Annotated in this window: 48 protein-coding genes, 1 tRNA gene, 2 pseudogenes and 1 riboswitch (2 of these 52 running past the window's edge); of the genes and pseudogenes, 26 read left to right on the forward strand and 25 right to left on the reverse strand. The window is 71.3% G+C overall.

The window, feature by feature from the left end; genetic code table 11:
- The 5 genes from ispD to ACWDGI_RS24230 all read left to right on the forward strand — a co-directional run.
- Positions 1-711: the 3' portion of a 2-C-methyl-D-erythritol 4-phosphate cytidylyltransferase gene (gene ispD, locus ACWDGI_RS24210; protein WP_450762213.1), read on the forward strand. The gene continues 54 nt to the left of window position 1, outside the view; the window shows 711 of its 765 coding nt (coding positions 55-765); the start codon falls outside the window, past its left edge; it ends in the stop codon at positions 709-711.
- Positions 701-1,195 carry a 2-C-methyl-D-erythritol 2,4-cyclodiphosphate synthase gene (ispF, locus tag ACWDGI_RS24215; protein WP_450762215.1) on the forward strand — a complete coding sequence of 165 codons (495 nt, stop codon included), beginning with the start codon at positions 701-703 and terminating at the stop codon, positions 1,193-1,195. The genes ispD and ispF overlap by 11 nt, the downstream gene beginning before the upstream one ends.
- A gap of 139 nt (positions 1,196-1,334) precedes the next feature.
- Entirely contained in the window at positions 1,335-2,732 is a 1,398-nt protein-coding gene (gene cysS, locus ACWDGI_RS24220; RefSeq protein WP_450762217.1) for a cysteine--tRNA ligase, read from the forward strand.
- Between the two features lie 144 nt (positions 2,733-2,876).
- The gene (gene rlmB / locus ACWDGI_RS24225) at positions 2,877-3,818 is read left to right on the forward strand and encodes a 23S rRNA (guanosine(2251)-2'-O)-methyltransferase RlmB (RefSeq protein ID WP_450762219.1); all 942 of its coding nucleotides are present in this window, start codon (positions 2,877-2,879) and stop codon (positions 3,816-3,818) included.
- Positions 3,819-4,092: 274 nt separating this feature from the next.
- Positions 4,093-5,805: a DoxX family membrane protein gene (locus ACWDGI_RS24230; protein ID WP_450762221.1), complete on the forward strand. Its 1,713-nt coding sequence runs from the start codon at positions 4,093-4,095 to the stop codon at positions 5,803-5,805.
- 178 nt (positions 5,806-5,983) lie between these two features.
- On the opposite strand, the gene ACWDGI_RS24235 is transcribed toward ACWDGI_RS24230, so the two are convergent.
- The 3 genes from ACWDGI_RS24235 to ACWDGI_RS24245 form a co-directional block, all read right to left on the reverse strand.
- Positions 5,984-6,715 carry a nucleotidyltransferase family protein gene (locus ACWDGI_RS24235; RefSeq protein WP_450762223.1) on the reverse strand — a complete coding sequence of 244 codons (732 nt, stop codon included), beginning with the start codon at positions 6,713-6,715 and terminating at the stop codon, positions 5,984-5,986.
- An 86-nt stretch (positions 6,716-6,801) separates the two neighbouring features.
- Entirely contained in the window at positions 6,802-7,263 is a 462-nt protein-coding gene (locus ACWDGI_RS24240) for a hypothetical protein (protein WP_450762225.1), read from the reverse strand.
- A gap of 224 nt (positions 7,264-7,487) precedes the next feature.
- Positions 7,488-8,624 (reverse strand): ABC transporter ATP-binding protein, encoded by a 1,137-nt coding sequence (locus ACWDGI_RS24245; RefSeq protein ID WP_450762227.1) that lies wholly within the window; start codon positions 8,622-8,624, stop codon positions 7,488-7,490.
- Positions 8,625-8,840: 216 nt separating this feature from the next.
- On the opposite strand from ACWDGI_RS24245, the gene ACWDGI_RS24250 reads away from it, so the two are divergent.
- A tRNA-Thr gene (locus tag ACWDGI_RS24250) sits at positions 8,841-8,914 on the forward strand.
- A gap of 68 nt (positions 8,915-8,982) precedes the next feature.
- Here the strand turns inward: ACWDGI_RS24250 and ACWDGI_RS24255 are convergent.
- The 4 genes from ACWDGI_RS24255 to ACWDGI_RS24270 all read right to left on the reverse strand — a co-directional run bounded on the left by ACWDGI_RS24255 (position 8,983) and on the right by ACWDGI_RS24270 (position 16,019).
- On the reverse strand, positions 8,983-12,231 hold the full coding sequence (locus tag ACWDGI_RS24255; RefSeq protein ID WP_450762229.1) for a Tat pathway signal protein: 3,249 nt from the start codon (positions 12,229-12,231) through the stop codon (positions 8,983-8,985).
- Between the two features lie 106 nt (positions 12,232-12,337).
- A complete protein-coding gene (locus tag ACWDGI_RS24260) occupies positions 12,338-13,744 on the reverse strand; it encodes an NAD(P)/FAD-dependent oxidoreductase (RefSeq protein ID WP_450762231.1) in 1,407 nt (468 codons plus the stop codon).
- Between the two features lie 9 nt (positions 13,745-13,753).
- Complete coding sequence (locus tag ACWDGI_RS24265; RefSeq protein WP_450762233.1) at positions 13,754-14,410, reverse strand: rhomboid-like protein; 657 nt, start codon at positions 14,408-14,410, stop codon at positions 13,754-13,756.
- An 82-nt stretch (positions 14,411-14,492) separates the two neighbouring features.
- Positions 14,493-16,019 (reverse strand): MFS transporter, encoded by a 1,527-nt coding sequence (locus ACWDGI_RS24270; RefSeq protein ID WP_450762235.1) that lies wholly within the window; start codon positions 16,017-16,019, stop codon positions 14,493-14,495.
- A gap of 164 nt (positions 16,020-16,183) precedes the next feature.
- Here ACWDGI_RS24270 and ACWDGI_RS24275 point away from each other — a divergent pair, with 164 nt between their 5' ends.
- Complete coding sequence (locus ACWDGI_RS24275; RefSeq protein ID WP_450762237.1) at positions 16,184-16,870, forward strand: pentapeptide repeat-containing protein; 687 nt, start codon at positions 16,184-16,186, stop codon at positions 16,868-16,870.
- 51 nt (positions 16,871-16,921) lie between these two features.
- On the opposite strand, the gene ACWDGI_RS24280 is transcribed toward ACWDGI_RS24275, so the two are convergent.
- Positions 16,922-22,258, reverse strand: coding sequence for a hypothetical protein (locus tag ACWDGI_RS24280; RefSeq protein ID WP_450762239.1), 5,337 nt, complete (start codon positions 22,256-22,258; stop codon positions 16,922-16,924).
- 118 nt (positions 22,259-22,376) lie between these two features.
- A complete protein-coding gene (locus tag ACWDGI_RS24285; protein WP_365799989.1) occupies positions 22,377-22,877 on the reverse strand; it encodes a hypothetical protein in 501 nt (166 codons plus the stop codon).
- A 49-nt stretch (positions 22,878-22,926) separates the two neighbouring features.
- Between ACWDGI_RS24285 and ACWDGI_RS24290 the strand changes: the two genes are divergently transcribed.
- The gene (locus ACWDGI_RS24290) at positions 22,927-24,309 is read left to right on the forward strand and encodes a M1 family metallopeptidase (RefSeq protein WP_450762613.1); all 1,383 of its coding nucleotides are present in this window, start codon (positions 22,927-22,929) and stop codon (positions 24,307-24,309) included.
- A 6-nt stretch (positions 24,310-24,315) separates the two neighbouring features.
- On the opposite strand, the gene ACWDGI_RS24295 is transcribed toward ACWDGI_RS24290, so the two are convergent.
- The 5 genes and pseudogenes from ACWDGI_RS24295 to ACWDGI_RS24315 all read right to left on the reverse strand — a co-directional run bounded on the left by ACWDGI_RS24295 (position 24,316) and on the right by ACWDGI_RS24315 (position 27,491).
- Entirely contained in the window at positions 24,316-24,843 is a 528-nt protein-coding gene (locus tag ACWDGI_RS24295; RefSeq protein ID WP_450762241.1) for an N-acetyltransferase family protein, read from the reverse strand.
- A 19-nt stretch (positions 24,844-24,862) separates the two neighbouring features.
- Positions 24,863-24,979, reverse strand: a pseudogene (locus tag ACWDGI_RS24300) (Uma2 family endonuclease); the annotation flags it as partial.
- 194 nt (positions 24,980-25,173) lie between these two features.
- A complete protein-coding gene (locus tag ACWDGI_RS24305; protein WP_450762243.1) occupies positions 25,174-26,202 on the reverse strand; it encodes a hypothetical protein in 1,029 nt (342 codons plus the stop codon).
- 256 nt (positions 26,203-26,458) lie between these two features.
- Positions 26,459-26,834, reverse strand: a pseudogene (locus ACWDGI_RS24310) (ATP-binding protein).
- Between the two features lie 81 nt (positions 26,835-26,915).
- Positions 26,916-27,491 carry a TerD family protein gene (locus ACWDGI_RS24315; RefSeq protein WP_351484356.1) on the reverse strand — a complete coding sequence of 192 codons (576 nt, stop codon included), beginning with the start codon at positions 27,489-27,491 and terminating at the stop codon, positions 26,916-26,918.
- Between the two features lie 181 nt (positions 27,492-27,672).
- Here ACWDGI_RS24315 and arfB point away from each other — a divergent pair, with 181 nt between their 5' ends.
- A complete protein-coding gene (gene arfB, locus ACWDGI_RS24320) occupies positions 27,673-28,101 on the forward strand; it encodes an alternative ribosome rescue aminoacyl-tRNA hydrolase ArfB (protein ID WP_450762245.1) in 429 nt (142 codons plus the stop codon).
- A gap of 309 nt (positions 28,102-28,410) precedes the next feature.
- Here the strand turns inward: arfB and ACWDGI_RS24325 are convergent, their stop codons facing one another.
- A complete protein-coding gene (locus ACWDGI_RS24325) occupies positions 28,411-28,983 on the reverse strand; it encodes a flavin reductase family protein (RefSeq protein WP_450762247.1) in 573 nt (190 codons plus the stop codon).
- A gap of 315 nt (positions 28,984-29,298) precedes the next feature.
- On the opposite strand from ACWDGI_RS24325, the gene cdgB reads away from it, so the two are divergent.
- Positions 29,299-30,948: a diguanylate cyclase CdgB gene (gene cdgB, locus ACWDGI_RS24330; protein ID WP_450762249.1), complete on the forward strand. Its 1,650-nt coding sequence runs from the start codon at positions 29,299-29,301 to the stop codon at positions 30,946-30,948.
- A gap of 118 nt (positions 30,949-31,066) precedes the next feature.
- Positions 31,067-32,017, forward strand: coding sequence for a carbohydrate-binding protein (locus tag ACWDGI_RS24335; RefSeq protein ID WP_450762251.1), 951 nt, complete (start codon positions 31,067-31,069; stop codon positions 32,015-32,017).
- A 13-nt stretch (positions 32,018-32,030) separates the two neighbouring features.
- On the opposite strand, the gene ACWDGI_RS24340 is transcribed toward ACWDGI_RS24335, so the two are convergent.
- Positions 32,031-32,960 carry a 1-phosphofructokinase family hexose kinase gene (locus ACWDGI_RS24340; RefSeq protein WP_450762615.1) on the reverse strand — a complete coding sequence of 310 codons (930 nt, stop codon included), beginning with the start codon at positions 32,958-32,960 and terminating at the stop codon, positions 32,031-32,033.
- A gap of 73 nt (positions 32,961-33,033) precedes the next feature.
- Positions 33,034-33,777 carry a helix-turn-helix domain-containing protein gene (locus ACWDGI_RS24345; protein WP_450762252.1) on the reverse strand — a complete coding sequence of 248 codons (744 nt, stop codon included), beginning with the start codon at positions 33,775-33,777 and terminating at the stop codon, positions 33,034-33,036.
- 234 nt (positions 33,778-34,011) lie between these two features.
- Here ACWDGI_RS24345 and ACWDGI_RS24350 point away from each other — a divergent pair, with 234 nt between their 5' ends.
- Positions 34,012-34,677: a DUF4097 family beta strand repeat-containing protein gene (locus tag ACWDGI_RS24350; RefSeq protein ID WP_450762254.1), complete on the forward strand. Its 666-nt coding sequence runs from the start codon at positions 34,012-34,014 to the stop codon at positions 34,675-34,677.
- A gap of 101 nt (positions 34,678-34,778) precedes the next feature.
- The gene (locus ACWDGI_RS24355; protein ID WP_450762256.1) at positions 34,779-35,597 is read left to right on the forward strand and encodes an alpha/beta fold hydrolase; all 819 of its coding nucleotides are present in this window, start codon (positions 34,779-34,781) and stop codon (positions 35,595-35,597) included.
- A gap of 61 nt (positions 35,598-35,658) precedes the next feature.
- Here the strand turns inward: ACWDGI_RS24355 and nagA are convergent, their stop codons facing one another.
- A complete protein-coding gene (gene nagA, locus ACWDGI_RS24360) occupies positions 35,659-36,903 on the reverse strand; it encodes an N-acetylglucosamine-6-phosphate deacetylase (protein ID WP_450762257.1) in 1,245 nt (414 codons plus the stop codon).
- On the reverse strand, positions 36,903-37,844 hold the full coding sequence (locus ACWDGI_RS24365; RefSeq protein WP_450762259.1) for an ROK family protein: 942 nt from the start codon (positions 37,842-37,844) through the stop codon (positions 36,903-36,905). Before ACWDGI_RS24365 ends, nagA begins: the two co-directional genes overlap by 1 nt.
- Before the next feature lie 156 nt (positions 37,845-38,000).
- Between ACWDGI_RS24365 and ACWDGI_RS24370 the strand changes: the two genes are divergently transcribed.
- From ACWDGI_RS24370 to otsB, 3 genes are all read left to right on the forward strand, one after another.
- Positions 38,001-39,236 (forward strand): extracellular solute-binding protein, encoded by a 1,236-nt coding sequence (locus ACWDGI_RS24370; protein ID WP_450762261.1) that lies wholly within the window; start codon positions 38,001-38,003, stop codon positions 39,234-39,236.
- A 17-nt stretch (positions 39,237-39,253) separates the two neighbouring features.
- The gene (locus ACWDGI_RS24375; protein WP_393842299.1) at positions 39,254-39,487 is read left to right on the forward strand and encodes a DUF3263 domain-containing protein; all 234 of its coding nucleotides are present in this window, start codon (positions 39,254-39,256) and stop codon (positions 39,485-39,487) included.
- A gap of 95 nt (positions 39,488-39,582) precedes the next feature.
- Complete coding sequence (gene otsB / locus ACWDGI_RS24380) at positions 39,583-40,431, forward strand: trehalose-phosphatase (protein ID WP_450762263.1); 849 nt, start codon at positions 39,583-39,585, stop codon at positions 40,429-40,431.
- 76 nt (positions 40,432-40,507) lie between these two features.
- Here otsB and ACWDGI_RS24385 read toward each other — a convergent pair whose 3' ends face one another.
- Together ACWDGI_RS24385 and ACWDGI_RS24390 are read right to left on the reverse strand one after the other, a co-directional pair.
- A complete protein-coding gene (locus ACWDGI_RS24385; RefSeq protein WP_450762265.1) occupies positions 40,508-41,932 on the reverse strand; it encodes an alpha,alpha-trehalose-phosphate synthase (UDP-forming) in 1,425 nt (474 codons plus the stop codon).
- Positions 41,933-42,014: 82 nt separating this feature from the next.
- On the reverse strand, positions 42,015-42,959 hold the full coding sequence (locus tag ACWDGI_RS24390) for a glucosyl-3-phosphoglycerate synthase (protein ID WP_450762267.1): 945 nt from the start codon (positions 42,957-42,959) through the stop codon (positions 42,015-42,017).
- Positions 42,960-43,116: 157 nt separating this feature from the next.
- A riboswitch (SAM riboswitch) is annotated at positions 43,117-43,279 on the forward strand.
- Between the two features lie 18 nt (positions 43,280-43,297).
- Here ACWDGI_RS24390 and thrC point away from each other — a divergent pair.
- From thrC to ACWDGI_RS24425, 7 genes are all read left to right on the forward strand, one after another.
- Entirely contained in the window at positions 43,298-44,584 is a 1,287-nt protein-coding gene (gene thrC, locus ACWDGI_RS24395; protein WP_450762269.1) for a threonine synthase, read from the forward strand.
- Positions 44,585-44,630: 46 nt separating this feature from the next.
- A complete protein-coding gene (locus ACWDGI_RS24400; RefSeq protein WP_450762271.1) occupies positions 44,631-44,906 on the forward strand; it encodes a MoaD/ThiS family protein in 276 nt (91 codons plus the stop codon).
- Between the two features lie 459 nt (positions 44,907-45,365).
- Positions 45,366-45,572 (forward strand): cold-shock protein, encoded by a 207-nt coding sequence (locus ACWDGI_RS24405; protein ID WP_019057200.1) that lies wholly within the window; start codon positions 45,366-45,368, stop codon positions 45,570-45,572.
- Positions 45,573-45,942: 370 nt separating this feature from the next.
- On the forward strand, positions 45,943-47,565 hold the full coding sequence (gene groL, locus ACWDGI_RS24410; protein ID WP_351711336.1) for a chaperonin GroEL: 1,623 nt from the start codon (positions 45,943-45,945) through the stop codon (positions 47,563-47,565).
- 314 nt (positions 47,566-47,879) lie between these two features.
- Positions 47,880-49,007 (forward strand): NADH:flavin oxidoreductase, encoded by a 1,128-nt coding sequence (locus tag ACWDGI_RS24415; protein WP_450762273.1) that lies wholly within the window; start codon positions 47,880-47,882, stop codon positions 49,005-49,007.
- 275 nt (positions 49,008-49,282) lie between these two features.
- Complete coding sequence (locus tag ACWDGI_RS24420; protein ID WP_450762275.1) at positions 49,283-50,152, forward strand: metallophosphoesterase family protein; 870 nt, start codon at positions 49,283-49,285, stop codon at positions 50,150-50,152.
- A gap of 109 nt (positions 50,153-50,261) precedes the next feature.
- The gene (locus ACWDGI_RS24425; RefSeq protein WP_450762277.1) at positions 50,262-51,815 is read left to right on the forward strand and encodes a carboxylesterase/lipase family protein; all 1,554 of its coding nucleotides are present in this window, start codon (positions 50,262-50,264) and stop codon (positions 51,813-51,815) included.
- Positions 51,816-51,831: 16 nt separating this feature from the next.
- Here ACWDGI_RS24425 and ACWDGI_RS24430 read toward each other — a convergent pair whose 3' ends face one another.
- Together ACWDGI_RS24430 and ACWDGI_RS24435 are read right to left on the reverse strand one after the other, a co-directional pair.
- Positions 51,832-52,410: a hypothetical protein gene (locus tag ACWDGI_RS24430; protein ID WP_450762279.1), complete on the reverse strand. Its 579-nt coding sequence runs from the start codon at positions 52,408-52,410 to the stop codon at positions 51,832-51,834.
- Positions 52,411-52,782: 372 nt separating this feature from the next.
- On the reverse strand, positions 52,783-53,244 hold the full coding sequence (locus ACWDGI_RS24435) for a cupin domain-containing protein (RefSeq protein ID WP_450762617.1): 462 nt from the start codon (positions 53,242-53,244) through the stop codon (positions 52,783-52,785).
- 204 nt (positions 53,245-53,448) lie between these two features.
- On the opposite strand from ACWDGI_RS24435, the gene nthB reads away from it, so the two are divergent.
- Genes nthB through ACWDGI_RS24450 form a run of 3 tightly spaced genes read left to right on the forward strand, consistent with a single transcriptional unit; the run spans position 53,449 to position 55,042 of the window.
- On the forward strand, positions 53,449-54,120 hold the full coding sequence (nthB, locus tag ACWDGI_RS24440; RefSeq protein WP_450762281.1) for a nitrile hydratase subunit beta: 672 nt from the start codon (positions 53,449-53,451) through the stop codon (positions 54,118-54,120).
- Positions 54,117-54,713 (forward strand): nitrile hydratase subunit alpha, encoded by a 597-nt coding sequence (nthA, locus tag ACWDGI_RS24445; RefSeq protein ID WP_450762283.1) that lies wholly within the window; start codon positions 54,117-54,119, stop codon positions 54,711-54,713. Before nthB ends, nthA begins: the two co-directional genes overlap by 4 nt.
- Positions 54,710-55,042 carry a nitrile hydratase accessory protein gene (locus ACWDGI_RS24450; RefSeq protein ID WP_450762284.1) on the forward strand — a complete coding sequence of 111 codons (333 nt, stop codon included), beginning with the start codon at positions 54,710-54,712 and terminating at the stop codon, positions 55,040-55,042. The genes nthA and ACWDGI_RS24450 overlap by 4 nt, the downstream gene beginning before the upstream one ends.
- On the opposite strand, the gene ACWDGI_RS24455 is transcribed toward ACWDGI_RS24450, so the two are convergent.
- Both ACWDGI_RS24455 and ACWDGI_RS24460 read right to left on the reverse strand, forming a co-directional pair.
- Positions 55,032-55,235, reverse strand: coding sequence for a DUF397 domain-containing protein (locus ACWDGI_RS24455; RefSeq protein WP_450762286.1), 204 nt, complete (start codon positions 55,233-55,235; stop codon positions 55,032-55,034). The two genes, ACWDGI_RS24450 and ACWDGI_RS24455, sit on opposite strands and share 11 nt — an antisense overlap.
- On the reverse strand, positions 55,219-55,932 hold the 3' portion of the coding sequence (locus ACWDGI_RS24460; RefSeq protein ID WP_450762288.1) for a helix-turn-helix domain-containing protein. 126 nt of this gene lie beyond the right edge of the window; the window shows 714 of its 840 coding nt (coding positions 127-840); its start codon lies off the right edge, out of view; the stop codon is at positions 55,219-55,221. Before ACWDGI_RS24460 ends, ACWDGI_RS24455 begins: the two co-directional genes overlap by 17 nt.

Genomic DNA, 55,932 nt, shown 5'->3' on the forward strand with positions numbered 1-55,932 from the left:
GCGGCCGTGATTCCCGCCGCCGGCCGGGGCGTACGGCTCGGTCCGGGCGCCCCCAAGGCGCTACGCGCGCTGAACGGCACGCCCATGCTCATCCACGCGGTGCGCGCGCTGGCCGCCTCCCGCGCGGTCTCCCTGGTCGTCGTCGTGGCCCCGTCCGACGGCGCGCCCGAGGTCAAGTCGCTCCTCGCCGCGCACGCGCTGCCCGACCGCACCGACTTCCTCGTCGTCCCGGGCGGCGACTCCCGCCAGGAGTCCGTGAAGCTCGGCCTGGACGCGCTGCCCCCCGACTACGACATCGTCCTCGTCCACGACGCGGCCCGCCCGCTGGTCCCCGTCGACACGGTCGACGCCGTGATCCAGGCGGTCCGCGACGGCGCCCCCGCGGTCGTCCCCGCCCTGCCGCTGGCCGACACGGTCAAGGAGGTCGAGCCGGCGACGGTCCAGGGCGACCCCGAACCGGTCGTGGCCACGCCGCACCGCGCCCGCCTGCGCGCGGTCCAGACCCCCCAGGGCTTCGACCGGGCCACGCTGGTCCGCGCCCACGAGACGGTCACCGACAACGTCACCGACGACGCCAGCATGGTGGAACAGCTCGGCGAACAGGTCGTGGTCGTCCCCGGCCACGAGGAGGCCTTCAAGGTCACCCGCCCCCTCGACCTGGTCCTCGCGGAGGCGGTCCTGGCCCGCAGGAGGCTCAACGATGGCTTCTGAGCCGCCGCTGCTTCCGCGGGTGGGGATCGGCACCGACATCCACGCCTTCGAGGAGGGCCGCGAGCTGTGGTGCGCCGGCCTGAAGTGGGAGGGCGAGGGCCCGGGCCTGGCCGGCCACTCGGACGCGGACGTGGTCGCGCACGCCGCGTGCAACGCGCTGTTCTCGGCGGCGGGCCTGGGCGACCTCGGTCAGCACTTCGGCACGGGGCGCCCGGAGTGGTCGGGCGCGTCGGGCGTCACGCTGCTGACCGAGGCGGCACGGATCGTCCGCGACGCCGGATTCCTGATCGGGAACATCGCCGTACAGGTCGTAGGACCGCGCCCGAAGATCGGCAAGCGCCGCGACGAGGCGGAGAAGCTCCTTTCGGACGCGGCGGGAGCTCCGGTCTCGGTTTCGGGGGCCACCACGGACGGTCTCGGATTTCCCGGCAGAGGAGAAGGCCTCATGGCTGTCGCGACGGCGTTGGTCGTCAAGGAGGCGTGAGCGGTCCTGCCAAAGGGGCGCGGGGGGCTGTTCACTCAGCGGCTCCGCCGCGGGGCGCGAGCCCCCACGCACCCGCACCCGACAACGGCGCCACCCATCCGGCGCCACGCACTCCCGTCGGCCCACTACCCTAGGTCCCGTGACCATTCGCCTGTACGACACCAACGCCCGGCAGATCCGTGACTTCGCCCCGCTCGCGCCGGGCTGTGTCTCGATCTACCTCTGTGGTGCCACCGTGCAGGCGGCACCGCACATCGGCCATATCCGCTCCGGCCTGAACTTCGACATCATGCGCCGCTGGTTCGAATACCGCGGCTACGCCGTGACGTTCATCCGGAACGTCACGGACATCGACGACAAGATCATCACCAAGTCCGCCGACCAGGGCCGCCCCTGGTGGGCGATCGGCTACGAGAACGAGCGCGCGTTCAACGACGGCTACACCGCGCTCGGCTGCCTCCCGCCGACGTACGAGCCCCGCGCGACCGGGCACGTGCCGGAGATGATCGAGATGATGCGCGGGCTGATCGAGCGCGGGCACGCCTACGAGGCCGACGGCAACGTCTACTTCGACGTGCGCTCCTACCCGGACTACCTCCAGCTCTCCAACCAGGAGCTGGACAACCTCCGTCAGCCGGGGGGCGACGGCGAGACCGGCAAGCGGGACCAGCGGGACTTCGCGCTGTGGAAGGCCGTGAAGCCGGGCGAGCCCAGCTGGGAGACGCCGTGGGGCCGCGGCCGGCCCGGCTGGCACCTGGAGTGCTCGGCGATGGCCCACAAGTACCTCGGCGAGGCCTTCGACATCCACGGCGGCGGCCTCGACCTGATCTTCCCGCACCACGAGAACGAGATCGCCCAGGCCAAGGCCTACGGTGACGACTTCGCCCAGTACTGGGTGCACAACGCCTGGGTCACCATGAGCGGCGAGAAGATGTCGAAGTCCCTCGGGAACTCGGTCCTCGTCTCCGAGATGGTCAAGGCGTGGCGCCCGGTCGTGCTCCGCTACTACCTCGGCACCCCGCACTACCGCTCGATGATCGAGTACAGCGAGGAGTCGCTGCGCGAGGCCGAGGCGGCGTTCGCGCGGATCGAGGGGTTCGCGCAGCGCGTGGTGGAGCTGGCCGGGGGAGCCGTCGAGCCCTCGACCGAGGTCCCGCCGGCCTTCGCCGAGGCCATGGACGACGACCTGGGCGTCCCGCAGGCGCTGGCCGTCGTGCACACCACCGTCCGCCAGGGCAACAGCGCGCTGGCCGCCGACGACAAGGAAGCCGCCGTCGCCCGTCTCGCCGAGGTCCGTGCCATGCTCGGCGTGCTCGGCCTCGACCCGCTCGACGCACACTGGTCCGGCGGGACCGAGAAGGGCGAAGACCTGCACGGGGTCGTCGACAGTCTCGTACGACTCGTCCTGGACCAGCGTGAGTCGGCCCGCGGCCGCAAGGACTGGGCGACCGCCGACGCCATCCGTGACCAGCTCAACCAGTCCGGTCTCGCGATCGAGGACAGCCCCCAGGGCCCCCGCTGGACCCTCAAGTCCTGACCACCGGTCGACCACCGGTCAATCAAGATCGACTGTGCCGCCCGGCCCCCCGGGCGGCACACTGCATAAGACGTACAACACCGCATCAGTACGACGCCGAATGAGACGTACGTACGAAACGAAGCTTACGGAGACGGGTAACCCATGGCAGCCAACAACCGCCGCATGTCCGGCAAGAAGGGCGCGCAGATCGGCAGTGGCGGCCAGCGGCGCCGAGGCCTGGAGGGCAAGGGCCCGACCCCGCCCGCCGAGATGCGCAAGGGACACAAGAAGAACCGCATCGCCAACGCCAAGACGAAGCAGACGGTACGCCGTCCCGCGCCGCGCGGCCGGGGCGGCAAGGGCACCTCCGAGCTGGTCGTCGGCCGTAACCCGGTCGTCGAGGCGCTGCGCGAGGGCGTTCCCGCGTCCACGCTCTACGTCCAGCAGTTCATCGACAACGACGAGCGGGTCCGCGAGGCCCTCCAGCTCGCCGCCGAGCGCGGTGGCATCAACCTCATGGAGGCGCCCCGCCCCGAGCTGGACCGGATGACGAACGGCCTGAACCACCAGGGCCTGGTCCTCCAGGTCCCGCCGTACGAGTACGCGCACCCCGAGGACCTGGCGGAGGCCGCCTACGACGGGAACGAGGACCCGCTGATCGTCGCCCTGGACGGGGTCACCGACCCGCGCAACCTCGGCGCGGTCGTGCGTTCCGTCTCCGCCTTCGGCGGTCACGGCGTGGTCGTGCCCGAGCGGCGCGCGGCCGGTATGACGGCGGGCGCCTGGAAGACGTCGGCCGGTGCGGCGGCCCGCACGCCGGTGGCCCGTGCCACGAACCTCACCCGGGCCCTGGAGGCGTACAAGAAGGCCGGCATCGTGATCGTCGGCCTGGCGGCCGACGGCGAGCACACGGTTGGCGACCTGGAGGCGCTCTCCGGCCCCGTCGTCATCGTCGTGGGCAGCGAGGGCAAGGGCCTGTCCCGGCTGGTCGGCGAGACCTGCGACTACCGGGTGCGGATCCCGATGCCGGGCGGCGCCGAGTCGCTCAACGCCGGTGTGGCGGCCGGAATCGTCCTGTACGAGGCGGCCCGGCGACGCGGCTGACGCGCGGTGCGGGTGTTCCGGCAGCGAGGCCGCACTGCGGTGCAGGATGTTCCGGCAGCGGCGCTGACCTGCGGTGCGGGGTGTTCCGGCGGCGGGGCTGCGGGCGCGGTGCGGGGTGTTCCGGCGGCGGTACGCGGTGGCGTGCCGCCGGGGTTGAACAAACGTCCGCGACCTCACCTGCGCGGGGTAATTCCGGCGTCCTGCGCATCCTTGACGGGGTCCGGACACTTCGGGGCGGTCAAAGCAGTGTCCTAACTCCACGTCACTCGGTTAGATGAGTGTGGACACCAGAACACCCCGCACACCCACGGGGGACCGCTCGCCGGGATTCCGCTCCGGATTCACTTCCGGGCCCGACGACGCTCCCGCGCTGAGCATGGTGAAGGTGCCGAGCGATCCGGCGCAGGTCATCGTCAACCACGCGAGTTTCCGCGTGCAGTTGGGCGTATCGACACGGCGTACCCAATCTCCCCGGGTCGGACGGCACCTGAGCGCCACCGAGGACACCGCGCGCATCCCGGTCGCCGGCACGGCGGGCAGAGCGGGGGCGGCGCCCGGCCGTCGCCGCCCGGTCGTGTGGAGCGGCAAGTCCGCGCCGGACGACACCGGAGCCCACCGGCTGCTCCAGGCCGTTCGCGGCGGCAGCGTCCGGTACGCCGAGGAGCCCGTCGAACCGGCCGGCGCGACCCAGGTCATCCCGCGCGTCGACGACGGCTACGCCGACCTGGACCAGACCGTCGAGACCCCGATGGTCGGCCATCCGCGTTCCCCGGTCTCGGGCGAGACCCGGCTGCTGCCGCCCATGCGGACAGCGGGCAGCACCTACGACGAACCGGCTTACGGCGGACCGGACTACGGCGGACCGGACTACGGCGAGCAGGCCTACGACGAGCAGGCCTACGGCGAACGGGGTTACGCCGACGACGAGTTCGAGGACTTCGAGGAGCCGCCGTCGACCAGGCGGCACGGCGACGACCCGTCCCGGCACGCCTACTACCCCGGCCGCCGGATGAACCTGGGCGTGGTCCTGCTCCCGCTGCGGATCTTCCTCGGTTTCATCTCCATCTACGCCGGCATGGGCAAGCTGTGCGACCCCGTCTACTTCGACGGCGGCAAACGCGGCTCGATGGTCACCTGGCTCAACACGCTGCATCCCTGGGACGTCGCCGAGCCGCTGCGCCAGTTCGCCCTTCAGCACCCGGTCGGCTCCGGCCTGGTCATCGCCTTCTTCCAGGTGATCGTCGGCGTGCTGACCGTCCTCGGCTGCTGGCAGCGGGTGGCCGCGGTCGTCGGCGCCCTGCTCTCCGCCGCGCTCATCGTCACCGTCAGCTGGAAGACCGTCCCGGCGTACGACGCCCCCGACATCATCTATCTCGCCGCCTGGTCGCCGCTGATCATCGCCGGCGCCCCCGTCTACTCCGTCGACGGCCGCCTCGCGGGCAGCGCCTGGCGACGCCTGGGCCCGCACTCCGACATCTGGGACCTGCGTGCCTTCGTGCTCCGCCGGGGCGCCCTGGTCACGGCCGTCACGATCGGTCTCACCCTCCTCGTCGGGTCCCTGCTGGGCGGCGCGGTCCGCGACTCCAGCCGCGTGGTGGTCCCCGGCCCCGGTGAGGCTCCCCGCAACAACCTCCCGGGTTCCCCGCTGCCGGGCGAGTCGGCCAAGCACCGCAAGCAGACCCCGTCGGCCTCCACGGCCCCCTCGGGCGGCGCCACGGCGAGCCCGTCGCATGCGGCGACCACCCCGGGCGCCGACCGCAGCACGAGCGGTGCCACCACCACGACGCCCAGTCAGACCCAGGGCACCACGGGCCAGGCCCCGCCCCAGCACACGGCTCCCGCACCGACCACGGCCGGCCCGACCTCGGGCGGCACCGCGACCGGCGGTACGTCATCGACGGGCGGCACGGGCAGCGGCACGGGCAGCAACGGCGGCGGCTCGACGTCCTCGGGCCAGCCGGGCCTGGTGGGCGGCCTGCTGGGCTAGGACGGCACTGAGGCCCCGCACCTCGAAAGGTGCGGGGCCTCAGTACGCCCCGAACGGGTGCGGGACCTCATCGATGTGCGGCTGCGCCGCGGGGTCGATGCGCGGCCGCGCCGCGGGGCGCGACAAGCCACGCTGGGCCGGCAGCCGGCAGCCGGCAGCCGGCAGCCAGCAACGGCCGTCACCGGCCCAGCGCCGCCAGTTCCTTCGCCGCCTCCGTCAGGTCCTTCGCCGTGTCGATCGCCCGCCAGTACGCCCCCTGCGGAATCGGGAACCCGGCCAGCCGCCGGCTCCGCGCGAGGTGCGGGAACGTCGTCCGCTCGTGGTCCCCCCGTTCCGGAAGCATCTCGGCGAACTCCGGCGAGAAGACGTACACACCGGCGTTGATCTCGAACGTCGACGGCGGTGCCTCGATGAAGTCCGTGATGTGCCCGAAGCCGTCCGTCTGCACCGCGCCCCAGGGGATCCGCGGCCGGGCGAGCGCGAGCGTCGCCACCGCGTCCCGCTCCGTGTGGAAGTCGGCCATGTCGCGCAGCGAGAACCGCGTCCAGATGTCGCCGTTCGTGGCGTACCAGGGCCGGTCGGTGTGCGGCAGATGCGCGGCGGCGTACCTCAGGCCGCCGCCCCGGCCCAGCGGCTCGTTCTCCACCACGGTCGTGACGGAGAGGGGCAGGTCGGCCGAGTCCAGCCACTTCTGCAGGACGTCCGCGAGGTGGCCGCAGGAGACCACCACGTCCGTGACGCCCTCCTCGGCGAGCCAGGTCAACTGGTGGCCGATGATCGGCGTGCCCGTACCCGGGATCTCGACCATCGGCTTGGGCCGGTCATCGGTGTACGGACGAAGCCGTGAGCCCTGGCCACCGGCCAGGACCACGGCTTGAGTGGGGCGCAACGCGGCGTTCGGATGGGTCATGCCCCGAACTGTACGTCGCGCCCCCGGGCCGGCTTCCCGCCGTGAGGCGGCCCTTAAGGACCCGTTACCTGCTTACCGAACGGTGTTCAGCTGTGTGCCGCCAGCACTCCGGACGCGAAGGCCGTGTCACAGACCGGGCGGGCGTACGACTGGGCGCGCGAGGCGCCGTAGATGCGCACCGCGGCCCGGCCCAGCGCACGCGCGATGGACGAGCAGTGCCGGGCCAGCGACGGGTGGCCGTTGACCGCCTGCTGGAGGTGGGTGAGGACCTGGCCCGGGTTCTTGTCCTGGAGCTCGGTCATCAGCTGGTCGCGCAGGACGTCCTGGGGGGCCCGCGCGAGGGCCTTGGAGGAGACGTCGGCGTCGGTCACGTCGGTCGCGGTGAGCACCGAGTTCCGCGGGCTTCCCGTCCAGTTGACGCGGGTGACGGCGAGGGTCCCGGAGAGCACCAGGACGACGGGCAGGACGAGGGCGAGAGTGCGGCCGATCCGGCGGGCAGGGCCGCCCCGATGGCCGCGTCGCGTCTGAGGGGTGGTGGAGTGCTTCACGCGTGTGAGGGTAGCGTGCGGTAATGATTTGGCGACATTTAGTCACCGGTTCGGGGGATGGAGAAGTGCCCTGTTTCGGGTACGGGGTTGACGTACACGGCTCGAAAAGCACCCGCTTGCCGGGGTAAATCGGGACAACGGAAAGGGCCCCGCGGCAGGTCGCGGGGCCCTTGTCGTCAACCTGGGCAAGTTCACCCTGGTCAGAGGTTTCTCTGCTTGATCGGTCAGTCGGAGAGACGCTCGCCCGTGGAGGTCGAGAACACGTGGGTCTCGCCCGGCCGCGGCACGACGTGCAGCGTGGCGCCCTTCTCCGGGACCGCGCGGCCGCTGACGCGGACGACCAGGTCCTTGAGGTCGTCGCCGACCTTGGCGCTGCCGTAGACGTAGCCGTCGGCGCCGAGCTCCTCGACGACGTTCACGGAGACCGCGAGACCCGCCGGGGCGTCCTCGGAGTCCTTGGTGAGGGAGGCCGCGGCCTCGCCGTTGTGCTCGACGATGTCGAAGTGCTCGGGGCGGACGCCGACGGTGACCGTGCGGTCGCCCTTGTCGGCGGCGGCCTGGAGCGCCTCACGGTTGACCGGGACCACGCTGTTGCCGAACTTCACGCCGCCGTCGGTGATCGGGACCTCGACCAGGTTCATGGCGGGCGAGCCGATGAAGCCGGCGACGAAGAGGTTGGCCGGGCGGTCGTACATGTTGCGCGGCGAGTCGACCTGCTGGAGCAGGCCGTCCTTGAGCACGGCGACCCGGTCGCCCATCGTCATGGCCTCGACCTGGTCGTGGGTGACGTAGACGGTGGTGATGCCGAGGCGGCGCTGGAGGGACGCGATCTGCGTACGGGTCGAGACACGGAGCTTGGCGTCCAGGTTGGACAGCGGCTCGTCCATGAGGAAGACCTGGGGCTCACGCACGATGGCGCGGCCCATCGCGACACGCTGGCGCTGACCACCGGAGAGCGCCTTCGGCTTGCGGTCCAGGTACTCGGTGAGGTCGAGGATCTTCGCGGCCTCCTCGACCTTCTGCCGGATCTCCGCCTTGTTGACGCCGGCGATCTTGAGCGCGAAGCCCATGTTGTCGGCGACCGTCATGTGCGGGTAGAGGGCGTAGTTCTGGAACACCATGGCGATGTCCCGGTCCTTCGGCGGCAGGTGCGTGACGTCGCGGTCGCCGATGCGGATGGCGCCGGCGTTGACGTCCTCGAGCCCCGCGAGCATCCGGAGCGAGGTGGACTTGCCGCAACCGGACGGGCCGACCAGGACGAGGAACTCTCCGTCCTCGATCGCGATCTCGAGTCCGTCTACGGCGGGCTTGGTGGAACCCGGGTAGATCCGGGTCGCCTTGTCGAACGTGACAGTGGCCATGGCTCAGAGGCCCCCTTCTACCGGCAGGAACGTGCCGGACGATCCGTTGTAGGAAGGTGGTGTAGTCCACGAGAGTGAACTGGCTCAGGACGGTACCTGGCGTTCACCCCGTATGTCAGTACCTGGAGCCCTGTGAACTTCGCGGAAATTTTCGACGGGCCCCACCTGGGAGCTGGGTACACTGCACTGGCACGTGAGCGGCACACCCGCACGCAGGCCTCCTTAGCTCAGCTGGCCAGAGCAACGCACTTGTAATGCGTAGGTCGTCGGTTCGAATCCGACAGGGGGCTCGGTTCCGAGCAGAGGCGACGGCCCCCGCGATCATGGATCGCGGGGGCCGTCGGCCGTCGGTGCGGGGTCAGCCGGTGACCGTCTTCGTCGGCTTGCTGGTCGCCGTGCCGTCCTGGTGGCCCGTGCGGTGGGCCGTGACCTTCACGGTGATCTTCTTGCCCTTCTGGGCCGTCTTCAGGGTCAGCGTGGACTTGGTGGCCCCGCCGATCGCCTTGCCGTTCGCGTACCACTGGTACGTGTACGAGGTCGCCGCCGGGCTCCAGGTGCCGTGCGCCGCCGTCAGCTTCTTGCCGGTCCTCGCCGTGCCGCCGACCGTCGGCGCCTTGGTCGCCTTCGGCGCGGTCCCCTTCGCGACCGTCACCGCGGCCGAGGTCGCCGACCCGCTCAGCCAGCCGCTCTTCACGGCCGTCACGGTCACCGTGAGTTTCTTGCCCAGCAGGGTCGCCGGGACGGTGTACGACGCGGCGGTCGCCCCGGAGATCGCCTTGCCGTCGGCCTTCCACTGGTACGTGTAGGAGGTCGGGGTCGCCGACCAACTGCCGTTGGCCGCCGTGACCTTGGCGCCGACCTTGGCCGTGCCGGTGATCTTCGGGGCGGCCGTGCTCGCCAGCTGGGGCTGGGTCACCGTGAAGGTGCCGCTCGGGTACTCGCAGCACGTGGTGAACACGCTGGCGTTCCAGGTGCCGGTGGCCGCGCCGGTCAGGTCCAGGGTGGCGGTCACCGACCGGTTGTCGGCGGCCACCGAGTCGGCCTTCGCGGAGATGGTCCTGCCGGACAGGTTCAGCCGTACCTCGGTGTTCGGGCCGAGGGCGGTGCCGGTGACCGTCACCTTGACCTTGGTGCCGCTCACGCCGGTGGCCGGGCTGAGCCCGGTGACGCTCACCTTGTCGGTGCCGCACAGGGTGGACCGGCAGGCCAGCCGGGCGCTGTAGGCGGTGCCGGACGTGGTCTCGGGGAGGCCGAGCAGGAACACGGTCGGGGTGAGCGCCGAGGACGAGCCGAGCGTGGCGCAGTCGTAGCCCTCGCCGTCCTCGCCCAGGTAGCGGGTGCAGCCGTTGCGCCAGGACGTCGTGTTGTACAGCGCCGGTACGGCCTTGGCGGTCGCGCCGGTGGTGTCCTTGATGTCGGCGGAGAAGCTGTCGAGACCGGCGGTCGGCAGCACCGCGCAGACGGCGCTGTGCGCCTCGTCGAGGGTGCCGGTGACCGGGCCGTAGCCGTACGACACCGACGGGACCCTGGTGCACTCGGGCGCGGGGCCGTCGGCGGTCGCGATGCGCAGGGCGTCCAGGTGGTACGTGGGGGCGGCCTTCAGGTCGGCCGGGGTCTGGACGAGCACCTGGTGGGTGGTGGAGCCGGTGACCGCGCAGGAGCTGTTGCGGTAGGAGCACTCGACCTTGCCGTCACCGCCGATCACCGCGATGTTCGCCGTGCCCAGCGCGTCCCGCACGTTGACGTGGACGACGTCGGTGGCGGCCGGGGTGGTGACCTGGACGCAGTCGACGGTGCCGGCGGCGCCGGCCGTGCCCTTCACCGAGGGGCCGCCTACCTTGGCAGCCGCGGTCCTCGTGCAGCCCGACGTGGCGGCGGTGGCGGTGACGTCCCGGCGGGTCAGGGTGTAGGCGGCGGCCTGGTCGCGGCCGGTGACCAGCACGGTGTGGGCCATGCCCGGGGTGAGCGAGCACACCGTCCAGCCGCTGGTGGTGGGGATGTGGTCGCAGACCTTCTTGCCGGTGGCGTCCAGCACCGAGAACCTCGCCGGTACGTCGCCGGAGGTGGCGGTCAGTTGGAGCAGCTCGGTGCCGGTGTGGGCGTCCGCCGGGATGCTCAGGCACCGGGAGAAGACGCCGTCGCCGGTGGCGAAGGTGGCCTTGGCGCCGTCGGCGGTGAAGCTGCCGGCGGGCAGGACGGGGCAGTCACCCGCGGCGTCGGTGCGGTACAGGGCGAGGGCGTAGGGGCCGGTCGCCCCCTCGGCCTGGTTCTCGGTGTGCACCAGTGTCCGGTAGGGCGCGGTGCCGGTGAGCGCGCAGTTGCCGTCCGAGATCTCCTGCGCGGTGCACTGGGCGGTGCCGTCCCGGTCGAGGACCTCCAGGTCGGCCTCGACACCGGAGGAGGCGAGCGGCCTGAGGACGGCGATCCGGGCGTTCCGCGGGGCGGGCAGGGTCAGGCAGTCGTACTGGCCGGGCGTGCTCAGCTCGCCCTGGTGCAGGCCGTACCCGGTCGCCGTGCAGCCCGCGTCGGAGGCGCGGTCGAGGACGATCACGCCCTGGCGGGCGGGGCCCTCGGGGATCGCGGTGTAGGTGCCGGCCGCGGGCACCCGGCACGGGTCGGTGCCGCGGCACACGGTCCTGCCGTCGGTGCCGTAGACCTGGACGGGGCCGGTGGCGCGGTCCTCGTTCACGTAGTGGACGGTGTACTGGCCGGCCCTGTCGGTGGTGAAGGTGTAGCAGCCGCCGACGGTGAGGTCCTGCGGGTCCAGGGCACCGTAGGGGCGGACCGGGGCGGTGGCGCAGCCCTGCGGGTCGTTCAGGCGGCGGGCGGTGACCGTGTAGTCGGCGGGGAAGCCGCCGTCCGTGGAGGCCACCTGGGAGATCACCCGGTAGGGGCCGCTGCCGGGCAGCACACAGCTGTCCTCGCCGTCCTCCGGGAAGTGCGGGCAGATCCGGGCGCCCGTCGCGTCGGTGAGCCACGCGGTGGCGCTGCCGTAGACCCTGGTGGCGGCGGTGAGCCGGATGCGCTCGCCGGGCCGGGCGTCGATGCCCTGGCAGTCGACCTCGATCGGGCTCACGCTGGTGCGCGTGGTGAGCGGCTGGTCCCAGTTGGTGCCGGCGGCCTCGAAGCAGCCCGGCGTGGCCGACCCGAGCGGGACGACGGTGACCTGGGCGTCCTCCGGGTCCACCCAGCCGCTGTTGACGACCGTGAGGGTGTAGATGCCGGCCGCGGGCACCTGGCAGCGGCCCTGCTCGGAGAACTCCTCGTCGTAGCAGTCCACCTGGGTGCCGTCCGCGGCGGACAGCTGGGTGTACGCCTCGTGGTGGCTGTCCTCCAGCGACACCATGTACAGGCCCGCCTCCGGGGCCGTCACGGTGAAGCAGGCCTTGTCCTGGGCCGGGACGGTCGCCCTGCCCACGGCGTCCTGGGGGTCACCGAACGACGCGAGGGCCAGCGGGGCGCACACCGGGTCGTCGGCGCGGGCGGACCCGGCGGCGGTCAGGGTGAGCAGCGAGGTGAGCAGGGATACGACGAGGACCGTCACGGCGGTGAGCCGCCCGGGCCTCGCCGACGGACCGAAACCGGTGTCGGGCACGGGGTGCGCCATCAATTCCCCCCTGGAATACGAATGTTGGGGCGATGGTCGCACACAGGTGTGACACAGCCTCAACGGGTTTCCAGGGGCGCCCGCGCCCGAGGTGCGGTGCGGTGCGTCAGTGCCGCCCCGCCACCCGGTCCGCGAGCCTCGCCAGGCGGGACGACTCGGTGCTCGGGTGGCGGCGTTCGCGCTGGTCGGCGGTGCGGTAGGTGGCGTACATGCCCTGCACGCCGAGCCAGCGGAAGGGCTCCGGCTCCCACTTGCGGACCTTGTGGTTCACCCACGGCAGCTCCGTCAGGTCGGTGCGGCCGGCCTGGCCGGAGTCCAGCTGGACGAGGTCCCGCAGCGTCCGTCCCGCGAGGTTGGTGGTGGCGACACCGGAGCCGACGTATCCGCCCGCCCAGCCGAGCCCCGTGGAGCGGTCGAGGGTGACGGTCGCGCACCAGTCGCGCGGGACTCCGAGCACCCCGGACCAGGCGTGCTCGATGCCCACCCCCGCGAGCGCCGGGAAGAACCGCACCAGGATCTCGCGGAGGGCCTCGATCGTCGCCTCCTGCGTCCGGCCGTCGTTGTCCGTCCGCGACCCGAAGCGGTACGGCACCCCGCGGCCGCCGAGCGCGATCCGCCCGTCGGCCGTGCGCTGGGCGTACATGTAGGCGTGCGCCATGTCGCCGAGGGTCTGCAGCCCCTGCCATCCCACCGACGCCCACTGCTCCTCGGTCAGCGGCTCGGTGGCGATCATCGAGGAGTTCATCGGCAGCCAGGTGCGCTTCTGCCCCTTCAGGTTCGCGGTGAAGCCCTCGGTGCAGCGCAGGACGTAGGGGGCGCGGACCGTGCCGTAGGGCGTGACGGCGTGCCGCGGCCGGATCTCCGTCACGGGGGTGGACTCGTGGATCCGCACCCCCAGCGCCTCCACGGCCGCCACCAGCCCCTTCACCAGCTTCACCGGGTGCAGCCGGGCCCCGTGCGGGGTCCAGGTCGAGCCGACCGCGTCGGCGACCCGGATCCGCTCCCGGGTCTCCCGGGCGCCGTACAGCTCGCGGTCCTTCTCGCCGTACGACAGCTCGTGCTCGTGGAAGGCCCTGAGGCGGGCCAACTGGGCCGGGGTGGTGGCCACTTCCAGCACGCCGCCCTTGTGCAGATCGGCGTCGATGCCCTCGGCCGCGGCGACCGCCACCACCTCGTCGACGGTCTGGTTCATGGCCCTCTGCAGCCGTACGGCGGCCTCGTGGCCGTGCAGCGCGGCGTACCGGTCGCGGCCGGCGACGCCGTTGTAGAGCCAGCCGCCGTTGCGGCCGGAGGCGCCGTACCCGCAGAACTTCTGCTCCAGGACGGTGATCCGGAGGAAGGGGGCGGCCTTCTTCAGGTAGTACGCGGTCCACAGGCCGGTGTAGCCACCGCCCACGATCACCACGTCCGCGGTGGCGTCCCCGTCGAGCGGCTCCCGTACCGCCGGGAGACCGTCGTTCGCGTACCAGAAGGAGATGCCCCCGTTGACGACACTGCTTGCCGAGCTGCTCATGGGCGGACGTTAACCGTTGAGGGCGGCCAGTGTCTCCTTCGGATTCCATGCTTTTCCGCGGCCTCTGACCAGCGGATAGCAGGCGAGACCGATCAGCGCGGCGACGAAATGGCCGAGGTCGGTGAAGGTGGGCGACTCGGTCAGCGGCAGGCCGTAGACGAGCAGGACGACCGCGATGTACGGATACCGCCAGGGCGTCGCGATCCGGTACGCGAGTACCGCGATCACCCCGGCCAGCGCGTAACTCACCCCGATGTCCAGGGTGTTGACCGCGGAGTGCGGGGCGATGCCGTCGTGGATGCCCTTCAGCAGCGCACCCTCGCTGATCAGGGTGGCCAGCACGTGCGCGGCCACGCACACCAGCAGCCAGCGGGCCGTACCGAGCCAGCGTTCCGCGGGTGCGTGGAAGACGGTGTAGAGGAAGGCGTACGGCACCCAGTGGCCGCCCGAGATCCACATCGCGCTGGCGACCAGCACCCGCACCGGGTTGTCCGACAGCTCGCGGATGTTGGTGGACCGCTGCCGCAGGAACTGCTGCTCGAACTCCGGTGACATGTGGTGCAGCGCGACGGTCGTCACGAAGAGAATCGCCAGCCAGACGTACGTGCCGGGGGCGCTGCGGACATACGCCCACGCCTCGCCGCCGAGACCCCGGAAAATTCGCATGAGGCGATTCATGCACGATCGCAACGTCATGCGGGTGATTGACATTCCGGCGGGCTGATCGCGCGGCACACCCGCCGACCGCTCAGTCGACCGCTCGTCCGACCTGTTCCGCCACCGGGGTCTGCGTCGGGGCGTCCTGCTTCGGGGGCTTCGCCGTGACCAGCAGGGCCGCGGACAGGCCTCCGAGGAGCATGATGCCGGTCGCCCACCAGATGGCGGTCGTGTAGCCGTGTACGACGGATTCCGGGACCACGACGGCCCGCTGGGCGGGGCTGTGGAGGTGCGCGGCGAGGTAGGCCGCGCTGCTGCTGGTGGCGATCGTGTTGAGCAGGGCCGTACCGATGGACCCCCCGACCTGCTGCGAGGTGTTGACCGTGGCCGAGGTGACCCCGGAGTCCTGCGGGGCCACGCCCGCCGTCGCGGTGGCGAAGACCGGCATGAAGGTCAGGCCCATGCCGAGCCCCATCAGCACCAGGGAGGGCAGGATCTCGGTGGGGTAGGAGGAGCTGACCGTCATCCGGGTCAGGAGCAGCAGACCGCAGGCGGCCAGCAGCGTCCCGGGGACCATGAGCATGCGCGGCGCCACCCGGTACAGCAGGCGCCCGGATATCTGGGTGGAGCCGGTGATGATCGCCAGGGTCAGCGGGAGGAAGCCGAGGCCCGCCCGGACCGGGGAGTAGCCGAGGACGACCTGGAGGTAGTAGGTCAGGAAGAGGAACAGCCCGAACAGGGCGATGGTCGCGAACGCCATCGCCAGGAAGCAGCCCGCGCGGTTGCGGTCCCTGACGATGTGCAGGGGCAGCAGGGGGTTCGGGGCGCGGCTCTGCCACCGGACGAACCCGGCGACCAGGACGACCCCGGCCGCGAACAGGCCGAGGACCAGCGGGTCGCTCCAGCCGCGCGGCTCGGCCTCGCTGAAGCCGTAGACGATCGCCACCAGTCCGCCGCAGCCCATCAGCGCGCCGGGCACGTCGAGCCGGGCGCCGGCGCGGCCCGGGCGGTCGTGCAGCAGCGCGGAGGCGCCGAAGACGGCCAGGACGGCGATGGGCACGTTGACGTACAGACACCAGCGCCAGTTCAGGTACTCGGTGAGCAGCCCGCCGACGATGAACCCGATGGCCGAGCCGCTGCCCGCGAGGGCGCCGTAGATGCCGAAGGCCTTGCCGCGCTCCCGGGGGTCGGTGAAGGCCGTCGTCAGCAGGCTCAGCGCGGAGGGTGCGAGGACGGCGGCGAAGACGCCCTGGAGGGCGCGGGCGCCGAAGAGCATCCCCGGCGTCTGCGCGGCGCCGCCGAACGCGGAGGCGACGGCGAAGCCGGCCAGCCCGACGACGAAGGTCCGTTTGCGGCCGACCAGGTCGGCGATCCGGCCGCCGAGCAGGAGCAGGCCGCCGAAGGCGAGTGTGTAGGCGGTGATCACCCACTGGCGGTTGCCGTCGGACATGCCGAGAGCGCGCTGTGCGGAGGGGAGCGCGATGTTCACGATCGTCGCGTCGAGGACGACCATCAGCTGGGCGAGCGCGATGATCACCAGGCCCCACCAGCGGTGGGTGTCGGCCGCGTCCTTGCCGGGGTTCGTGCCGGGCGTTTCACCCGTTCGGGCGCTGCTCATTCGAACAGAAGACCATCAATCTGTACGTATCGCATCCCGGGGTGTGTCAAGACGGGCCGGACCGGGGCCGCATTCCGTTGTCGGGCCGGACCGGGCCCGCATTCCGTTGTCGGGCCGGACCGGGGCCGCATTCCGTTGTCAGTGGCGGCCTGCAAGATGGGGGCATGGCGAGGACAGTGGCCGGTGGGACCGGCGCAGGCAGGGTGAAGGGCGCGCGGCGGCCGGAGGTACGGCTGCCCGAGCTGGAACCCTGGGGCGGCGGCGAGCTGGAGCCGGACGGCGACTACGACGGGCTGGAGTTCCGGGAGGCGGACTTCGTCGGGCAGGACGGCGCGGGCGCCCGCTTCATGGACTGCGCGCTCACGGGCTGCGCCTTCGACGAGACGGGGCTGCGCCACGCCAGGCTGCTGGACACGGTCGTCACCGGGGCGAGAGGCGTCGGCACGGACCTGGCCGAGGCCACCCTGCGGGACGTCGAGCTGGTCGACGCCCGCCTGGGCGGCACCCAGCTGCACGGTTCCGTCCTGGAGCGCGTGGTGATCCGCGGCGGCAAGATCGACTACCTCAATCTGCGCACGGCCAAGCTCAGAGACGTGGTCTTCGAGAGCTGCGTCCTGGTGGAACCGGACTTCGGCGACGCCGTCCTGGAGCGGGTGGAGTTCGTCGACTGCACCCTCAAGGAGGCCGACTTCACGGGGGTGACGATGAAGGACGTCGACCTGCGGGGCGCCGCGTCCCTGGAGATCGCCAGAGGGGTGGAGCGACTGGCCGGGGCGGTGATCAGCATGTCCCAACTGCTGGATCTGGCGCCGGTGCTGGCGGTCCAGCTGGGGATCCGCGTGGAGGGCTGAGCCCGGCGGGCCGCGGTGCTCAGTCCTGGGGAGTCCGGCGGGCCGCGGTGCTCAGTCCTGGGGTGTGGCCGCGGCCGCCTTCCGCAGGCCCAGGTGGTCGTCCGGGTCCTGGAGCCGGTCCTGCTGGGCGGCCAGCATGCGGCGGACCACCGGTTCCGGCATGCGGATCACCACCGGCCGGGGCAGGGTCAGCTCCCGCACGGCGGTACCGGTACGGCCGGGGCGCACACGGTTGCTCACCCTGGCCACCACCCGCACGTCCAGCGTGAACTGCACCAGGACCGACGCGGACTTGGGCTTGTGCAGCGGCATCGAACCCGACGCGTTCACCGCCGAGTCGGCCGCGCCGCCGCTGCCACCGGCGTTGCCCATCAGCTGGTTGAGGCGGAACTCGTCGGCGTTGAGCAGTCCGGCGCCCGCCAGCCCGCGGGCCGATCTGCCGTGGTCGGCGGAGCTCAGGCCGTCCGTCTGGGTGGGCCGGGGCGCGTCCAGGTGGCTCTGCCCCACCGTCTCGAAGGTCATCTTGTCGCCGACTCCCAGCACCCGCCCGTCCCGCAGCCGCGCGTGCAGGGACGCCCGCAGGTCCTGGCCCGCCGCTCCGGTGGCGTGCACCGGCGGCAGCTCCGCCCCGGCGGAGGTCAGCAGCGGCAGCGCCGCGATCAGCCACTCGGTGGAGACGGCCTCGTTCAGGGTGTACGCGGCGGCCTGGCCCTTGGACCGGAAGCGGTCGCCGCCGCCCGCCTCCCGGACCGCGGAGCCGACCAGCTCCCGGATCTGCGGGGCGCCCTGGAAGCCGTTCACCTGCGCCTCCATCGGCAGCCGCACACCTCCGGAGCGCCAGCCGCCGAGCGCGGCCGGGTGGTCGTCCCGCGGGCCGGGAGCGGGGGCCACCGGCTGGTGGCGCGGCGCGGTCAGCCGGCCCAGGGCGGCCAGGTCCTTCTCCAGGACGCGGTGGGTCAGCGCCTGGCGGCCCAGGGAGACCAGCGCCACCCGGCGGTCGCCCCGGTGCAGTTCCAGGGTCGCCTCGATCGGCACCCGCACCTTCGACGACTTCGCGGTCTTCGCCTCCGCGACCGTCTTCATGCCGAGTTGGCCGCGGCCCGCCGTGCCGGAACGCCGCGAGCCGCCCGAGCCGACACCGAGCCCCGCCGCACCGCCCATGCTCTTCAGCTGCCCGGCGCCGCCGTCCGGTTTCCCGGAGCCGGCGAAGATCCCCTCCACGCCGGTCGTCGCGCCCTCGTCGTGGGAGGTGGCCTGCTGGGCGACGGCCGCGGTGATGTACTCCAGGTCCCGGCCGTCGTCCGCCGTACCGTCGTAACCGCCGTCGCCCAGGCGGTTGACCTTGAACACCGCCCAGTAGGGGGTCCTGCGGCCGTCGAACAGCTCGACGGCGACCCCGCCGTCCATGGCGCCGGAGAGCAGTCCGGTGCTGCCGTCGCGGTCCAGGACGCGCAGCAGCCGTTGCACGTTGTCGTTGCGGTCGGCCAGCTGCCGCCGGGGCAGCAGGTCGTCGGCGAGGCTCTGCTGCCCGCTCTCCGCGAGGCGGGTACGCAGCCGGGCCAGCAACGGCACGAAGTTCGGCAGGTTCTCGATCATGCCGAAGCCGAGGGGCAGCGCCCGGTCGAAGGACGGACCGGCGGCGCGCGGCGGCGCGGACGTGGTGGAGCCCGCGGTGGTGGAGCCCGCGGTGGTGGAGCCGGCGGTGGTGGAGCCGGCGGTGGTGGAGCCCGCGGTGGTGGAGCCGGCGGTGGTGGAGCCCGCGGTGGTGGAGCCGGCGGTGCTGGTCGCGGCCGGGGCCGTCGTTCCTGTGGCGCGGACCCCTTCCCGGGCCTCGCGTTCGGCGCCCGCGCGGGAGCTCTCCGCCGGTCGCCGTTCCTGCCGGGTGGACGGCGTCGTCGTCGGCGCCGGTTCGGCGTCGAGCTTCAGCTGCCTGCGGATCGAGGCCGGCAGCTGCGCCTCCGTCAGCCACACCGCCGCCTCGGCCGGCAGGGTGCGGGCGGCCGTCGCCACGTAGGGGCCGCCGCCGGTGACCTTGACCTCGGCGACCATGGTGACGAGCAGGTCGCACTGGACCAGATAGAGCGGCGCCTTCTTCGGGGTGTGGGCGTTGCGCTCGACCGTGCCGGACAGCGCCGCGGACCGGGCGTCGCCCTCGCTGGTGGTGCGGCTCCCGGACAGGCCCTGGCCCAGGCGCCACTCCGGGCCGTTCTCCGAGCCGGTGGCGCCGACCTGCCAGGTGCTGGTGGTGCCCTGCCCCTCCTGGCCGGCGGCCTGGTGGCCGCCGAGCACGAAGGTCTCCGTACCGGGACCCGCGCCCCGGTGCAGGAACTTCGGGTTGGCCAGGGTGAGCCGGGTGCCCACGGCACCGTTCAGCGCGGCGAGCCGCCGCGGATAACGCAGGTTCTTCACCACCCACCCGGAGGACGCGGCCTGCCGCAGCGCCGCCGTGACGGCCTGCGGGCCGAACCGCTCCTCGATCGCCAGCCGTGGCGCCAGCCCCTCGGCCTGCAGCGCGGGATCCTCGCGGACGCCCTTGTTGCGGGCGGCGGCCCGGGACAGCAGCTGGAAGGCGAGGTCCCGGACGGCCTGTCCGTCGCCGACCGTCTCCACCAGCTGCCAGTCCCGCAGCGCCTGTCCGGTGGACGGCCGGGGCACGAGCGTGGCCAGGTCGCCTATGCCCTCGGCGGTGACGGCGTGGTCGGGCCGAGGGGGCTGTGCCCGCCGCCGGTCGCGCACCGCGTCCTGCCGCCGCTTGCCCTCCTCGTCGAGGGTGAACTCGGTGGGGGTGACCAGCCGTACGTCCTGCTCGTCCAGATGCAGTCCGGCCAGCCGTTTCGGTTCGGGCGCGTCCTGGCCCGGGGAGCCGGGGGTGAGGGCGCGGCCGAGCTTGCGCTGCCGGGAGGTCATGGTGACGTCGACGTCGAGGCGCAGGGCCGCCCCGAAGGTGCCGGCCTTCTCGGAGCCGTTGGTGAGGACGTCCGTGCGGGTGGTGGGGCCGGCCTGGTTGCGGCGGGTGCCGGCGCGGTGCCTCTCGTAGCGGGCCGAGCCGGTCAGCATGCCGGGGACGATCCTGGCCTGCCCGAGCACGAGACCGCCGATCGAACGTGAACTGCCGCGTCCGCTCTGCGTGTTGGCGGTGACACCGGAGTGGCTGCGCACCAGCCAGTTGTCGGTGTCGCCGAGGTAGCCGGTCTCGCGGAGCTGCCCCGTGACCCGGAGCTGCACGTCGTGCGCGTGCAGGGTGGTCTTGCGGCGCAGCCGGACCCGGATGCCGGTCGTGGTCAGCTGGTCCTTGTTGACCCGCAGGTTGGTCTCGGACAGGGCGGCCATCAGCTCGCGGTGGTTGCGCCGCTGGAGCGCGGCCTCCTCCTTGCCCGGCGCCGAAGCCACCGCATCGGTACCGAAGGAGGGCAGGTAGCCGGCCAGCCGGGGGTCGGTCGCGAACAGCTCCTGCACGGCCCGGACCATGGGGCCGGTGTCGAGTTGGCTGAGGGTGACGCTGGAGCCCATGGCGCCGAAGGGGAGGTGCCGCTCGACGTCGACCTCGTTGCCGTTCTCGTCGGTCCGTCTGGGCTTCTCGATGAACTCCCCGGCCTCGGCACCGGGTGGCAGCGGCAGTCCGAGTGACCGCGCCTCGTCGGCCCGCAGGCTCATCCACACCCGCATCGGGTGCCGGGCGACCCGGGTGCCGGGGCGCAGGATCATCCCGGCCGAGCGCGGTCCCGTGCCCTCCGCGGTGAACTGGACGGTCGCGAGGTAGAGCACCTTGTCGCCGCGCACCTCCGCGCCCTGGCGGCTCGACACGGTCTGCTCGGCCACCGTGAACCGTGCCTTGCGGGCCGCCGCGACCGGCATGGCCGTGGCCCGTACGACGGCGGCGTTGCCGGCCGCTCCGACGCCGATGGCCGGGCCCAGGCCGCCCGTGACGGCGCGCCCCTTGCCGGCGCTCTCGGTGACCGTGTGCTGGGTCTGCTGGTGGGTGCGCAGCTGGGTCCCGCCGGTGCCCCAGCCGGGCGACATGCCGGTGATCTCGGCGCGCAGGCGGTAGCTGCCGACGCTGCTGCCGTCCTTGGACGCCAGGTCCTCGCCGGTGACGCCGTCGCGCAGCAGCCGGGGCATGTCCTCCAGGACGGTCGCCGTGGAGGTCGCCTCGTAGAGCCGGGCGCGGCCGGGTGCGCCGGGCGCGGTGAGCGAGGGGTGCAGGACGGCGGCGACCGCGTCGAAGAGCCCGCCGCCGCCCTGGTGCGGGGCGGCGCTGTCGGTCACCGCGACCGGGGCCATGGAGTCGGCGAGCGAGACGATCCGGGCGGTGCCCGCCTGGAGGGGCTGCGGGGCGGCGGGCGCCGCGGTGCCGGCCGGGACGAGGTGTTCGGTGGGCACGCGCTGGGTGAGGGTGCCCGAGCCGTGGAAGGTCTGCGCGGGCCGCGTCGCGTGCTGGGCGCCCTGCTTCTTGATTCGTACGCCGTACCGCACCTTGCGGGGTGCCTCGACCGAGCCCTTCTCGCTGCGCAGCACCCGCGGTTCGGCCACGTTGCGCTGGCTGCGGGACTCCCGCGAGGACTGCCAGGGCTGCGCGTTCGCCAGGCCGGCGCCGCCCAGCCACAGCCCGGGTACGACGGGTGCGAGGCCGAAGGCCATGCCGCCCAGCCCCTTGCTGGATCCGCCGCTCGCGGTGGTCGCGACGGTGGCGGCGGTGTTGTGCTGGACGTCGACCTTGGTGTCCTTGCCCTCGGCCTCGTCCACCGCGGCGAGCGGCGCCCCGTCCGGGTCGGGCAGGGTGTTCGCGAGCAGGTCCTTGGGATGGAAGACCGGCGGCCGGTCGTCGGGGGCGCGGGAGACGGTGACGGTGACGTCGAACCACTCCTTGCCGGTCCTGCCCTGGACGGCGAAGGCGCGGCCCTGCCCGTAGAACGACTCGGGGCGTCCGGCGAGCTCGGCGCCGATGCCGGCGACCGTGCCGTCGCCGTGCCCGACCACGGCGGCCACCGCGTTCCGTACGAACTCGTGCCCGGTCAGCCCGTACGCCGTGGACAGCCCGGCGGCCTGGAAGTCCATCAGGTACGGCGGCAGCCCGAGCCCCGACTCCGTGCGCTCTTCCTCGACGGTGGCCACGGGCGCCACCGGCCGGCTGCGCACCGCCGACGGCCGGGAGACGCCTTTCCCCTTGGCGTTCCGCAGCGCCTCCGTGGTGGCCGCGTTCCCCGCGGCTCCTCGCAGGGCCAGCAGCGCGTGTTCCGTGGGCCCGATGGACGTGCTGGGCCCGGCAGGCGGGGTGGTGCCGACGGGCACGGTCGAGCCGAGGGGCTTGGCGGTGACCGGTACCGGTGCCCGGGAGACCCCGGGAGAGGCGTCTTTTCCGCTGTCGCCTGCCTGTCGCTGCGTCCGCACGGAGTCAACGTAAAGGCGGCCGGGCCAGGCGGAACGCCTTCCGTCTCACTTGTCACCCCCGCCTGGCTGGTCGGTCAACTCCCGTACATCCGGACGTCGTTCAACCCGCCGGGGAAGGCTACGACACCCTCGGGAATCGGGCCTGGAGCGTCCAGATCGCCGGGTTGTCGGCCAGGCCCTCGTGCATGTCGGTGAGGTCGGCGATCAGATCGTGCAGGAAGTCCCGTGCCTCCCGGCGCAGTTCGGCGTGGGAGAAGGTGAGCGGAGGCTCCTCGGCCGGCATCCAGTCCGCCTCGACGTCCACCCAGCCGAAGCGGCGCTCGAAGAGCATGCGGTCGGTGGACTCGGTGAAGTCGAGTTCCGCGTGCTGCGGCCGGGCGGCCCGGGACCCCGCCGGGTCGCGGTCGATCCGCTCCACGATGTCGCACAGCGCCCACGCGAAGTCGAGCACCGGCACCCATCCCCAGGCTGTGGACAGCTCCCGGTCCGCCTTGGTGTCCGCGAGGTAGACGTCCCCGCAGAACAGGTCGTGGCGCAGCGCGTGGACGTCCACCCGCCGATAGTCGGTCTGGGGCGGGTCCGGGAACCGGTTGGAGAGGGCGTAGCCGATGTCGAGCACGTCGTCGATGGTGTCATGGCGTCCTACGATCACGTGCGTGCCCCGATCCATGCCCCGATCCGTGCCCGTTCTCCCCTCCGTCCTGCTCTGCCTCGTGCTGGCCGCGTGCGACGGCGGGGTGCACGGCACCCCGGGCGGCGCGGGCGTCCACGACCCGTACTTCCCGAAGGCGGGCAACGGCGGCTACGACGTGAGCCACTACGCCCTGGACATCGGCTACGACCCCGGCACCCGCCGCCTCACCGGCACCGCCGTGATCACCGCCCGGGCCACCCAGGACCTGTCCGCGTTCGACCTCGACCTCCGGGGGCTGCACGTCGACAAGGTCACCGTCGAGGGCAGGGAGGCCCGCTGGAACCGGGCCGGCCAGGAGCTGACCGTCCGCCCGCACGACGACCTGGACCAGGGCGAGACCTTCGGCACGACCGTGCGCTACTCCGGCCGCCCGGAGACGATCACCGACCCCGACGGCTCGGAGGAGGGCTGGCTGCGTACCGCGGACGGCGCCCTCGGCCTCGGCGAGCCGGTCGGGGCCATGGCCTGGTTCCCCGGCAACCACCACCCCTCCGACAAGGCGTCGTACGACATCACGGTCACCGTCCCCGAGGGCCTCCAGGCCGTCTCCAACGGGGAGTTGAAGAGCGAGACGACGAAGAACGGCCGTACGACCTTCGTCTGGCACACCGCCGAGCCGATGGCGAGCTACGTCGCCACGGTCGCCGTCGGCCACTACACGGTGACCCGCTCCACCCTCCCCGACGGCCTGCCGGTGTACACGGCCGTCGACCCGACGCAGGTGAAGGCGAGCCGGGCGGTGCTGGCGAAGCTCCCCGAGATCATCGAGTGGGAGGCGTACAACTTCGGCCCCTACCCCTTCTCCTCCACCGGCGCGATCGTGGACCGCCCGGCGGACTCCGGGTACGCCCTGGAGACCCAGAACCGGCCCGTCTTCCCCGGGGCCCCGGACACCGAGACCCTCGTCCACGAACTCGCCCACCAGTGGTACGGCGACTCCGTCACCCCGAAATCCTGGCGGGACATGTGGCTCAACGAGGGCTTCGCGACCTACGCCGAGTGGCTCTGGGCCGAGGACCACGGCGGCCCGAGCGCCCAGCAGACCTTCGACAAGGTCTACGCGAGCTCCGGGGACAGCGACCGGTGGGCGTTCCCGCCCGCCGAGCCGTCGAGCGCCGCGCACATCTCGGACCCGCCCGTGTACGACCGGGGCGCGATGGTCCTGCAGAAGATCCGCCAGAAGGTCGGCGACGACACGTTCTACGACATCATCCAGGGCTGGGCCGCCACCCACCGCCACGGCAACGCGGACACCGCCGAGTTCACGGCGTACGTGGAGAAGAAGGCCCCCGGCAAGGACTTCTCCGCCGTCTGGAAGGACTGGCTGTACGGCGACGGCAAGCCGGCCCGGCCGTAGGCCCGGTCACCCCTGAGCCGTACCCAGCTCCTTGCGCAGCACCGCGCACGGCCGCCCGAGCTGCCGGTCCGGGCGATGACCGATCACCTCGTACCCGAGGGCCGTCCAGAAGGCGAGCCCCTTCGGGTTGTTCTCCAGCACGGCGAGCCGCAGGGCGTCCCGCCCCGCCGCCCGGAACCGTTCCTCGACGCCCTCCGCGATCCGCCGCCCGTACCCCCGCGCCCGCGCCCCCGCGTCCACCATCAGCAGTCCGATCCACGGATCCGGGTCGGCCGGATCAGGATGCCGGGCCAGGGTGATCACCACTCCCACCAGCCGCCCCTCGGCCCGCGCCAGCAGCACCTCCACGTCCGGGTTCGCCAACTCGTCGGCCAGCGCACCGGCCACCTGCTCCGGCCGGATGTCGTCCGGATCCGGAAAGTCCCCACTGAGCGCCTGGAACTCCCGATCGGAGGCGTACAGCGCGGTGAGCTCGGTGAGCAGCGGGCCCGGGATGTCGTGGTCGGGGGTGAGGGGGAGCGGGGCGAGGATCATGCGGGCAACCTATCCGGCCCTACTGGCCCGGAGGCGGGTAGCGGGGCAGGCCGTCCGTCGCGATGGTCCAGTCGGCGATGGTGACGTCCTCGCCGTAGACGAAGTCCTTGCGGGTCGCGTAGCGGGGGCCGTCCGGGCGACTGCCACTCGACGGCTTGGGTGAAGGCCTCGTCCTTCGTGGTCTGCCTTCGTGGTCCGCATCTTTTCCACCAGACCCGGCGTTACGACGGCGAGAGCCGAGCGCAGGGCTTCAGGGGTCTGTTCGGGGCGGGTGATCAGTTCGCTCCCAGGACCGACCTCGGCGTTCATCGTGCCTTCCGGACGCTCAGATCAGGGCTCAAGCGGAAGTGAGGGCTGTTCCGCGGCTGGTCCCAAATAGGTGTACTCGGTGGACCGCGCGATACCCATGGAGTCCAACTGCTGCCGGAACCGGACCCGGAAGTGGACGTTGTCGCCGAGACCAGGACGCATGCGCAGCAGTTCGTCGGGTTCCTCGAAGCGGACGTCGTATGCGGGTGCGTTCTTGGCGGTACCCGTCTTGACCTTCACCATGCCGCTTTCCCGTAGTTCGGTGATGCGGCCGGAGATGGTGATCTCCTGGTCTCGATCCCTGGTCTCCCGCAATCGCTTCACGTAGCTTCTGCCCTGCTCCGTCAGGCGGGCGCGGCGCAGACTGCCGTCAGCGCCGTACCAGGTCACGCCCAGGTCCAGCGCGTATCTGCTCAGGGCCCGGGACACCGTTTCTACCGCGTCGAAGAGCTTCGCCCACTCGCGGATGTCGCGTTCCGACTCAAGAGCGTCGAGCAGCATGGTGAGGGTGCCGAGACCGGTGGAGGCAGCGGACGTGGGGGGCGCGTCGAGGGCGTCGGTTCGGGCGGACTCGACGGGTGTGGTGACGGGCCGGGCGTGTACGACGGTGCTGCCGGCCGAGATGCCTGTGAGTTCCAGCTGTACCGGCGTACCTGCTGCGGCGGAAACCAGGTGCTCCACGGGTTCGAGAAGTGCATCGCCCCACTGGAAGCGGAGAGCACCGCCCCCTGCATCCGGCCCGGTCAGCCGTAGTTGGAGTTCCTCTTCGAGCAGAGCGTCCGGTGCGTACTCACGTGCTGCCGCCAGCCGGCTCGCCCGGTGTTCCGCCTCGATCTCCTCGTCGTCCCGTTCCTCGGTTCCCATTGAGTCCAGGAGAACCGCGAGTCCTGACAGATCGGGGTGCTGTGCCAGGTGGTTGCCGATCACCACGAAGTGGGACGTGTGGCGGGAGTTGTCGTGCAGGAGACCGCCGGACCCCCGGTTCGGGTGCTTCTTGGTGGCAACACGGGGCTCGGCGCACGAGGGCGCGCTAGGGTTTTCCGTATCCATCGGGAAGGTTCTGCTTCCTAGGTGGTCAGGCCCTCGCACTGGGATTGCCCGTCCCGGCGGGGGCCGAAGTTTTTCTGCGGTTGTTTCGCTGAGCGTAGGGCACGCAACCCGCCTCAAAGCCAGCCGAGTTGGGCATATTCACTCGCGGGAGTGACGCTGCGCGACGGGCGGGAGGGGTGGGGCTTGGTGGGGGTTCTTTCTCCCCGTCGTTCCTTAGGTGGTGACGTCCCTCGCCACCGACGCCCGCGTTTCCGGGCTACGGTGACACGCCGATCTCGGCCCACACCGTCTTGCGTGGCGGCAGGCCGGGGGGCCACGCCCCACTTGTCGGCGAGTGCCTCGACGAGAACCAGGCCTCGGCCCGACTCTGTCTCCGGGACGGGGAGTTCGGCGTGCGGCACCACGTCACCCCGCGTGTCCGTGACCTCGATCCGCAGGGTGTCCCCCACGACGTAGAGGGTGAGGCCGAAGTCGCGTCCCGGTACCCGCCCGTGCGTCGCCGCGTTCGCCGCCAGCTCGGCCACGATCTGCCGCGCCGGATCCAACGGCAGCCCCCAGGCGTGCAGTTGCTCGGCGGCCGGCAGTCGCGCCAGGCGGGCGCCCCGGGGTGTGGACGAGAGCCGCAGGCTCATGTTGTCCGCGCCCGCGAACTGAACGGAAACGCGGGGAGCCCCCGGTGTTGAACCGAGGGCTCCCGTGCAGCGCAGCGTCGGTCAGACGTTGACGCCGAAGTCCTGGGCGATGCCGACCAGGCCGGAGGCGTAGCCCTGGCCCACCGCGCGGAACTTCCACTCCGCGCCGTTGCGGTACAGCTCGCCGAAGACCATCGCGGTCTCGGTGGCCGCGTCCTCGGAGAGGTCGTAGCGGGCGATCTCGGCGCCGCCGGCCTGGTTGACGATGCGGATGTAGGCGTTGCGGACCTGGCCGAAGTTCTGCGAGCGGGTCTCCGCGTCGTAGATCGAGACCGGGAAGACGATCTTGTCGATGTCGGCCGGGAGGGCCGCCAGGTTGACGTTGATCGCCTCGTCGTCGCCGGCGCCCTCACCCGTGCGGTTGTCGCCCGTGTGGACGATCGTGTTGTCCGGGGTCTGCTTGTTGTTGAAGAAGACGAAGTGGGCGTCGGAGTAGACCTTGCCCTGCGTGTTGACCGCGATCGCCGAGGCGTCGAGGTCGAAGTCCGTGCCGGTGGTGGTGCGGACGTCCCAGCCGAGGCCCACGGTGACGGCGGTCAGGCCTGGAGCCTCCTTGGTGAGCGAGACGTTGCCACCCTTGGACAGGCTTACAGCCATGGTCGGGAGTCCTTTCCCTCGTTTGCGTACGGCCGTGCGGCGTACGGGCTTGAAGCTACAGCTACCCGTATGAACGCCACGAGGGGTACCGAAGGTTCCAGCTCGCTTTACTTTCTTTGCCAAACGGGTGAGGGGCGATATTCGCGTGACGTGCGCCGGTCAGGCGCGCGACCATGGGGGCATGTCCGGTCCGTATCTCATCCGCGGCTCCGTCTCGCTCCCCGAGGCCGAGCTCAACTGGCGTTTCTCGCGGTCGTCCGGGCCGGGCGGGCAGCACGTCAACACCAGTGACTCACAGGTGGAGCTGCGCTTCGACCTCGCGAACACGGCGGCGCTGCCGCCGGTGTGGAAGGAGCGGGCGCTGGCACGGCTGGCCGGGCGGCTCGTCGACGGCGTGGTCGTCGTACGGGCGTCCGAGCACCGCTCCCAGTGGCGCAACCGCGAGACCGCGGCGGTACGCCTCGCGACCCTCCTCGCCGAGGCCACCGCGCCCCCGCCCAAGCCCCGCACCCCTACCCGCATCCCACGCGGCATCAACGAACGCCGGCTGCGGGAGAAGAAGCAGCGGTCGGACACCAAACGGGGCCGCACGGGCCGCGACTGGTCCTGACGGCCGTCTCCGGATCTTCCAGAGCTTCCAGATCTTCTGCGCGGCGGGATCGCCGGAGATCATCCCCGCGGCGAGATCGCCGGAGATCATCCTCGCGGCGGGATCACCGGAGGTCTTCCCCACGGTCAGATCACCGGCATTCCGAGATCACCGGGATTCTCGGTCGCGACCGGTCGGCCGTCCCCCCGCACGGGTCATGTCTTTCACGTTCGTTCGCGATCGCATCGCGTGTATCGCGTCCCGGAACGGCCTTTCGGTCCGCGCCCGAGGAAAGCGTGCCCGCGGAATTGAAAAACAGACCGTGCGGTTTCATCCCAGCTGCCGGTACCGGCCCCGGAAATACATCAGCGGTCCGCCTTCCGCGCTCGGGAGTTCGGCGGTGAGGACGCGGCCGATCACCAGGGTGTGGTCGCCTGCCGTCACCCGCTGCTCGGTGCGGCACTCCAGGGTCGCGAGGGCGCCGCCGACCAGGGGCGCGCCCGAGGCCTCGCCGCGTACGTACGGAATGTCCTCGAAGAGCAGGCGGTCGCTGATGCGGCCCTTCATCGCGAAGCGGCCGGCGATGTGGCGCTGGCTCTCGGTCAGCACGGAGACCGCCCACCGTGGCTGTTCGTCGAGCAGGTCGTCCATCCGGGAGCCCTCACGCAGGCTGACCAGCACCAATGGCGGATCCAGCGATACCGACATGAACGCGGTGGCGGTCATGCCGACGTCCTCGCCCGTCGGTGCCAGCGGGTCGTCCGGGTCCAGCGACGGCTCCTGCGCGGTCACCAGGACCACGCCCGCGGCGAGCCGGGCCAGGGCCGCCTTGAACGCTTCGTTGCTCACCCCCACAGCATGCCCGGTGGCTTCTGTGGCGGTGGGGGAGGGAGTCTTCAGCACGCCGGAAACGCTAGTGTCGGCCCCTGTGCGTCCGCATCGGCCATCGGCCCGAGCCGGGTCCTAGGACCAAGGGCGGGTGAAAGGTCGTAACGTGCATCATGTGCACACACCTACAAAGGCTGTGTTCAGTAAACGCACAGGGAAAACGCAGAAACTCCACGCAATTGCTCATGTTCTACTGTGACTTGAGTCACAAGGGGCATTAATTGTTGACCCTGTGTACCGAGTGGGCAGCGCACTGTGATTCAGTGGCGGGGAAAAGTAGCGCCGAAGCAGACCCTTGATTCGCTGCGAGGTCTCGGGGGGAGGGCGAACATGGAGACCGAGTCGGAACCCTACGTCCGTCTTGCGTCCCTGCGACAACTGCACCAGGTCATGGCCGACATGAACACGGCCCGCAGTCTGGCGGACACCCTGCAGACCGTCGCCGACGGTGTGATCACCGCCCTCGGGTTCGAGATGGCGTGCGTGAACCTCGTACGCCCCGACGGCGATCTCGTGGTCGCGGCCCTGTCCGGCAACTCCGCCGCCGAGGCCCTGATCACCGGCCGGGTCGGGTCCCGTGACTCCTGGGACCGGCGGCTGAACATGGGCGAGAAGTGGGGCGACCTCGTCTTCATACCGCACACCGAGGGCTGGGTCCTCGACGACGACGACGTCCCGCAGTGGTACACCGACGGCCCCGCGCCCCGCTTCGAGGACGAGTGGCACCCCTCGGACCGCCTCTTCGCCCCCATGTACACGCCCGGCATATCGGGCAGCTCCTGCGGCGAACTGCTCGGCGTGATCTCCGTGGACCGCCCGCGCAACGGCCGGCACCCCGGCGCCTGGGGCCGCGAGGCCCTGCAGATGTACGCCTTCCAGGCCGCGATCGCCATCAGCAACGCGCGTCTACGTGCGAACATGCAGCGGGCCCTGGTCCGCCTGGAGCGCGAGCAGCAGGCCCTGCGCGCCAGCGAGGAATCCTTCCGGCAGGCCTTCGAGTACGCCCCCTCCGGCATGGCGATAGCCGAGATGGGCGGCGACCAGCACGGCCGAATACTGCGCACCAACGACGCGCTGTGCCGCCTGCTGGGCCGCCCCGCCTCCGCGATGCGCCGCTACTCCTTCTCCGACCTGGTCCACCCCGAGGACATCGGCACCCTGCTGCGCACGTCGGCGGAGGGCGGCCGCGCGGAACTCCGCCTCGGCCGCCGCGACGGCACCTACGTCTGGGTCTCGCTCCGCAACTCCGTGGTCGCCGACGCGGCCGACGGCCCCCGCTTCCTCCTCACCCACGTCGAGGACATAGAGGAGCGCAAGCGCCGCGAGCTCCAGCTCGCCCACCGCGCCTCCCACGACTCCCTCACCGGCCTGCCGAACTCCGCCGAGCTGCGCTCCCGGCTCGCCTCCCGGCTCTGCCGCCGCGCCGACACCGACGGCCTGGAGTCCCTGGACGCGGCCTACGGCCACCCCGCCTACGACGCCAACGGCCACGGCTTCGACTTCGCCGGCACCTCGCAGTCGTACGACGGCTACGACCACCATGTGCACACCGTCGCCCCCGAGGAGGGCCGTGACGACGGCGCCAAGGGGCTCGCGGTGCTCTTCTGCGACCTCGACGGCTTCAAGTCGATCAACGACCGGTTCGGGCACAACGCGGGTGACGCGGTCCTCATCGAGGTCGCCCGGCGGCTCAGCAGGGGGGTGCGCGACGGGGACACGGTGGCCCGCCTCGGCGGCGACGAGTTCGTGATCCTCGCCGACGGGCTCGGCAAGGCCGACGCCCAGGACCTGGCCGTACGCCTGCGCAACGAGATCATCCAGCCGATCCGCGCCGAGGGCCGGGCGGTCCGGGTGGGCGCCAGCTTCGGCATCGGGTGGGCGCACTGCGGCATGTCGGCGGACGAAGTCCTGAAATCCGCCGACGAGCGGATGTACGTGGAGAAACGATCTCGTCCCAAACAGCATCGCCGTGCCGGATGATTCCCAGGTCATCGCATTGATGCGGTCCGAGTCACCCGTTTGGGTCAGTCAGACCGGGTAGGCTCGACTCTCAATACCTGTACCGCATCCGCCCGCACCTGTTGAGGAGTACCAAGGGATGACGCCCGGCGACAACGGCGCGAGCACGCCCGAGGACGACGACCCGTTCGGCTACCTGTACGCCGACGGCCAGGCCAGAGGAGCCCAGCCGCCGTCAGGTTCCGGTGGCTACGGCTACCCGAACGCGGTCAGCAGGGTGCGCTCGGTCGGCGAACGCAGCTACGGCGGGCAGCAGCAGGCACCGCAGGCGCAGTACGGCGGCCAGACCATCCCGCAGCAGCAGCCCGGCTATGGCCAGCCGCCGAGCGCGGCCTACCAGGCCCCGGAGACCTTCCCGGGCGGCGCGCCGGCCACCCGCCAGCAGACGCCGCCGCCTGGCCGCGGCCGGGGCCCGAACACCAAGGGCCTCCTCATCGGCGCCATCGCGGTGGTCGCCGCGGTCGTCATAGGCATCAGCGTCGCGATGATGAACGGCAACTCGGACGACAAGGCCGGCAGCGACGCCTCCACCCCTCCGGCCCAGTCGCAGAGCGCATCCCCGACGCCGTCGAGCACCAGTTCGGTCTCGGCCGCGGGCGAACTGCCGAAGATCGACGCGAAGGCGCTCCTCCTGGGCGGCGGCGCTTCCCTGGCGTCGGACGTGAAGGGTGCCGAGGCCGGGGGCGGTACGTACGTGACGGGCTTCAACCAGACCGGCGCCTCGGTCACCTGGACCGTCAACGGCATCCCGGAGAGCGGCAAGTACTCCGTGTACGTCGGCTACAGCGTCCCCGGCAAGGACGCCACCGCCACCCTCACGGTCAACGGCACGGCGTCCACGACACCGATCGGCATGGACAACTACGCGCATGCCGCCGGCGGCAACTACGAGAAGGGCTGGACGCAGACCTACAGCTACGTCCAGCTCAACAAGGGCACCAACACCGTCAAGATCTCGTGTGAGCAGGGCGACCAGTGCGACGCCCTCCTCGACCAGGTGTGGCTGGTGAAGGGCTGGGTCAAGTCCTGAGCCCCGGGATGATTCACGCCGCCGCGTTCCCGCCGGCCACCGTGACCTGGCCGAGCAGCTTCTCGTAGGCCGCGCGGTCGAACTCGCCCGCTACCGGCGCCAGTACGGTCGCCGCCGACAGTGCGACGGCCCGTGCCAGGCGGTCCGGCCACGGCAGGTGTTCCACCAGGCCGGAGAGCAGGCCGGCGACCGCCGAGTCGCCCGCGCCGGTCGGGTTACCGCGTACCGGTGCCGGAGGCGTCGCGCGCCAGCGGCCCTCCGGGGTGAGGGCCAGGAGGCCCTGTGGGCCCAGCGAGGCGACCACCGTGCGGGCGCCGCGTCGGCGGGTGTCCTGGGTGGCGCGTGACGGGTCGTGGGAGCCGGTGAGTTCGGCCAGTTCGGCGGCGTTCGGCTTGACCAGGTCCGGGCGGGCGGCCACCCCGCGCCGCAGCGGCTCCCCGCTGGTGTCGAGGAGGACGGGGACACCGGCCGTCCGGGCGCTCTTTATCAGGCCCGCGTACGCCCCGACCGGTACCCCCGGCGGCAGGCTGCCGCACAGTGCCACCGCCGAGGCCCCGGACAGCAGTTCCGAGTAGTGGTTCAGGAAGGCGTCCCATTCGGCCGGCGCTGTCTGCGGGCCGGGCTCGTTCAACTGGGTCGTGTCGCCCGTGAGTTCGTCCACGACGGCGATGGTGCGGCGGGTCGGCCCGGCGACCGGCAGCAGTGCGTCCCGCACGCCCGGGGTCTCCGCGAGGCGTTCCCGCACCGCCCGCCCGGTGGCGCCGCCCGCGAAGCCGGTCACCGTCGTCTCGTGCCCGAGCGCGGCGAGCACCCGGGCCACGTTCACGCCCTTGCCGCCCGGCCGTTCGGTCACGTCCGAGACGCGGTGCGAGGCGTGCGGGCGCAGTGCGCCGACCCGGTAGGTGATGTCGAGAGCGGTGTTCAGCGTGACCGTGAGGATCACCGGGCGACCTCCGTCGTGCATGCCCGTGCCGTCCGTCGGGGGTCTCGATCATGCCAAAGAGACGGCGGGCGGCCTAGAGTTCAGGTCCGTCGAGGGAGGTCGCCTCGGGCTTGGTGTGGAGGATCTCGCGGGCCTGCTCCGCCGCGCGGGCGATGCTCTCGCTGACGAAGTCGAGGAAGCGGGCGATGTTCTCCAGGCGGGTGGCGGCCGGGGTGCCGGGGACGAGGACGCCGACGCCCTGCCGGGCGATCTCGACGATCTGGGCGGTGGACCGGGCGCTGGCCATCATCGACTGGTACCAGATGTCGTCGTCGACGACATAGCGCTCGCGGCGGCCCTCGCCCTGTTCCCGGCGGGCGAGTCCCTGGCTCTCCAGGAACGCGATCGCCTTGGAGACGGACGCCGGGCTGACCTTCAGGCGCTCGACGAGTTCGGCCGCGGTGAGGCTGCCGGTGTCGGTGAGGGTGAGGGAGGCCATGACGCGGGCGGGCATCGTCGTCATGCCCGAAGCCATCATGACGGTGGTCAGGGTTTCCTCGTACTCCCGCACGGCCTCGGGGTCGCGTCCGTGGGCCGGCGCCGGAGCCCCGGCGACTTCGGGCGCGGTCTTCTGCCTGCTCCGGTGGGCGCGGTGTTCGGTGGCGCGGTGGGCCAGGTCGGCGCGGTAGCCGGTGGGCCCGCCGTTGCGCATCACCTCGCGGGTGACCGTCGAGGTCGGACGGTCGAGGCGGCGGGCGATCTCGGCGTAGGCGAGGCCGTCGGCCAGTCCCAGCGCGATCTGCTGGCGTTCCTGCTGGGTGAGTCTGCCTCCCGGCATCGGCGGTCTCCTTCGTGCCCTCGGCGGTCCTGCCGTCGGTCCCAGCATAGCGTTCACTTTCAATTCATTGCAACGCGCGCACCGTCGCCGTTGCGTTCATCTCTAGAGTCAATGCAACACTTTCTAGGCCGTGAGCTGGGTAAACGGCTATTCAGCGCAACGAGTCTGTTGCCTGATCAGTGAACGCAACGTAGCTTTTCCTTCATCGGAAACAGCGAGTCACAGGAGAAGACGATGCAGAAGTTCGACACCACCGCCCCGGTCTCCGTCGTCCTGGAGATCCCCGCCGGACGCGTCCAGCTCATCGCCGCGGACCGCGCCGACACCACCGTCGAGGTCCGGCCCGCCAACCCCGCCAAGAGCCGGGACGCCGAGGCCGCCAAGCAGGCCACCGTCGACTACGCCGACGGCGTCCTGCGGATCACGGCCGCGGCCTCCGGCAACCAGCTCTTCGGACCGTCCGGATCCCTGGAGGTCACCGTCCAGCTGCCCGCCGGCTCCCGTGTCGAGGCCAACACCAGCGGTGCCGAGCTGCGCGGTGTCGGACGCCTCGGTGACGTCGTGTTCGAGGGCGCGTACCGCCAGATCAAGATCGACGAGGCCGCGAGCGTCCGCCTCACCGCACTCGACGGCGACGTCGAGATCGGCCGGCTGGGCGGCCCCGCGGAGATCAGCACCGCCAGGGGCGACATCCGGATCACCGAGGCCGTACGCGGCGCGGTCGTGCTCCGCACCCAGGACGGCGACATCTCGGTCGGCGCCGCGGCCGGCGTCTCGGCCGCCCTCGACGCCGGAACCGGCTACGGGCGTGTCAGCAACGCCCTCAAGAACGACGGCACCGCCGAACTCGACATCCGCGCCACCACCTCACGCGGCGACATCACCGCCCGCAGCATCTGAGAAAGCAGCACCAGGACCATCCCGGCCGGGCCCCGCCGCGATCCGCGGGGGGCCCGCGGGAGCCGCACCCGACACGCTCACACGACCAAGCAGGGGGACACATGATGAAGGACAGCACTTCCGCGGCCGGTTCGCGGTGGACCGGCATGGTGCCGGTCGACGACACGGCCCTGGCCGTCACCGACAGCGGCGGTAGCGGCATCCCGGTGGTCTACCTCAACGGCCAGTTCGCCACGCAGGGGTACTGGAGGCGGGTTGTCGCCGAACTGGGGCCGCAGTGGCGGCACATCACCTACGACGAACGGGCCCGCGGCCGGAAGTCCGGGCGCTCGGCGGACTACTCCTTCGAGGCCGCCATGCGGGACGTCGACGCCGTTCTCGCGGCCAGAGGTGTGGACCGGGCGCTGGTGGTGGGCTGGTCCTACGGGGCGGTCGTCGGGGCACACTGGGCGGCCCGGAACCCGGAGCGTGCCCTGGGCGCGGTCCTGGTCGACGGCGCGGCACCGCACGACTGGCTGGACGACGCCATGGAGCAGCGGATCCGGAAGCTGTTCCGGCGGATGGGCTGGTTCATGCCGCTGCTGCGTCCGACCGGCCTGACCCCGCGGCTGAACCCCGCGCAGATGGCGGACTCCAACATCGAGCTCGGCAGGCTCTCCCGGGAACGCGAGCTGGGTCCCGTGCTGGACGCCATCAGCGTTCCGGTGCGGTACGTGCTCGCTTCCGGGTCGTCCCTCGGCAGCAAGGGCGACGAACAGGAGGAGATCCGCGCCGCCCTTGACCAGGTGTTCGACAGGAACCCGAACATCCGGCTCAGCGCGAAGGTCGCCAGCAACCACGGGGCGATCCTGAAGAAGGACTTCCGGGCCGTCGCGGATGCGGTACGCGAGGTCGCCGTTCTCGACCGCGAACGGAGCTGAGGACGCGCGCAGTTGCCGGGCCGGGCCCCGCCACGGCATCCAGGTGGCGGGGCCCGCCGTCTCAGCGCGGCGCGGCGGCCGACGGAAGCTCGGGTACGACCACCCACGCGCCCTGTCGCATCACGCCCTTGAGCGTGAAGTCGGCGTCCAGGACGAGCAGGTCGGCGTCCTTGCCGGGCTCCAGGGAGCCGACGCGGTCGTAACGGCCCAGCAGTCGCGCCGGGTTGGCGGACAGTGCGGCGACGGCATGCTCGACGGGGAGCTTGTCGATGGTCACCGCCCGCCGCAGCGCGCGGTCCAGCGTCAGCGTGGAGCCGGCGATGGACCCGCCCTCCACCAGCCGGGCGACCCCGTCGGTGACCTCGACCTCCAGCGGGCCCAGCAGATAGCGGCCGTCACCGCTGCCCGCCGCGTCCATGGCGTCCGTGATGAACGCGACCCGGTCCGGGCCGGCGTGGTGGAAGGCCAACTGCAGGGCGGCCGGGTGGAGATGGGTGCCGTCGTTGATCAGCTCGACGGTGACCCGCTCGTCCTCCAGGAGGGCGGCGATCGGGCCGGGGGCGCGGTGGCCGATCTGCGGCATCGCGTTGAAGAGGTGGGTGGCGACCGTGGCGCCCGCGTCGATCGCCTCCAGCGTCTGCTCGTACGACGCGTCGGTGTGGCCGACGGCGGCGATCACGCCGTGCTCGGCGAGCAGCCGTACGGACTCGATGCCGCCCGGGAGTTCGGTGGCCAGCGTCACCATCCTGGCGTGGCCGCGCGCCGCGTCGACCAGCTTGCGGACCTCCGCCGGGTCCGGGTCGCGCAGCAGCGCCTCGGAGTGCGCGCCCTTGCGGCACGGGGAGATGAACGGGCCCTCGAAGTGGATGCCGGCGATCTCCCCCTGCTCGGCCAGCTCCGAGAGCAGGCCGGCCTGGCGGCCGAGGACGTCCATGTCGTCGGTGACGGTGGAGACGACGAGGGTGGTGGTGCCGTGCACGCGGTGCGTGTGGACGCCGGTGAGGACCTGCTCCGCGGTGCCGGAGCTGAAGGAGGCTCCGCCGCCGCCGTGGTTGTGGATGTCGACGAATCCTGGGAGGAGCCAGTGGCCGGTGACGTCGACGACCTGGGCGTTTTCCGGGGCGGTGGCGGCGATTCTCGTGCCGTCGACGACCACTTGGCCCTTGTCGACGACTCCGGTCGGGAGGACTACCCGGGCGCCGTCGAGGACCAGGCCGTTCGACCCCGGCTGCGGGTGTGTTGTGGCTGGTCGCGCAGTTCCCCGCGCCCCCAGGGGCGCGCTGTAGTGCGGCTCGTTCGCAGCCATCAGGGGGTTACCTCCGGAGTAGTCGTCGTCTTCAACAAGTCCTGGGCGAGCAGGCCGGCCCCCAGGCAGCCCGCCGTGTCTCCCAGGGCGGCCGGGACGATGTGCGGCAGTTTCTGGAACGTCACTCGGTCGCGTACGGCCTCCCGCAGCGGCTCGAACAGGACATCCCCCGCCTCCGCCAGGCCGCCGCCGATGATCAGGACGCGTGGGTCCAGCAGGGTGAGGGCCGTGACCAGGCCGTCGGCCAGGGCGGCCAGCGCCTCTCCCCACACCCGGACGGCGTTCGGGTCCCCGGACGTGACGGACTTCGCGCAGCCCGCCGCGCCCGCGTCCGGATCACCGCCGGCCTTCGCCCACGCCTCGCTCACCGCGGCCGCCGACGCGTACCGCTCCAGGCAGCCGCGCTGCCCGCACGGACACGGCAGGCCCTGCGGTCGTACGACGATGTGGCCGATCTCGCCCGCGAAGCCGTGCGCGCCCGACTCCACCCGGCCGTCCAGGCCGAAGCCGCCCGCGATACCGGTGCCGAGCGCCACGAAGAAGAAGCGGTCCGCGCCCTTGCCCGCACCGAGCCGGCCCTCGGCCAGGCCGCCGGTGCGCACGTCGTGGCCGAGGGCGACCGGGATGCCGAGGCGGTCGGCGAGCAGGGCGCGCAGGGGTACGTCGCGCCAGCCGAGGTTGGCCGAGAAGACGGCGACGCCGTTCGGCTCGTCGACTATGCCGGGTACGGCGAGGCCGGCCGCGGCCGCACCCTCGCCGAAGTGCTTCTCGCCGTACGCGTACAGGTCGGCGGCGAAGTCGAGGATGGCGGCGACGACGGCCTCGGGACCGCGGTCGCGGCCGGTCGCCCGGCGGTCCTGGTGGAGCAGCTCGCCGTCCGGCCCGACCAGCGCGGCCTTCATTCCGGTGCCGCCCACGTCCAGGGCGATGACATGTCTCACGGGAACAGTGTGGCCCTCCGACCCGCAAGAGGTCTAGTCCACTTACGTGGTGTAGACCTTGTGGGTCCACATGTTGAACAGCGAGACGGTCAGACAGGGGCAGTACACGTGCGGCGGCGTAGGGCAGGAATGATCGCGGTGGTGTCCGCAACGGGCATGACAGCGGTCCTTGGTGGCTGTGGGACGACCGGATCCTCGGACGTCACCCTCAGACTCGTCGCCGCCGACTACGGAGACTCCGCCGCCAACAGCTCCCAGAAGTACTGGGACCGGCTGGCCAGGGCGTACGAGGCCAAGCACGCCGACGTGAAGGTCGACGTCACCGTCTACTCGTGGAACGACGTCGACCGCAAGGTCAAGGAGATGGTCGCCGACGGGCAGGCGCCCGACCTCGCCCAGATCGGCTCGTACGCCGACTACGCGGCCGCCGGCGAGCTGTACGAGGCCGGGGACCTGCTCTCCATCCCGGTCCAGGCCGACTTCCCCTCCCAGCTCGCCGAGGCGGGCCAGTGGAACCACGCGCAGTACGGCATACCTTTCGCCGGGTCCACGCGCGTCCTCTTCTACAACAAGACCCTCTTCAGCGAGGCCGGCATCACCCCGCCGACCACCTGGAAGGAGCTGGCGGCCGACGCGGAGGCGCTCAAGGCGCACGGGGTGAAGTACCCGTACGCGCTGCCGCTCGGCCCCGAGGAGGCGCAGGCGGAGACCATGCAGTGGCTGCTCAGCGGCGGCAGCGGCTACACCGACGACATCGGCACGTACACGATCGACTCCGCGCAGAACATCGACACCTTCAAGTGGCTCAAGGACGAGCTGGTGGGCAAGGGCCTGACCGGGCCGACGGCGCCCGGAAAGCTGAACCGCGCGACGGCGTTCGCCGCGTTCGCCGACGGCCAGGTCGGCATGCTCAACGGCCACCCCACGCTCATCAAGCAGGCCGAGAAGAAGGGCGTGAAGTTCGGCACGGTCCCGATGCCGGCCCGCTCCGGCCAGACCAACACCACCGCTTCCATGGGCGTCACCGACTGGATGGCGGCGTTCAAGCAGAACGGCCACGCGGACCAGGTCGGCGACTTCCTCGACTACGTCTACAGCGAGAAGAACGTCCTCGACTTCTCCCGCGAGTACGGCCTGCTGCCGGTCACCACGTCCGCGTCCCAGACGATGACCGACTCCCCCCAGGCCCAGGACAAGCAGCTGCTCCCCTTCCTGGAGCAGCTGCCGACCTCCGAGCTGTACCCGGCCGGAAAGACCTCCTGGGCCGCGGTCAGCGCCGACGTCAAGGAGCAGATAGGCACGGCGGTCACGTCCACGGGCGACCCGACCGCCGTACTCACCCGGCTCCAGTCCGAGGCCGCGGCGGCGGACAGCCGTACCAACACGGGCTGAGCGTTACGGTTCTCGGCATGGACCGGCAAGAACTGGGCGCACGCGAACAGGCGATCCTCGCCCTGGAACGCCGGGGCTTTCCGAGCCCCGGCGCGAAGGAACGGGCGATCCGCGAGGAACTGGACCTGGCGCCGGTGCGCTACTACCAGCTCCTCAACGCCCTGCTCGACGACGAGCGGGCGCTGGCCCATGACCCGGTGACGGTGAACAGGCTGCGAAGGGTGCGGGACGCGCGGCGGACGGACCGCTGAGAGGGGCTGTGGGCCGGGTGGGATCCGCGGGCCGGTGGGGGTTGAGCGCGCAGTTCCCCGCGCCCCTTAAGGGGCGCTCGGATACTGTCGGTTGCATGGGCACCCACTCCACGCAATCCCTTCCGACGCCACGCACCCCCGCTGGTCGCGAAGGGCTCGAGGCCCTGCTCTCGCGGCCCCGCTCCGCCCTCGTCGGTCTCGACTTCGACGGCACGCTCGCGTCGATCGTCGCCGACCCCGAGCAGGCGCGGGCTCATCCGGACGCCGTACCGGCCCTGGCCGCCCTCGCGCCGAAGGTGGCCGCAGTCGCCGTCATCACCGGCCGTCCCGTCGAGATCGCCGTCCGCTACGGCGGTTTCGCCGGCGTCCCCGGCCTGGACCACCTCGTCGTCCTCGGCCACTACGGTGCCGAGCGCTGGGACGCGGCGACCGGTGAGATCACCGCGCCCCCGCCGCACCCCGGCATCGCCGCCGTCCGCGCCGAACTCCCGGCCGTGCTCGACGGCGCGGGGGCGCACGGCGCCTGGATCGAGGACAAGGGCCATGCCGTCGCCGTCCACACCCGCCGGGCCGACGACCCCCAGGCTGCCTTCGAGTCCCTCCGCGCCCCCCTGACCGACCTGGCCACCCGCCACGCCCTGATCGTCGAACCGGGCCGCCTGGTCCTGGAACTGCGCCCGCCGGGCATGGACAAGGGCGTCGCGCTGCGCGAGTACGCGCGAGAGATCGGCGCGGGCGCGGTCCTCTACGCGGGCGACGACCTGGGCGACATCCCGGCCTTCGCGGCCGTGGAGAAACTACGGGCGGAGGGCACCCCCGGCCTCCTCGTATGCAGCGGCAGCGAGGAGGTCACCGAACTCGCGGAGCGGTCGGACCTGGTGGTCGACGGCCCGGAGGAAGTCGTACGGCTACTGCAAACCCTGGCCGAGCTGAGCGCCCCTTAAGGGGCGCGGGACTGTATTCATATGCGGCTCCGCCGCGTGGGCGCGACCAGCCTCCACCGGCCCGCAGCCGGGAAACTCACCCGCCCAACGCCCCCAACTGCTCAAGGAACCAAGCCGCAGGCGGCAACGCGGTGGCCGCCGCGGCCAACCGCTTCGTCCGCTCCGCCCGCTCCTCCACCCCCATGGCCAACGCCTGCTGCAGAGCCGCGGCCGTCCCTCCGATGTCGTACGGGTTCACGACGACGGCGTCCTCGCCCAGCTCCTCGTACGCCCCCGCCTCCCGCGACAGCACCAGCACGCACCCCTCGTCCGAGACCACCGGGATCTCCTTGGCGACCAGGTTCATGCCGTCCCGGATCGGGTTCACCAGGGCCACGTCGGCCAGCCGGTAGGCCGCCAGCGACCTCGCGAAGTCGTCCTTCACATGCAGCACCACCGGCGTCCAACCCGCCGTCCCGTACGCCGCGTTGATCTCGTCCGCGACCCGCTGCACCTCGGCCGTGTAGTCGCGGTACACCGCGAGGTCCTGCCGCGACGGATACGCGAACGCGACATGCACCACCCGCTCCCGCCACTCGGGGTGGTCGTCGAGCAGCTGCCGGTACGCCAGCAGCCCCCGCACGATGTTCTTCGACAGCTCGGTCCGGTCCACCCGGACGATCGTCCTGCGGCCCTCCCCGATCTCCTCGCGCAGCGCCCGCATCCGCTCGTCCACGTCCGGCTCGTGGGACCGCTTCCGCAGGAACTCCGCGTCGGCCCCCAGCCCGTGCACCCCGATCCGGGTCTCCCCGGCCGTCGGGATCCCCGGGCCCAGCACCGCGTGACAGCAGGCCACGAACGCGTCCGCCCACCGCCGGGTCAGGAACGCCGCGTGATCGGCGCCCAGGATCCCGCTCAGCAGCTCCGCCGCGATGTCGTCGGGGAGCAGCCGGAAGTAGTCCGGCGGTGCCCACGGGGTGTGGGAGAAATGGCCGATACGGAGATCCGGCCGCAGCCGGCGCAGCATCCGCGGGGCCAGCGCCAGGTGGTAGTCCTGGATGACGACCACCGCGCCCTGGCCCGCCTCCTGCGCCAGCGCCTCCGCGAACGCCTGGTTGTAGGCCTGGTACGACGCCCACCGCTGCCGGAACTCCGCGTCGAAGACCGGCTCCAGCGGGGTCTGGTAGAGCATGTGGTGGACGAACCAGAGCACCGAGTTCGCGATGCCGTTGTACGCGTCCGAGAACACGTCCGGGTCGATGTCGAGCATCCGGACCTGCTGTCCGCCGGTGTCCCCGGCCGGCAGCCGGCCGCCCTCGGCCCGCCGCACCGCCTCCCGGTCACCGTCGCTCAGCGCCGCGCACACCCACACCGCGTTCGCGTCCGGCCCGATCGCCGACAGCCCCGAGACCAGCCCGCCGCCGCCGCGTCTGGCGTGCAGGGCACCGCCTTCGCCCACGTCATACGAAACCGGGCCGCGGTTGGACGCGACCAGCACCTCAGCACCGCCGGTGGAAGCCATACGCCACAACCTAGCCCGGCCCGGAAACGCTCAAACGTACGGCTACGCCCGACGCGCCGCCGTATACGGCCGTACGACGAAGTCACGCCACCCGGCGCTCGGCGTACTCGGCGATCTCCGCCATCGGCGGCCGTTCCTCGGTGTCCACGGAGTAGGTGCGCGGTTCGAAGCCGTCCTCACCCCGCTCGAACTGGGTGAGGGAGGGGCGGATCAGGTGGCCGCGGGCCAGCCGCAGCTGGGCCGTGCGGTAGATCGCGGCGGACATCCGGCCGAGGGCCTGGCCGTCCTGGTGACGGTGTTTGCGGACCCCCACGTCGACCTGGGCGAGGGCGTCCAGGCCCACCAGGTGCAGGGCGTCGACCAGCATGCCCAGTTCCACGCCGTAGCCGACCGGGAAGGGGAGCTGTTCGAGGAGCGAGCGGCGGGCCGCGTACTCGCCGCCGAGCGGCTGGACGAACCCGGCCAGCTGCGGCCAGTGCATGTTCAGCAGCGGGCGGGCCATCAGTTCGGTGACCCTGCCGCCCTGTCCGGCCGAGCCGGCGAGCGGGCGGTCGTACATCGCCTTGACCAGGTCCACGTCCGGGTCGGTCAGCAGCGGGCCGACGATCCCGGTGACGAAGTCGGAGGAGAACTCCCGCAGGTCTGCGTCGACGAAGCAGACGATGTCCCCGGTGGTGACGAGGAGGGAGCGCCAGAGGACCTCGCCCTTGCCGGGGACGGTGGGGATGCGCGGCAGGATCGTGTCGCGGTGCACGACCCGGGCGCCGGCCGCCGCGGCCACCGCCGCCGTACGGTCGGTGGAGCCGGAGTCGACGACCACGAGCTCGTCGACGAGCGGCGCCTGCCGCATCAGGTCGTGACGGATGATCGCGACGATGTCGCCGACGGTCGCCTCCTCGTTGAGCGCGGGCAGCACCACGGAGACGGACTGTCCGGTGCGCTGCTTGGCGGCGAGTATCCGGTGCAGCGGGCGGTCGTTCATGGACCAGGAGCGGGTGGCCAGCCAGCGCTCGACTTCTTCCAGCACAGTCAGCGGCTCCTCACTGTCACGATCACACTGCGAGGTGTGATCCATCTCGCGGTTCGGACGACTCTCTCAACTGTCCTGGCCTTCGGTTACAGTCTTGAACAACGCCGATGACCATCGCATGTCCTGGGGTCACCGGTCGTTGACAACCGCATACCGCTCATCCAGAGGGGCAGAGGGATACGGCCCGATGAAGCCCCGGCAACCCTCCAGTCGGTTACTCGCTGATCGCTGATCACTGTCGATCACTCGCGAGGCTCCCGGCTAGGGAAGGTGCCAAATCCGTCTCACGGCGAGATGCGTCGTGAGGAAGATGAGGAGAAAGGGCCTCGCCTCACATGGCTGTGCAGACTGCTGCGACCACCACCGACTCCACGACCGTCGACCTCGGTCCCGCCACTGCCCTGAGCTGCCGCGAGTGCGGCCACCGCGTGCCGCTCGGCCCGGTGTTCGCCTGCGAGGAGTGTTTCGGCCCGCTCGAAATCGCGTACGACTTCTCGGCCTACGACACCGAGGAGCTGCGGAAGCGGATCGAAGCGGGTCCCGCGAACATCTGGCGTTACGCGCCGCTGCTGCCCGTCCCCGCGGACGTGGCGACCAAGCCGAACATCAACCCGGGCTGGACCAAGCTCGTCCAGGCCGACAACCTGGCGAAGGAGCTCGGCGTCACCGGCGGCCTGTACGTCAAGGACGACTCCGGCAACCCGACGCACTCCTTCAAGGACCGGGTCGTCGCCCAGGCCGTCGAGGCCGCGCGCGCCTTCGGCTACACCACGCTCTCCTGCTCCTCCACCGGCAACCTGGCCGGGGCGGTCGGCGCCGCCGCCGCCCGGGCCGGCTTCCGCTCCTGCGTGTTCATCCCGCACGACCTGGAGCAGGGCAAGATCGTCATGGCCGCGATCTACGGCGGCGAGCTCGTCGGCATCGAGGGCAACTACGACGACGTGAACCGTTTCTGCTCCGAGCTGATCGGCGACTCGGCCGGCGAGGGCTGGGGCTTCGTCAACGTCAACCTGCGGCCGTACTACGCGGAGGGCTCCAAGACCCTGGCGTACGAGATCTGCGAGCAGCTCGGCTGGCGGATCCCGGACCAGCTGGTCGTCCCGATCGCCTCCGGCTCGCAGCTCACGAAGATCGACAAGGGGCTGCAGGAGCTGATCAAGCTCGGGCTCGTCGAGGACAGGCCGTACAAGATCTTCGGCGCGCAGGCCGAGGGATGCTCGCCGGTGTCGGTGGCCTACAAGGCGGGCCACGACGTGGTGCGGCCGCAGAAGCCGAACACCATCGCCAAGTCGCTGGCCATCGGCAACCCGGCCGACGGGCCGTACGTCCTGGACATCGCGCGCCGTACCGGCGGTGCGGTGGAGGACGTCACCGACGAGCAGGTCGTCGACGCGATCAAGCTGCTCGCGCGGACCGAGGGAATCTTCGCGGAGACCGCGGGCGGGGTGACGGTCGGAGTCACCAGGAAGCTCATCGAGAATGGGCTGATCGATCCGGCGAAGTCGATCGTTGTACTCAACACGGGTGATGGACTGAAGACGCTGGACGCCGTGGCGGGGACCGGGCTCACGGCGACTATCCGCCCGAATCTCGAGTCTTTCCGCGAGGCCGGGCTCGCCTGAGACAGCTGTTGGAAACCAGGGCGTTGCCCCGATCGGAGGTTCAAACGTGAGCGTCACCGTTCGCATCCCCACCATCCTGCGCACCTACACCGGTGGTCAGGCCGAAGTCAGCGCCGAAGGCGGCACCCTCGGCGAGGTCATCTCCGACCTGGAGAAGAACCACACCGGGATCGCCGGCCGTGTTCTCGACGACGAGGGCAAGCTGCGCCGGTTCGTGAATGTGTACGTCAATGACGACGACGTGCGGTTCGAGCAGGGACTTCAGACGGCCACCCCGGACGGTGCCGGCGTCTCCATCATCCCGGCCGTGGCCGGCGGCTGACCTGCTGACAGGCTGATCGAATGACCGAACATTACCTTCGGTAACGCCGATCACCCACTGTTCATTCGATTGCCCCCTCCGTGAGAGAAGCGGAGGGGGCAATTCTGTGTGGTTGAGCGCGGTACAGTTGGGGAACACGGTCCCGATCTCCAGGTCGGGAGCCCTGTATTCGATACCGCTGACCCGACAAGAAGTAGCCAAAGTGTGCGGGTTATATGCGGCTTTCGCGGCTTTTATGGGGCCCGACTTGCCCTGAATTCGGCCGAATTCTTGCTACATTCCGGACCCTTCCCGTCCAGAATTCTCGTCCGATTGACCTGTTGCAGACGGCAGTTGGACAGATACATTCAGCCGCGGTCGACGCGTTCCGGCGCACGCCCCCAACCATTGGGGGGTGAGGTCTGACCCGGATCCGCGAAGTGTGGATCTGTGCAAGGGCCAGTAATAGGGGAGTTAGGCATGGCTCAGGGCACCGTCAAGTGGTTCAACGCGGAGAAGGGGTACGGCTTCATCGCGGTCGACGGTGGTGCGGATGTTTTCGTCCACTACAGTGCGATTCAGATGGACGGCTACCGCACCCTGGAGGAAGGTCAGCGGGTCGATTTCGAGATCTCGCAGGGCCAGAAGGGGCCGCAGGCGGACATGGTCCGGCTCGCGACCAGCTGAAGCACGCGCCGACTGACAGCGTCGTTCTTCTTTCATTGTCGGAGGGCTCGTATCCCATGGGGAGTCATGGGTTACGAGCCCTTTGGCATGCGCGGGACGAGTGGGCCGGCGCACCACCGGGGGGCGGCCCTGGCGCGCCGCCCCGAGCGCGGCCCTGGCGCGGCCCAGTCTCCCGGAGGCGCTTGCACTCGGCATGGGCGAGTGCTAATCATTGGCGTTAGCACTCTGAAGGTGAGAGTGACAAAAATGGACCGGGTCGGTGAGGCCCGCAGGCCGGGTGGGGCAAGGAACCCACGGGTCGGCGAGCCGTCCGTCGCGGGCGCGGGCGCGGTCCGAAGACTCACCCCCAGTCCTGGAGGGACCACTTCACATGGCCAAGATCATCGCGTTCGACGAGGAGGCGCGGCGCGGCCTTGAGCGCGGTATGAACCAGCTCGCCGACGCCGTCAAGGTCACCCTCGGCCCCAAGGGCCGCAACGTCGTCCTTGAGAAGAAGTGGGGCGCCCCCACGATCACCAACGATGGTGTGTCCATCGCCAAGGAGATCGAGCTGGAGGACCCGTACGAGAAGATCGGCGCCGAGCTGGTCAAGGAAGTCGCCAAGAAGACGGACGACGTCGCCGGTGACGGTACGACCACCGCGACCGTGCTCGCCCAGGCCCTGGTCAAGGAAGGCCTGCGCAACGTCGCCGCCGGCGCCAACCCGATGGCCCTGAAGCGCGGTATCGAGAAGGCCGTCGAGGCCGTCTCCGGTGCCCTCCTGGAGCAGGCGAAGGACGTCGAGACCAAGGAGCAGATCGCCTCCACGGCCTCCATCTCCGCCGCCGACACCCAGATCGGCGAGCTCATCGCCGAGGCCATGGACAAGGTCGGCAAGGAAGGCGTCATCACCGTCGAGGAGTCCCAGACCTTCGGTCTGGAGCTGGAGCTCACCGAGGGTATGCGCTTCGACAAGGGCTACATCTCGGCGTACTTCGCCACCGACATGGAGCGTATGGAGGCGTCCCTCGACGACCCGTACATCCTGATCGCCAACTCGAAGATCGGCTCCGTCAAGGACCTGCTCCCGCTCCTGGAGAAGGTCATGCAGTCGGGCAAGCCGCTGCTGATCATCGCCGAGGACGTCGAGGGCGAGGCCCTGTCGACCCTGGTCGTCAACAAGATCCGCGGCACCTTCAAGTCCGTCGCGGTCAAGGCCCCGGGCTTCGGCGACCGTCGCAAGGCGATGCTGAACGACATCGCCATCCTCACCGGCGGCGAGGTCATCTCCGAGGAGGTCGGTCTCAAGCTGGAGAACACGACCCTCGACCTGCTGGGCCGCGCCCGCAAGGTGGTCATCACGAAGGACGAGACCACCATCGTCGACGGCGCCGGCTCCACCGAGCAGGTCCAGGGCCGGGTCAACCAGATCCGCGCCGAGATCGAGCAGTCCGACTCGGACTACGACCGCGAGAAGCTCCAGGAGCGCCTGGCCAAGCTCGCCGGTGGCGTCGCCGTCATCAAGGCCGGTGCCGCGACCGAGGTCGAGCTCAAGGAGCGCAAGCACCGCATCGAGGACGCCGTTCGCAACGCGAAGGCGGCCGTCGAGGAGGGCATCGTCGCCGGTGGTGGCGTGGCCCTGCTCCAGGCCTCCCAGGTGTTCGAGAAGCTGGAGCTCGAGGGTGACGAGGCGACCGGCGCCAACGCCGTGAAGCTCGCCCTGGAGGCCCCGCTCAAGCAGATCGCCGTCAACGGTGGTCTCGAGGGTGGCGTCGTCGTCGAGAAGGTGCGCAACCTTCAGGTCGGCCACGGCCTGAACGCCGCGACCGGCGAGTACGTCGACATGATCGCCGAGGGCATCATCGACCCGGCGAAGGTGACCCGCTCTGCCCTGCAGAACGCCGCCTCCATCGCCGCGCTGTTCCTCACCACCGAGGCCGTCATCGCCGACAAGCCGGAGAAGGCCGCCGCGGCCGCTCCGGGCGGCATGCCGGGCGGTGACATGGACTTCTGATCGACTCTGTCGATCGCTCGTCCTGACCGAGGGCGGTACCCCCTGTTCCGACAGGGGGTACCGCCCTCGGGCGTTCGCGCCGCTCACGGACCAGGTACCGCACCTTCGGCGCGTACCTGAAGCGGGGCGGAAGAGCAGGACGTCCGGGCCCCGCTCATGGACTCCGGGGCCCGCGCCGTCCGTGTCCGGAGTCACACGGCTTTCGGGTGGGGGCGGGAATGGGTATGCCTGGGCCGGTCGTTGTGCACGTACGTGCACTCGATGCGTGTGCACATACCGTCCGGTCTACAGCACACTCGCGAGGAGCCCCCCACGTGACCGTCACCACGCCCCCCGCCTCCCGCGCGGCCGAGATCCTCTCCCGTCCGATCGCCCTGAACGGACTCACCGTCCCCAACCGGATCGTGATGGCGCCGATGACCCGCCAGTTCAGCCCGGGCGGCGTCCCCGGCGAGGACGTGGTCTCGTACTACGCCCGCCGGGCCGCCGCCGGTGTCGGCCTGATCGTCACCGAGGGCACGTACGTCGGTCACGACTCGGCCGGGCAGAGCAGCCGCATCCCGCGGTTCCACGGCGAGGAGCAGCTGGCGGGCTGGGCGAAGGTCGCCGAGGGCGTACACGCGGCCGGCGGCACCATCGTCCCGCAGCTGTGGCACATCGGCATGGTCCGCAAGCAGGGCCAGCCGCCGTTCGCGGACGCCCCCGCCGTCGGCCCCTCCGGCATCCGCCTGGACGGCACCGAGGGCGAGGGCAAGGCGATGACCCGCCAGGACCTGGACGACGTCATCCGCGCGTTCGCCGAGGCCGCGGCCGCCGCCGAGCGCATCGGCTTCGACGGGGTCGAGCTGCACGGCGCCCACGGCTACCTCCTCGACCAGTTCCTGTGGGCGGGCACCAACCGCCGTACCGACGCGTACGGCGGCGACCCGGTCGCCCGTACCCAGTTCGCCGCCGAGATCGTGGCCGCCGTACGCGCGGCGGTCTCCCCGGAGTTCCCGGTGATCTTCCGCTACTCGCAGTGGAAGTCGGACAACTACGACGCCCGTCTCGCCGAGTCCCCGGAGGAGCTGGAGGCGATCCTCACCCCGCTGGCGGCGGCCGGTGTCGACGTCTTCCACGCCTCCACCCGGCGCTACTGGCTCCCGGAGTTCGAGGACTCCGACCTCAACCTGGCCGGCTGGACCAAGAAGCTCACCGGGAAGCCGACCATCACCGTCGGCTCGGTCGGCCTCGACGGCGACTTCATCAAGGGCTTCGCGGGCGAGGGCTCCCCGGTCCGGGGCATCGAGGACCTCCTCGACAGCCTGGAGCGCGAGGAGTACGACATGGTCGCCGTCGGCCGCGCCATCCTCCAGGACCCGGAGTGGGCGGCGAAGGTGCTGGCCGGACGCACGGAGGAACTGAAGTCGTACGACGCGGCGGCGCTCCAGAGCCTGAGCTGAGAGCCCGAGTCGAAGGCTTGAGCAGAGGGCTTGAGCAGAAGGCTTGAGCAGAAGGCTTGAGTCGAGGACTTGAGCAGAAGGCTTGAGTCGAGGACTTGAGCAGATGGCTTGAGCAGAAGGCTTGAGTCGAGGACTTGAGCCGTACCACCCCGTTCGCCCTCGGGCCGGCCCGCGACCAGCAGGCCGAGCCCGAGGGCGAACGCGTACGGCACGAGCGGCACCCGCGTGCCACACGGGCCGGTGATGGCCGGGGCATTCACCGGTACCGTCCGAGCATGCGGATACTCCATCTCTCCGACACCCACCTGGACCGCACCGACGCCCCCAACAAGCGTGGCGTCAACGCCACGGCGTCGCTGCGGCTGATGCTCGACGAACTGCGCCACCTCTCCGGCTTCGACGCGGTCGTCGTCACCGGCGACCTGGCCGACGACGGCGCGGTCGAGGCGTACACCGCGCTGCGCACGCTGATCGGCGCGTACGCCCAGGAACGGAACATCCCCGTCCTGTGCACCACCGGCAACCACGACGAGCGCGAGGCCTTCGCCAAGGTGCTGGGCAGCGGGCACCTGGACGCCGACGGCACCGACCGCGCCGAGCAGGTGTTCGGCGGGGAGGAGCGGGCCGCCGTCAGCACGGTCGGCGGCTGGCGCTTCATCACCCTGGACTCGCTGGTGCCGGGCAGGGTCCACGGCCGGCTGGCCGCGCCCCAGCTGGAGTGGCTGCGCGAAGTGCTGCGCACCCCGGCCGAGCACGGCACGGTCCTCGCCTTCCACCACCCGCCCTTCGCCCTGGACCTCTCGGTGACCCAGCCGGCCTTCGGGCTGCGCGACCCCGGCGAGCTGGCGGCGGCGATCCGCGGCGGCGATGTGCGGATGATCCTCAACGGCCACTACCACCTGCAGCTCTTCGGCCTGCTGGAGTCGGTGCCGGTGTGGGTGACGCCGGGGGTCGTCAACCGGATCGACCTGACCGTGGCGCCCGGTGAGCGGGCGGTGCGCGGGGCGTCGGCCTCGCTGGTGGAGCTGGGCGGGCCGGCCGGTCCGCTGTGCCACACCTTCCATGCGCGCGATCCGCGGGCCCATGAGACGGTGTATGAGATCGACGAGGCGCAGGCCAGGGCGTTCGTCGCCCAGTACGGCTGACGGGTTCACCCATACGGGTGAGTGGTGTTCGGCACTCGTGCGATGTGCCGGACGTTCCACGAGTGACCGGCCGTGATGACGGCAGCGCCCCCACCGAAAGCGAGCGAGCATGACGACAAGTCAGTCTCCTGAGCCGCCCCACGCCGCCGAGGGACCGGTCGTACGCACGGCGGCGGGCGCCTTGCGCGGGTTGCGGGAGGACGGGCTGGCGGTCTTCCGGGGCATACCGTTCGCCGAACCCCCGGTGGGGGAGGCGAGGTTCGCGGCGCCCCGCCGGGCACGCGCCTGGGAGGGGACGCGCGAGGCGTACGCCTTCGGGCCGCCGCCCCCGCAGGATCTGGGCATCCAGGGGCGCACCGGCGTCCTGGAGGCACCCGAGGGCGACGACTGGCTGACGGTGAACGTCTGGACACCGGACCCGGATCCGGCCGTCCGCCGCCCGGTGATGGTGTGGATCTACGGCGGCGCCTACAAGCTGGGCCACTCCGGCAGCCCCGGCTACGACGCCCAGCACCTGGCACGCGACGGCGACCTGGTCGTGGTCTCCCTCAACTACCGCGTCGGCATGGAGGGTTTCGCCCAGATCGAGGGGGCGCCCGCCAACCGCGGCCTGCTGGACCAGGTGGCGGCGCTGGAGTGGGTGCGGGAGAACATCACGGCCTTCGGCGGCGACCCCGACCAGGTCACGGTCTTCGGGGAGTCGGCGGGCGGCGGGTCGGTGGCCGCGCTGCTGGCGATGCCCGGCGCGCGGGGCCTGTTCCGGCGGGCGATCGCCCAGAGTGTGCCGGGCACGTTCCTCTCCACCGAACTGGCCGGGGACATCGCCCAGGCTCTCGCGGCGGAGGCCGGCCTGCGCCCCACGCTGGCCGACCTGGCGACGACCGACCCGCGCCGGCTGCCGGAAGCGGGGCAGTCGCTGGGCGTCAAGATGCCGCAGTACATGGGCCGTTGGGGTCAGATCGCGCCGACGATGACACCGTTCTCCCCGGTGGTCGACGGCGAGGTGCTGCCCACCACCCCCTGGCAGGCGCTGGCCTCCGGCTCCGCCCGGGACGTGGACCTCCTGGTGGGCCACAACCGCGACGAGTACCGCCTCTTCCTGGTCATGGGCGGGATGTACGGCAAGATCACCGAGGAGCAGGCGACCGGCGCCCTGCGTCTGTTCGCACCGGGCGGAGAGGCGGGGGTGCAGGCCTACCGCGAGGCCTTCCCCGAGGCGTCGCCGGACGAGCTGTACGAACGGGTGCAGACCGACTGGCTCTTCGGCATACCGTCACTGCGCCTGGCGGAGGCGCAGACCGCGGCCGGCGGCCGGGCCCACCTGTACGAACTGACCTGGGGCGCCCCGGGCAACGGCGGGCTGCTGGGCGCCTGCCACGGCCTGGACATCCCGCTGCTGTTCGGCACGTTCGAGGCGGACCTCGCCAACCTCCTCTTCGCGGGCACGGGCGTCACCCCCGAGGCCGAGGCCCTCTCCGCCCGCTTCCGCACGGCGTGGACGGCGTTCGCGAGGACGGGAGACCCGGGCTGGCCGGAGTTCGACCTCCAGAACCGCCTCACCCAGGTACTGGACACGACACCGACGGTGACGCCGTACCCGGAGGAGCAGAGCCGAAAGCTCTGGGAGGGCCACGAGTTCACCCCCTCGCCGTTGCTCGGCTGACCGGCGGGAGCGGGGCTCAGAGGTTGCCGAGGGGTTCGATGTCCATGTGGACCGGGGTGCCCCAGACCCGGAGCACCTCGTAGTCGGTGAACTCGTGGACGAGCCGGTAGGCCATGGCCGGCCGGGACCCGCGGCGCTGGGCATTGAGGTACAGCTCGGCCTCGCGCCGGTCGCGGCGGGGGGTGCCGCACAGCTCCCACTCCCGGCCGTTCCACGCCTCCGGCAGCCACCGCTGCTGGGCCTGCGGCCGGTCGGCGCGCACCCCGTACCGGGACATCGAGGGTTCCGCGGCCGTCTCGCCCTGCACCGGACGGGGCCCGCCCGCGTACTCCGACCGCCGGGCGGCCCGCCGCCGCGTCTCGCAGAGCAGACACAGATCCGGGGCGCTCTCGTCCACGGGCCCCTGCGGATGCTCGGCGCACCGGGTGGTGGGCGCGGCCGCGCTGACGCTCTCCTCCAGCAGGTCGAGAGCGCGCCGGAGGTCGTCCTTGACCTCGTGCAGCCTGGCGTCGGGCGTACTGGCGGTCAGCGCCTCCCCGTGCTCGCCGAGCAGACGAAGGGCACGACCCAGGGAGGTGAGCTGGGAGTGGTTCATACGTTCCAGCGTGGCACACGGCGCTGACAACGCCGCCAGAACGTGACGTCAGGCGCTGCGACCGCCACGGATCCCGGCGACGCGGGAGCGGACCTCGGGAGGTGACAGGGGCCCGTTGTGGCTGCACGGATCCCCGCCGGGCGTCTCGACCGTGACGACGGGGACGCCGCCGAGCCGGCCGGGCGTGGTCGTGACCTCGGGAGGCAGCGGTATCGAGGTCATCATCGTGTGGAAGACCGCACTGCTTCCGCCACGTCGCCTCCGACGTCGAGCGGGGCGTGCCGGAGCATCTCGTCGAGGTCGCGGTGTTGCTGCCCGGACATGGTTGTGCCTTTCGTAGGGGGGCGGAGGTGGAGGTGGAGGTGCCGGCGCTCAGCGCGGCGGGCCGACGATGATCTGGCCGTACAGGTCGGCGGCCTCGGCCATCAGGTCCTTGGATATCTCGAACCCCTCCGGCCGGGCGGTCGACAGGTCGCGCCCCGCGTGCCGGAACATGCCCTCGATGCCGCCCGGAGTGCAGATCATCAGCAGGTCGGCGGTGTCGGAGGTGATCCGGTAGCCGTGCGGGACGTTCTTGGGCAGGTAGACGATTCCGCCCTCCGAAAGCTCCAGCTCCTGGTCGTCCGACCACACCAGCGCGGTGCCCTTGATCAGCATGAAGATCTCGTCCTCGCGGGTGTGCACGTGGTACGGCGGCGCCTCCCCCTTGGTGACGCTGAACCGACCCACGGTCAGCTGTCCGTCGGTGGCCGCGCTGTCCAGGAGGACGGCGAACTGCCCGCCGTCGAGCCATTCGAGCTTCTGCTGCTGGTCGGGCTGGGCGAGGTACATCATGCTCACGGCGAGGTCCGTTCGGTGTGGGTGACCGGTGGGGGTGACCATCCCGCGCCGATGATCCTCTTCCGGAACCGGGCGCCGCCAGACGCGGAGGTGGGACCAGCAGTACCACCGGCAACATCACCGGCAGGGCCTCCGACCGGCCCTTCGCATACGATTCAGATGCGTGGTCCGTTATGCGAGCATATGGGGAGCTCTGTCATGGACGGTCTTGCTGATCTGGGCGGCACGCCGGGATGGGGCCCCGTGCACCCCCCGCCCCCTGACGAACCGGTCTTCGCGGAGCCCTGGCAGCGTCGGGCCTTCGCCCTCGCGATCCTCTCCGGCCGTGTCGCGTCCGGCGGCGTCAACACGGACGCCTTCCGGCACGCCCTGGAGCGCCTGGACCGGGCCGCCTACTTCGACGACGGCTACTACGGCCGCTGGCTCAACGGCGGGGAGCTGATGCTCGCCGACAGCTCGATCCTGGCGCCCGGCGCCATCGACGCCCGCGCCCGCAACCTGCGCGGCGAACACGTGCCCGAGCCGCCGGTCCCCGAGCCCGCCCGGCCCGACTACGCCCCGACCGCCCCCGGCTCCCTGCGCTCCCTGGACACCGCGCCCGCCTTCGCCGCGGGCGACCGCGTCCGGGCCCGGGCCACACCCGTCCCCGGGCACACCCGGCTGCCGCGCTACGCCCGCGGCCGCACCGGCGTCGTCCAGGCCGTGCGGCCCGCCTCCGTGCTCCCGGACACCAACGCCCACTTCCGGGGCGAGAACCCGCAGTACGTCTACTCGGTGCGGTTCGACTCCCGAGAACTGTGGGGCGCCGACGCCGAACCCTTCGCGATCACCGTGGAGATGTACGAGAGCTATCTGGAGGCTGCCGCATGACCACCGCCGGACCAGAGGAGCGCCTGCCCCCGGCCCTGCGCACCGAGGCGCTGGAACAACTGCTCACCGAGCGGGGCCTGATCGACCCGAAGGTGATGAACGGGATCATCACCGAGTACGAGACCAACGTCGGCCCGCTCAACGGCGCGAAGGTCGTCGCCAAGGCCTGGACCGACCCGGAGTACCGGCGCCGGCTCCTCGACGACGGCACCGAGGCCATCCGGGAACTCGGCTTCTCGGGGCCGCAGGGCGAGCACATCGTCGTCGTGGAGAACACCCCGACCACCCATCACGTCGTCGTCTGCACGCTCTGCTCGTGCTACCCGTGGCCGGTGCTCGGCCTGCCGCCCGGCTGGTACAAGGACCCCGCCTACCGCGCCCGCGTGGTGAAGGAACCGCGCCGGGTGCTCGCCGAGATGGGCCTCGACCTGGACGACGACGTGCAGATCACCGTCCACGACTCCACCAGCGAGGTCCGCTGGCTGGTCCTGCCCGAACGCCCGGCGGGCACCGAACACCTCTCCGAGGAGGAACTCGTGCCCCTGGTGTCCCGGGACGCGATGGTCGGCGTGGCCAAGGTGGCGGCACCGTGACCGCGCCGCTGGAGGTCGAGGGCCCGGCCGCGCCACCGCGCTCCAACGGCGAACTGGTCTTCGCCGAGCCCTGGGAGAGCCGTGCGTTCGGCATGGCGGTCAGCCTGTACGAGGCGGGCGCGTTCAGCTGGCCGCAGTTCCGGGCCGCGCTGATCGCCCGGATCGCGGCGGCGCCGCGCGACGAGCCGTACCGCTACTACCGGTTGTGGCTGGCCGCGCTGGAAGACGTGCTGGTCGGCGTGGACGCGGTGTCGAGGGCCGAGATCGCCGCACGCGCCCAGGCCCTGGCGCGGCGCCCTCCGGGCCACGATCACGAGGTCACTTCTTGACGCCGTCCACGAAGGCGGACCAGGCCTCCGGCCGGAACGCGAGTGTTGGGCCGTGAGGGGCGGTTTTGGAGTCTCGGACGGGGATGAGGGTGGGGAGGCCGGCGGCTGCTTCCAGGCAGTTACCGCCGCCTTGGCTGTAGCTGGACCTGATCCATACGGCCGTGCTCTGGTCGTACTCAAGGATGTTCCTCATGGGCGTAATCCTGCGCCAACGCCTCCATAAGGGCCAGGGAGTTCTCTTGTGACAGAGCAGAGGCCACGAGGAGATCGAAGGCGAACCTGAGTTGGGCGACGGTGGCCGGGTCGTCTTCCAGCCGCCCCGTGTGAACGCCCTCGAAGTAGGCCAGCTGAGGGGCGTCCTCGAACTCCATCAGTTTCAGAGCACCCCGCATCGCCGTGTGCGCTCCGGCGCTCAAGGGCAGCACCTGCACGATGGCCCGGCCCCGGCGGGTCAGGGCCGCGATGTGACGCAGGGCCTCCGCCATCACCGCTCGGCCACCGGTTTCCCGAAGCAGCGCCGCCTCGTCAAGAACGACCCACAACACTGGCTTTGTTGGGTGATCGAGAAGGCCGGTGCGCTCCATGCGGCCTTCCGTCCACTCCTCGACGGTCCCCTCCGGAGCGGTCGGGTCGTACGCGCGGTTCACCGCCCAGGCATAGGCACGAGTTTGCAGCAGCCCGGGGATCAGCAGCGGCGAGTACTCCCTGATCGCCGTGGCTTGAGCCTCGGACTCCGCTGCGTCGGCGAAGTGCTCCTCGTACCTCGACTTGGCCGCTGCCTTGCAGTTGCGTGTGAAGAAGCCCCCAGTCCCCAGGACTTCATCCAGCATCCGCGCGATATCGGGCAGCATCCGCCGCGTCCCCGCCTCCAACTGCCCGATGAACGACCC

It is taken from the genome of Streptomyces sp. NPDC001220, from assembly GCF_053597895.1.

What these genes read in the sequence shown, in the direction of transcription:
- ACWDGI_RS24335 (WP_450762251.1), top strand. Translation starts at nt 31,067, where the DNA reads ATGACGCCCGGCGACAACGGCGCGAGCACGCCCGAGGACGACGACCCG.
- ACWDGI_RS24265 (WP_450762233.1), bottom strand. Translation starts at nt 14,410, where the DNA reads ATGCGAATTTTCCGGGGTCTCGGCGGCGAGGCGTGGGCGTATGTCCGC.
- ACWDGI_RS24370 (WP_450762261.1), top strand. Translation starts at nt 38,001, where the DNA reads ATGACAGCGGTCCTTGGTGGCTGTGGGACGACCGGATCCTCGGACGTC.
- ACWDGI_RS24290 (WP_450762613.1), top strand. Translation starts at nt 22,927, where the DNA reads ATGCCCCGATCCGTGCCCGTTCTCCCCTCCGTCCTGCTCTGCCTCGTG.
- otsB (WP_450762263.1), top strand. Translation starts at nt 39,583, where the DNA reads ATGGGCACCCACTCCACGCAATCCCTTCCGACGCCACGCACCCCCGCT.
- ACWDGI_RS24275 (WP_450762237.1), top strand. Translation starts at nt 16,184, where the DNA reads ATGGCGAGGACAGTGGCCGGTGGGACCGGCGCAGGCAGGGTGAAGGGC.
- ACWDGI_RS24405 (WP_019057200.1), top strand. Translation starts at nt 45,366, where the DNA reads ATGGCTCAGGGCACCGTCAAGTGGTTCAACGCGGAGAAGGGGTACGGC.
- ACWDGI_RS24430 (WP_450762279.1), bottom strand. Translation starts at nt 52,410, where the DNA reads ATGAACCACTCCCAGCTCACCTCCCTGGGTCGTGCCCTTCGTCTGCTC.
- nthB (WP_450762281.1), top strand. Translation starts at nt 53,449, where the DNA reads ATGGACGGTCTTGCTGATCTGGGCGGCACGCCGGGATGGGGCCCCGTG.
- thrC (WP_450762269.1), top strand. Translation starts at nt 43,298, where the DNA reads ATGGCTGTGCAGACTGCTGCGACCACCACCGACTCCACGACCGTCGAC.
- ACWDGI_RS24245 (WP_450762227.1), bottom strand. Translation starts at nt 8,624, where the DNA reads ATGGCCACTGTCACGTTCGACAAGGCGACCCGGATCTACCCGGGTTCC.
- ACWDGI_RS24230 (WP_450762221.1), top strand. Translation starts at nt 4,093, where the DNA reads ATGAGTGTGGACACCAGAACACCCCGCACACCCACGGGGGACCGCTCG.
- ispF (WP_450762215.1), top strand. Translation starts at nt 701, where the DNA reads ATGGCTTCTGAGCCGCCGCTGCTTCCGCGGGTGGGGATCGGCACCGAC.
- ACWDGI_RS24455 (WP_450762286.1), bottom strand. Translation starts at nt 55,235, where the DNA reads ATGAGGAACATCCTTGAGTACGACCAGAGCACGGCCGTATGGATCAGG.
- ACWDGI_RS24425 (WP_450762277.1), top strand. Translation starts at nt 50,262, where the DNA reads ATGACGACAAGTCAGTCTCCTGAGCCGCCCCACGCCGCCGAGGGACCG.
- ACWDGI_RS24345 (WP_450762252.1), bottom strand. Translation starts at nt 33,777, where the DNA reads ATGCCGGGAGGCAGACTCACCCAGCAGGAACGCCAGCAGATCGCGCTG.
- cdgB (WP_450762249.1), top strand. Translation starts at nt 29,299, where the DNA reads ATGGAGACCGAGTCGGAACCCTACGTCCGTCTTGCGTCCCTGCGACAA.
- ACWDGI_RS24355 (WP_450762256.1), top strand. Translation starts at nt 34,779, where the DNA reads ATGATGAAGGACAGCACTTCCGCGGCCGGTTCGCGGTGGACCGGCATG.
- ACWDGI_RS24305 (WP_450762243.1), bottom strand. Translation starts at nt 26,202, where the DNA reads ATGGATACGGAAAACCCTAGCGCGCCCTCGTGCGCCGAGCCCCGTGTT.
- arfB (WP_450762245.1), top strand. Translation starts at nt 27,673, where the DNA reads ATGTCCGGTCCGTATCTCATCCGCGGCTCCGTCTCGCTCCCCGAGGCC.
- ACWDGI_RS24350 (WP_450762254.1), top strand. Translation starts at nt 34,012, where the DNA reads ATGCAGAAGTTCGACACCACCGCCCCGGTCTCCGTCGTCCTGGAGATC.
- groL (WP_351711336.1), top strand. Translation starts at nt 45,943, where the DNA reads ATGGCCAAGATCATCGCGTTCGACGAGGAGGCGCGGCGCGGCCTTGAG.
- ACWDGI_RS24435 (WP_450762617.1), bottom strand. Translation starts at nt 53,244, where the DNA reads ATGATGTACCTCGCCCAGCCCGACCAGCAGCAGAAGCTCGAATGGCTC.
- ACWDGI_RS24315 (WP_351484356.1), bottom strand. Translation starts at nt 27,491, where the DNA reads ATGGCTGTAAGCCTGTCCAAGGGTGGCAACGTCTCGCTCACCAAGGAG.
- ACWDGI_RS24375 (WP_393842299.1), top strand. Translation starts at nt 39,254, where the DNA reads ATGGACCGGCAAGAACTGGGCGCACGCGAACAGGCGATCCTCGCCCTG.
- nthA (WP_450762283.1), top strand. Translation starts at nt 54,117, where the DNA reads ATGACCACCGCCGGACCAGAGGAGCGCCTGCCCCCGGCCCTGCGCACC.
- ACWDGI_RS24260 (WP_450762231.1), bottom strand. Translation starts at nt 13,744, where the DNA reads ATGAGCAGCTCGGCAAGCAGTGTCGTCAACGGGGGCATCTCCTTCTGG.
- ACWDGI_RS24420 (WP_450762275.1), top strand. Translation starts at nt 49,283, where the DNA reads ATGCGGATACTCCATCTCTCCGACACCCACCTGGACCGCACCGACGCC.
- ACWDGI_RS24295 (WP_450762241.1), bottom strand. Translation starts at nt 24,843, where the DNA reads ATGATCCTCGCCCCGCTCCCCCTCACCCCCGACCACGACATCCCGGGC.
- ACWDGI_RS24255 (WP_450762229.1), bottom strand. Translation starts at nt 12,231, where the DNA reads ATGGCGCACCCCGTGCCCGACACCGGTTTCGGTCCGTCGGCGAGGCCC.
- ACWDGI_RS24270 (WP_450762235.1), bottom strand. Translation starts at nt 16,019, where the DNA reads ATGAGCAGCGCCCGAACGGGTGAAACGCCCGGCACGAACCCCGGCAAG.
- ACWDGI_RS24385 (WP_450762265.1), bottom strand. Translation starts at nt 41,932, where the DNA reads ATGGCTTCCACCGGCGGTGCTGAGGTGCTGGTCGCGTCCAACCGCGGC.
- nagA (WP_450762257.1), bottom strand. Translation starts at nt 36,903, where the DNA reads ATGGCTGCGAACGAGCCGCACTACAGCGCGCCCCTGGGGGCGCGGGGA.
- ACWDGI_RS24235 (WP_450762223.1), bottom strand. Translation starts at nt 6,715, where the DNA reads ATGACCCATCCGAACGCCGCGTTGCGCCCCACTCAAGCCGTGGTCCTG.
- rlmB (WP_450762219.1), top strand. Translation starts at nt 2,877, where the DNA reads ATGGCAGCCAACAACCGCCGCATGTCCGGCAAGAAGGGCGCGCAGATC.